The 54,485-nt window shown below is 65.5% G+C and carries 56 protein-coding genes (1 of these 56 running past the window's edge); 18 read left to right on the forward strand and 38 right to left on the reverse strand.

Annotation, left to right across the window (positions count from 1 at the left end):
• Positions 1 to 101 precede the first annotated feature (101 nt).
• Positions 102 to 2,024 carry a UvrD-helicase domain-containing protein gene (locus DBY63_RS11755; protein ID WP_108582184.1) on the forward strand — a complete coding sequence of 641 codons (1,923 nt, stop codon included), beginning with the start codon at positions 102 to 104 and terminating at the stop codon, positions 2,022 to 2,024.
• A gap of 85 nt (positions 2,025 to 2,109) precedes the next feature.
• On the opposite strand, the gene DBY63_RS11760 is transcribed toward DBY63_RS11755, so the two are convergent.
• From DBY63_RS11760 to DBY63_RS11775, 4 genes are all read right to left on the reverse strand, one after another.
• Positions 2,110 to 3,285, reverse strand: a complete 1,176-nt coding sequence (locus tag DBY63_RS11760) for an L-rhamnonate dehydratase (protein ID WP_108582183.1) — start codon at positions 3,283 to 3,285, stop codon at positions 2,110 to 2,112.
• A gap of 92 nt (positions 3,286 to 3,377) precedes the next feature.
• Positions 3,378 to 4,391 (reverse strand): 4-hydroxythreonine-4-phosphate dehydrogenase PdxA, encoded by a 1,014-nt coding sequence (locus DBY63_RS11765; protein ID WP_108582182.1) that lies wholly within the window; start codon positions 4,389 to 4,391, stop codon positions 3,378 to 3,380.
• Complete coding sequence (locus DBY63_RS11770; RefSeq protein WP_108582181.1) at positions 4,388 to 5,338, reverse strand: amidohydrolase family protein; 951 nt, start codon at positions 5,336 to 5,338, stop codon at positions 4,388 to 4,390. The genes DBY63_RS11765 and DBY63_RS11770 overlap by 4 nt, the downstream gene beginning before the upstream one ends.
• On the reverse strand, positions 5,331 to 6,650 hold the full coding sequence (locus DBY63_RS11775) for an MFS transporter (protein WP_044342356.1): 1,320 nt from the start codon (positions 6,648 to 6,650) through the stop codon (positions 5,331 to 5,333). Before DBY63_RS11775 ends, DBY63_RS11770 begins: the two co-directional genes overlap by 8 nt.
• Positions 6,651 to 6,942: 292 nt before the next feature.
• Here DBY63_RS11775 and DBY63_RS11780 point away from each other — a divergent pair, with 292 nt between their 5' ends.
• From DBY63_RS11780 to DBY63_RS11800, 5 genes are all read left to right on the forward strand, one after another.
• The gene (locus DBY63_RS11780; protein ID WP_108582180.1) at positions 6,943 to 7,941 is read left to right on the forward strand and encodes a tripartite tricarboxylate transporter substrate binding protein; all 999 of its coding nucleotides are present in this window, start codon (positions 6,943 to 6,945) and stop codon (positions 7,939 to 7,941) included.
• A 28-nt stretch (positions 7,942 to 7,969) separates the two neighbouring features.
• A complete protein-coding gene (locus DBY63_RS11785; RefSeq protein WP_044342354.1) occupies positions 7,970 to 8,488 on the forward strand; it encodes a tripartite tricarboxylate transporter TctB family protein in 519 nt (172 codons plus the stop codon).
• Entirely contained in the window at positions 8,485 to 10,005 is a 1,521-nt protein-coding gene (locus DBY63_RS11790) for a tripartite tricarboxylate transporter permease (RefSeq protein WP_108582179.1), read from the forward strand. The genes DBY63_RS11785 and DBY63_RS11790 overlap by 4 nt, the downstream gene beginning before the upstream one ends.
• Positions 10,006 to 10,097: 92 nt before the next feature.
• The gene (locus DBY63_RS11795) at positions 10,098 to 11,051 is read left to right on the forward strand and encodes a LysR family transcriptional regulator (protein WP_027597822.1); all 954 of its coding nucleotides are present in this window, start codon (positions 10,098 to 10,100) and stop codon (positions 11,049 to 11,051) included.
• 221 nt (positions 11,052 to 11,272) lie between these two features.
• Positions 11,273 to 12,304, forward strand: a complete 1,032-nt coding sequence (locus DBY63_RS11800) for an AraC family transcriptional regulator (RefSeq protein ID WP_027601126.1) — start codon at positions 11,273 to 11,275, stop codon at positions 12,302 to 12,304.
• On the opposite strand, the gene DBY63_RS11805 is transcribed toward DBY63_RS11800, so the two are convergent.
• Positions 12,301 to 13,278 carry an AraC family transcriptional regulator gene (locus DBY63_RS11805; RefSeq protein WP_058791326.1) on the reverse strand — a complete coding sequence of 326 codons (978 nt, stop codon included), beginning with the start codon at positions 13,276 to 13,278 and terminating at the stop codon, positions 12,301 to 12,303. The genes DBY63_RS11800 and DBY63_RS11805 overlap by 4 nt on opposite strands.
• A gap of 177 nt (positions 13,279 to 13,455) precedes the next feature.
• On the opposite strand from DBY63_RS11805, the gene antA reads away from it, so the two are divergent.
• The 3 genes from antA to antC are packed head-to-tail and all read left to right on the forward strand — an operon-like array spanning position 13,456 to position 16,380.
• Positions 13,456 to 14,847, forward strand: a complete 1,392-nt coding sequence (gene antA / locus DBY63_RS11810) for an anthranilate 1,2-dioxygenase large subunit (RefSeq protein ID WP_177411449.1) — start codon at positions 13,456 to 13,458, stop codon at positions 14,845 to 14,847.
• Positions 14,844 to 15,335, forward strand: coding sequence for an anthranilate 1,2-dioxygenase small subunit (gene antB / locus DBY63_RS11815; RefSeq protein WP_027597818.1), 492 nt, complete (start codon positions 14,844 to 14,846; stop codon positions 15,333 to 15,335). The genes antA and antB overlap by 4 nt, the downstream gene beginning before the upstream one ends.
• Positions 15,336 to 15,345: 10 nt before the next feature.
• Positions 15,346 to 16,380 (forward strand): anthranilate 1,2-dioxygenase electron transfer component AntC, encoded by a 1,035-nt coding sequence (gene antC / locus DBY63_RS11820; protein ID WP_027597817.1) that lies wholly within the window; start codon positions 15,346 to 15,348, stop codon positions 16,378 to 16,380.
• A 659-nt stretch (positions 16,381 to 17,039) separates the two neighbouring features.
• On the opposite strand, the gene DBY63_RS11825 is transcribed toward antC, so the two are convergent.
• From DBY63_RS11825 to DBY63_RS11850, 6 genes are all read right to left on the reverse strand, one after another.
• A complete protein-coding gene (locus tag DBY63_RS11825; protein WP_108582177.1) occupies positions 17,040 to 17,972 on the reverse strand; it encodes a transporter in 933 nt (310 codons plus the stop codon).
• Positions 17,973 to 18,069: 97 nt separating this feature from the next.
• Entirely contained in the window at positions 18,070 to 18,597 is a 528-nt protein-coding gene (locus tag DBY63_RS11830) for a flavin reductase family protein (protein WP_108582176.1), read from the reverse strand.
• A 10-nt stretch (positions 18,598 to 18,607) separates the two neighbouring features.
• Positions 18,608 to 19,846 carry a styrene monooxygenase/indole monooxygenase family protein gene (locus tag DBY63_RS11835; protein WP_108582195.1) on the reverse strand — a complete coding sequence of 413 codons (1,239 nt, stop codon included), beginning with the start codon at positions 19,844 to 19,846 and terminating at the stop codon, positions 18,608 to 18,610.
• A 76-nt stretch (positions 19,847 to 19,922) separates the two neighbouring features.
• Positions 19,923 to 20,717 (reverse strand): SDR family oxidoreductase, encoded by a 795-nt coding sequence (locus DBY63_RS11840; protein WP_108582175.1) that lies wholly within the window; start codon positions 20,715 to 20,717, stop codon positions 19,923 to 19,925.
• Positions 20,718 to 20,721: 4 nt separating this feature from the next.
• A complete protein-coding gene (locus tag DBY63_RS11845) occupies positions 20,722 to 21,969 on the reverse strand; it encodes a dienelactone hydrolase family protein (RefSeq protein WP_108582174.1) in 1,248 nt (415 codons plus the stop codon).
• A gap of 165 nt (positions 21,970 to 22,134) precedes the next feature.
• On the reverse strand, positions 22,135 to 23,016 hold the full coding sequence (locus DBY63_RS11850) for a LysR family transcriptional regulator (protein WP_108582173.1): 882 nt from the start codon (positions 23,014 to 23,016) through the stop codon (positions 22,135 to 22,137).
• Positions 23,017 to 23,137: 121 nt separating this feature from the next.
• Here DBY63_RS11850 and DBY63_RS11855 point away from each other — a divergent pair, with 121 nt between their 5' ends.
• The 9 genes from DBY63_RS11855 (at position 23,138) to DBY63_RS11900 (ending at position 32,206) form a co-directional block, all read left to right on the forward strand.
• Positions 23,138 to 24,280, forward strand: coding sequence for a muconate cycloisomerase family protein (locus DBY63_RS11855; RefSeq protein ID WP_108582172.1), 1,143 nt, complete (start codon positions 23,138 to 23,140; stop codon positions 24,278 to 24,280).
• A gap of 23 nt (positions 24,281 to 24,303) precedes the next feature.
• The gene (gene catC / locus DBY63_RS11860; protein WP_027597809.1) at positions 24,304 to 24,594 is read left to right on the forward strand and encodes a muconolactone Delta-isomerase; all 291 of its coding nucleotides are present in this window, start codon (positions 24,304 to 24,306) and stop codon (positions 24,592 to 24,594) included.
• A 36-nt stretch (positions 24,595 to 24,630) separates the two neighbouring features.
• Complete coding sequence (gene catA, locus DBY63_RS11865) at positions 24,631 to 25,566, forward strand: catechol 1,2-dioxygenase (RefSeq protein ID WP_108582194.1); 936 nt, start codon at positions 24,631 to 24,633, stop codon at positions 25,564 to 25,566.
• 158 nt (positions 25,567 to 25,724) lie between these two features.
• Positions 25,725 to 26,459 (forward strand): SDR family oxidoreductase, encoded by a 735-nt coding sequence (locus DBY63_RS11870; protein ID WP_027597807.1) that lies wholly within the window; start codon positions 25,725 to 25,727, stop codon positions 26,457 to 26,459.
• A 198-nt stretch (positions 26,460 to 26,657) separates the two neighbouring features.
• Positions 26,658 to 27,893: a zinc metallochaperone GTPase ZigA gene (gene zigA, locus DBY63_RS11875; RefSeq protein ID WP_108582171.1), complete on the forward strand. Its 1,236-nt coding sequence runs from the start codon at positions 26,658 to 26,660 to the stop codon at positions 27,891 to 27,893.
• Between the two features lie 14 nt (positions 27,894 to 27,907).
• Entirely contained in the window at positions 27,908 to 28,813 is a 906-nt protein-coding gene (gene folE2 / locus DBY63_RS11880; RefSeq protein ID WP_108582170.1) for a GTP cyclohydrolase FolE2, read from the forward strand.
• Positions 28,814 to 28,926: 113 nt separating this feature from the next.
• Positions 28,927 to 29,190, forward strand: coding sequence for a hypothetical protein (locus DBY63_RS11885; protein WP_108582169.1), 264 nt, complete (start codon positions 28,927 to 28,929; stop codon positions 29,188 to 29,190).
• 267 nt (positions 29,191 to 29,457) lie between these two features.
• Positions 29,458 to 30,039, forward strand: a complete 582-nt coding sequence (locus DBY63_RS11890; RefSeq protein WP_027601141.1) for a hypothetical protein — start codon at positions 29,458 to 29,460, stop codon at positions 30,037 to 30,039.
• A gap of 1,321 nt (positions 30,040 to 31,360) precedes the next feature.
• Positions 31,361 to 32,206 carry a cell division protein gene (locus DBY63_RS11900; protein WP_108582193.1) on the forward strand — a complete coding sequence of 282 codons (846 nt, stop codon included), beginning with the start codon at positions 31,361 to 31,363 and terminating at the stop codon, positions 32,204 to 32,206.
• 188 nt (positions 32,207 to 32,394) lie between these two features.
• On the opposite strand, the gene DBY63_RS11905 is transcribed toward DBY63_RS11900, so the two are convergent.
• The 27 genes from DBY63_RS11905 to DBY63_RS12045 form a co-directional block, all read right to left on the reverse strand.
• Entirely contained in the window at positions 32,395 to 32,832 is a 438-nt protein-coding gene (locus DBY63_RS11905; protein ID WP_146750247.1) for a hypothetical protein, read from the reverse strand.
• A 1,115-nt stretch (positions 32,833 to 33,947) separates the two neighbouring features.
• Positions 33,948 to 34,214 (reverse strand): hypothetical protein, encoded by a 267-nt coding sequence (locus DBY63_RS11920; protein WP_108582164.1) that lies wholly within the window; start codon positions 34,212 to 34,214, stop codon positions 33,948 to 33,950.
• Positions 34,211 to 34,621, reverse strand: coding sequence for a hypothetical protein (locus DBY63_RS11925; RefSeq protein ID WP_108582163.1), 411 nt, complete (start codon positions 34,619 to 34,621; stop codon positions 34,211 to 34,213). The genes DBY63_RS11920 and DBY63_RS11925 overlap by 4 nt, the downstream gene beginning before the upstream one ends.
• Positions 34,621 to 35,094: a hypothetical protein gene (locus DBY63_RS11930; RefSeq protein ID WP_108582162.1), complete on the reverse strand. Its 474-nt coding sequence runs from the start codon at positions 35,092 to 35,094 to the stop codon at positions 34,621 to 34,623. The genes DBY63_RS11925 and DBY63_RS11930 overlap by 1 nt, the downstream gene beginning before the upstream one ends.
• Before the next feature lie 114 nt (positions 35,095 to 35,208).
• A complete protein-coding gene (locus tag DBY63_RS11935; RefSeq protein WP_108582161.1) occupies positions 35,209 to 35,409 on the reverse strand; it encodes a hypothetical protein in 201 nt (66 codons plus the stop codon).
• A gap of 10 nt (positions 35,410 to 35,419) precedes the next feature.
• Positions 35,420 to 35,905, reverse strand: coding sequence for a hypothetical protein (locus tag DBY63_RS11940; RefSeq protein WP_177411446.1), 486 nt, complete (start codon positions 35,903 to 35,905; stop codon positions 35,420 to 35,422).
• Between the two features lie 2 nt (positions 35,906 to 35,907).
• The gene (locus tag DBY63_RS11945) at positions 35,908 to 36,852 is read right to left on the reverse strand and encodes a pyocin knob domain-containing protein (RefSeq protein WP_108582160.1); all 945 of its coding nucleotides are present in this window, start codon (positions 36,850 to 36,852) and stop codon (positions 35,908 to 35,910) included.
• Positions 36,853 to 36,908: 56 nt separating this feature from the next.
• Positions 36,909 to 37,628: a hypothetical protein gene (locus DBY63_RS11950; protein WP_108582159.1), complete on the reverse strand. Its 720-nt coding sequence runs from the start codon at positions 37,626 to 37,628 to the stop codon at positions 36,909 to 36,911.
• Positions 37,625 to 37,900, reverse strand: a complete 276-nt coding sequence (locus DBY63_RS11955; RefSeq protein WP_146750248.1) for a hypothetical protein — start codon at positions 37,898 to 37,900, stop codon at positions 37,625 to 37,627. Before DBY63_RS11955 ends, DBY63_RS11950 begins: the two co-directional genes overlap by 4 nt.
• On the reverse strand, positions 37,900 to 42,069 hold the full coding sequence (locus DBY63_RS11960) for a DUF1983 domain-containing protein (RefSeq protein ID WP_108582157.1): 4,170 nt from the start codon (positions 42,067 to 42,069) through the stop codon (positions 37,900 to 37,902). The genes DBY63_RS11955 and DBY63_RS11960 overlap by 1 nt, the downstream gene beginning before the upstream one ends.
• Positions 42,066 to 42,464 (reverse strand): hypothetical protein, encoded by a 399-nt coding sequence (locus DBY63_RS11965; RefSeq protein WP_108582156.1) that lies wholly within the window; start codon positions 42,462 to 42,464, stop codon positions 42,066 to 42,068. Before DBY63_RS11965 ends, DBY63_RS11960 begins: the two co-directional genes overlap by 4 nt.
• Positions 42,465 to 42,468: 4 nt before the next feature.
• A complete protein-coding gene (locus tag DBY63_RS11970) occupies positions 42,469 to 43,068 on the reverse strand; it encodes a hypothetical protein (protein WP_108582155.1) in 600 nt (199 codons plus the stop codon).
• Complete coding sequence (locus DBY63_RS11975; protein WP_108582154.1) at positions 43,068 to 43,652, reverse strand: hypothetical protein; 585 nt, start codon at positions 43,650 to 43,652, stop codon at positions 43,068 to 43,070. The genes DBY63_RS11970 and DBY63_RS11975 overlap by 1 nt, the downstream gene beginning before the upstream one ends.
• 42 nt (positions 43,653 to 43,694) lie before the next feature.
• Positions 43,695 to 46,481: a phage tail tape measure protein gene (locus tag DBY63_RS11980; RefSeq protein ID WP_108582153.1), complete on the reverse strand. Its 2,787-nt coding sequence runs from the start codon at positions 46,479 to 46,481 to the stop codon at positions 43,695 to 43,697.
• Positions 46,482 to 46,534: 53 nt separating this feature from the next.
• Positions 46,535 to 46,969, reverse strand: coding sequence for a hypothetical protein (locus DBY63_RS11985; protein WP_108582152.1), 435 nt, complete (start codon positions 46,967 to 46,969; stop codon positions 46,535 to 46,537).
• A gap of 80 nt (positions 46,970 to 47,049) precedes the next feature.
• Entirely contained in the window at positions 47,050 to 47,343 is a 294-nt protein-coding gene (locus tag DBY63_RS11990) for a hypothetical protein (RefSeq protein WP_007159404.1), read from the reverse strand.
• Between the two features lie 14 nt (positions 47,344 to 47,357).
• On the reverse strand, positions 47,358 to 47,732 hold the full coding sequence (locus DBY63_RS11995) for a phage tail assembly chaperone family protein, TAC (RefSeq protein ID WP_108582151.1): 375 nt from the start codon (positions 47,730 to 47,732) through the stop codon (positions 47,358 to 47,360).
• 9 nt (positions 47,733 to 47,741) lie between these two features.
• Positions 47,742 to 48,236, reverse strand: a complete 495-nt coding sequence (locus DBY63_RS12000; RefSeq protein ID WP_108582150.1) for a phage tail tube protein — start codon at positions 48,234 to 48,236, stop codon at positions 47,742 to 47,744.
• A 63-nt stretch (positions 48,237 to 48,299) separates the two neighbouring features.
• Entirely contained in the window at positions 48,300 to 48,665 is a 366-nt protein-coding gene (locus DBY63_RS12005) for a DUF3168 domain-containing protein (protein ID WP_108582149.1), read from the reverse strand.
• Positions 48,665 to 49,099: an HK97-gp10 family putative phage morphogenesis protein gene (locus tag DBY63_RS12010; protein ID WP_081320912.1), complete on the reverse strand. Its 435-nt coding sequence runs from the start codon at positions 49,097 to 49,099 to the stop codon at positions 48,665 to 48,667. The genes DBY63_RS12005 and DBY63_RS12010 overlap by 1 nt, the downstream gene beginning before the upstream one ends.
• A gap of 2 nt (positions 49,100 to 49,101) precedes the next feature.
• Positions 49,102 to 49,440, reverse strand: coding sequence for a phage head closure protein (locus DBY63_RS12015; protein ID WP_108582148.1), 339 nt, complete (start codon positions 49,438 to 49,440; stop codon positions 49,102 to 49,104).
• Entirely contained in the window at positions 49,440 to 49,916 is a 477-nt protein-coding gene (locus tag DBY63_RS12020) for a head-tail connector protein (RefSeq protein ID WP_108582147.1), read from the reverse strand. The genes DBY63_RS12015 and DBY63_RS12020 overlap by 1 nt, the downstream gene beginning before the upstream one ends.
• Positions 49,917 to 49,919: 3 nt before the next feature.
• Complete coding sequence (locus DBY63_RS12025) at positions 49,920 to 50,309, reverse strand: hypothetical protein (protein ID WP_108582146.1); 390 nt, start codon at positions 50,307 to 50,309, stop codon at positions 49,920 to 49,922.
• Between the two features lie 41 nt (positions 50,310 to 50,350).
• Positions 50,351 to 51,571, reverse strand: coding sequence for a phage major capsid protein (locus DBY63_RS12030; protein WP_108582145.1), 1,221 nt, complete (start codon positions 51,569 to 51,571; stop codon positions 50,351 to 50,353).
• 12 nt (positions 51,572 to 51,583) lie between these two features.
• Positions 51,584 to 52,453 (reverse strand): head maturation protease, ClpP-related, encoded by an 870-nt coding sequence (locus DBY63_RS12035; protein WP_108582144.1) that lies wholly within the window; start codon positions 52,451 to 52,453, stop codon positions 51,584 to 51,586.
• 3 nt (positions 52,454 to 52,456) lie between these two features.
• The gene (locus tag DBY63_RS12040; RefSeq protein WP_108582143.1) at positions 52,457 to 53,743 is read right to left on the reverse strand and encodes a phage portal protein; all 1,287 of its coding nucleotides are present in this window, start codon (positions 53,741 to 53,743) and stop codon (positions 52,457 to 52,459) included.
• Positions 53,743 to 54,485, reverse strand: the end of a protein-coding gene (locus tag DBY63_RS12045; RefSeq protein WP_108582142.1) for a terminase large subunit. The gene runs 940 nt beyond the window's last position; the window shows 743 of its 1,683 coding nt (coding positions 941-1,683); its start codon lies beyond the right edge, outside the window; its stop codon occupies positions 53,743 to 53,745. Before DBY63_RS12045 ends, DBY63_RS12040 begins: the two co-directional genes overlap by 1 nt.

Raw genomic sequence — 54,485 nt, forward strand, 5'->3', positions numbered from 1 at the left:
GTAATTTCAAGAATCTTTCAGCAGGGATGAAAAAGGCCACCAAAAGGCGAGCTGTCACCTGTGCGAGGTAAGATGCCGGCAGACCATGTTTCGAGGACTGCATGACTTCCATCCTGGCTCGCTATCGACAACAGCTGAGAAACACCTTAGGCGACTGGTTTCCCCGTACGACGCTCTTCCTTAAAGGAGAGCAGGCGCCAAGCGGCCAGAAGAAGGTGCAGCCGACCAAGGCCCGCAAACGGCAGGCCGAGCCCAAAGTCTCGGTCAAGGCGGCGAACAGCGAGCAATCCTTTATACAGGCTACCCCGGCCATCCCCTCCCCCGCGGGCATCTATGGTCCCGCACTCACCATCAAGCGCTCCCAGGAGCAGCGGATGAAGGTACGGGTCGAGCAGGCCGTGGCTCAGGGCATCATCCAGCCACCCTCACCTGAGCAGTGGAAGATGATCCTCGCGCGGGCTCCGGCTACCCGTATCTTCGCGGGGGCCGGTTCGGGCAAGACCACGACGCTGGTGCTGCGAGTGGTGTTCATGCTGTGCCACCTCGACATCCCGCGCGAGCAGCTGACCGTCATCTCCTTTACCAAGGCGTCCTGCGAAGAGTTGCGCGCCCAGCTCAAGCGCGTCCTGGCCTTCTGGGAGGCCCCGCTGGATGACGAGGCGGCACGCGAACTGGTAAGAACCTTTCACTCGGCCCTGGCACAGTTGGCGCGCACCGAACTGAGGGCGACGCAATGGTTCGAGCAGCTGTCCAGCCAATCGAAAGGTGACGACGAACCGGACAACGGCATGCTGGCTGGCGCCAGCCTGAACGAGGCTCAACGGCAGCTCCTGATACAGGCCTACGAGCATAGCTACCGCGAGGACGCCGGCTTTCGGCGTCGGGTCCATCTGTTGCTGGAACTGGCGCCGCCCAATGAGGAGGAGCCACCCGGCGCGCCACCCTTGCAGCCCTTCGTCCTAAATGGCGAACGTCAACCCCAACCGCTGCCAGACCTCTTCTATGGCCAGGCCTCATTCGCCGAGACCCTGGGGTTGCGGGTCGGCTCTATAAGGAGCAGTCAGCTGGAGTGCTCGACGCGGGACCGGATCTTCCTGGAGGCCATGCAGCAGTTCTGGCGACACTTCGGCAAGCTGCTGAAGGAACAGCGGCTGATCACCTTCAATACCGCCTTTGCCGTGCTGACGGATCGCCTGGAAAAGAAACCCAGTCGCGCCCTGATTGCCCGTCTGCAGCCCTTCACCCATTTGCTGATCGATGAATTCCAGGACATCTCGCCGCAGATCGCCTTCTGGCTGCAGCAGGTACAGCGCAGGCTTGCGGAGGAGAAAGCTGCGCCTACGCTGATGGCCATCGGTGACGACTGGCAATCCATCTATGGCTGGCGGGGCAGCTCGCCGGAGCTGTTCATTCACTTCGATCGCTGGTTTCCAGGCCAGACGCCCAGCCAGACACTGATGTTGGGAACCAACTACCGTTCTTCACCAGACATCGTGGCTGATGGTGAACGCATCCTGACCCAGGTGCGCCACAAGCAGCCCAAAAAAACCCAAGCCTCCCGCGCGGCGGATGACCAGGGTCATGGGGTCAAGGTCGTGCCGCAATTCGATATCGCCCGCCAGTTGGCTGCGTTGCTGAACGAGATCGAGGCGCAACGGACGTATGCCGCGGAACGAGAGCGGCCGGAGCGGTGCGCGGTCATGGTGATGAGTCGCCTGAACGCGCCCTTGAAAGCCATCAACGAGCAGTTGGGACGTCAGCCAGGCGTACGCACCTGCACCATTCACCGAGCCAAGGGCCTGCAGGCCGAGGTGGCGATCGTGCTGGACGATGGCCAGCCCCAGCAGCCCCACCCGTTGCGCAACGCCCTCTATGCGACCAGCGGACATTTCCAGCAAAGCTATGACGACGCCATGGCGGACGAGGCGTTGCGCCTGAGCTATGTGGCGGTGACCCGCGGGGTCAGCCGGGTGCTGTGGTACACCCGGCAGCCACGGGGTGCGGCGGCAATATTGGCGGGTTGAGTCAGGTGGCGTGGCGAGTGCTGTCACCCGCCGCATGAACGCAGGATGGCTGCCGCACAGCACGGGCGGCAGCCAGACCAGACCGCTACTCGATCACATCGAAATCCTTGAGATGCTCATCGGACAGTTCCAGGCCCAGGCCGGGTTTGTCGTCGTCGAGTTGCAGGTAGCCGCCGACGGGCTGGGGTTCGCCCTTGAAGACGTAGTAGAAGAGTTCGTTGCCTACCTCCACGTCGAATACCGGGAAGAACTCGGCCATGGGCGAGGCGGTGCTGGCCATGGTCAGGTGGTAGTTGTGCATCTGGCCGGCGTGGGGGATGACCGGCACCGACCAGGCTTCGGCCAGGGCGTTGATCTTGCGCGCGGCGGTGATGCCGCCGACGCGGTTGGTGTCGTACTGGATGACGTCCACGGCGCGGCGTTCGAGCAGATCCTTGAAGCCGTAGGAGGTGAATTCGTGCTCGCCGCCGGAGATAGGCATGATGCCCATCTTCTTGAGTTCGACGTAGCCTTCGATGTCATCGGCGATAACCGGCTCTTCCAGCCAGCGCGGTTCGAATTCGGCCAGCTTGGGCAGCATGCGGCGGGCGTATTCCAGGGTCCAGCCCATGTAGCACTCCAGCATGATGTCGACGTCGGGACCAGCCAGTTCACGCAAGGCGCGCACCTGCTCGATGTTACGGCGCATGCCGGCGGGACCGTCCTTCGGCCCGTAGCCAAATCTCATCTTGAGGGCATCGAAGCCCTGGTTGAGATAGCCCTGGGCCTCTTCCAGAAACAGATCCAGATTGTCATTGGCGTAGAGCTTGGAGGCGTAGCAGGGGATCTTTTCCTTGGTCCGGCCACCCAGCAACTTGAACACCGGCTTGTCTACCGCCTTGCCCATCAGGTCCCAGAGCGCCAGGTCCACGGCGGAGATGGCGGCCATGCCGATGCCCTTGCGGCCCCAGGCGTGGGTGCGGCGATACATCTTCTGCCAGAGGTATTCGTTGTCGAAAGGATCCTGGCCCAGGACGATGGGGGTCAGGTAGAGGTCGATGATTTCCTTGGCCACCCGCGGCGCCAGGGCGCAGTTGCCAAGGCCGACCAGGCCGCTGTCGGTTTCGATCTCCACCACCAGCCAGCCGTGGAAGCGGAAGGAGCCCATGGCGTCGCCGCGCTCATAGAGGATGTCGGTGGCGTTGGTGCAGAAGTGCGCCTGAGGCGGGACGACCTTGCCCTTCCATTCGAAGACGCGGGTGCGAACGCTGGTAATTTTCATGGTGAGGTTCCTTTTTCGAGCATGAGTAAGGCCGTCCGGCCCCAGGGACCGGTTCGGCGGATTCGGGAGGCGCCTGGACGCCGCGGCAGCTATCAGTGGCGGGAAGCGCCCAGGCGGCAGGCGATCTCGAAGGCCTGACGGGTCGCGCCGACATTGGCGCGGCCCTGACCGGCGATGTCGAAGGCGGTGCCGTGGGCGGGCGTGGCGATGGGAATGGGCAAGCCGCCCTGCACCGTGACCCCACGGGAGAAGCCCATCAGCTTGATCGCGATCTGGCCCTGGTCGTGGTACATGGTCACCACGGCGTCGAAGGCGCGGGCGTCGCCCTGGACCTTGAGAAAGATGGTGTCCGCGGGATAGGGGCCGTCGGCGGCGATGCCCAGCGCCCTGGCGCGCTCGACGGCCGGGCCGATGAGGTCGATCTCCTCGCGGCCGAAGCTGCCGTTGTCGCCATTGTGCGGATTAAGGCCGCAGACACCGATGCGCGGTCGCGCCAGGCCGCTGCGCTTGAGTTCGTTGTCGATCAGCTGGATGGCTTCGATCACCCGCTCCTGGCTGAGCAAGCCAGGGACATCCTTCAGGGCGACGTGGGAGGTCACCCGCGAGGTCCAGAGATCGTCCAGCACGTTGAATTCGCAAAATGGCCCCTGGTAGCCGAGGTGCTCGGCGAACCAGTGCAATTCGTCGTTGTGGCCCATGCCTGCCAGGTGCAGGGAGGTCTTGTTCAGCGGACCGAAGAGGATGGCGTCGGTGTGGCCCGCCTGAGTCAGGTCGAGGGCGACGGCCAGGGTGTCCAGGCTGTAGCGGCCGCCGACGACACTGGCTTCGCTGCGGGGAAACGCGCCTTCCGCAGCGCCCCGGTAGGGATACAGCAGGGGTACGTCGTCCTGGAAATCGAGCGCGTCCAGGCTATCGATGGGGCGGTAGGGGTATTCGCAACCGGCGATGCGCATGCCGGTGCGGGCCTCCTCCTCGTCGGCGATCAGCACCAGGCGGGCGCGGCTGCGCACCTCGGGATCGGCCAGCAGGCGGGCGATCAGCTCGGGGCCGATGCCGGCCGGATCACCCAGCACCAGGGCCAGGCGGGGAAGCGTGGAATTGCTCATGCGGAAGTCCTCAGGTAGGTGTCCAGGCGAAAGACGTCGGCCACCGGGCGATACAGACGCTGGGCGGTGTCGTGGAAGAGGTGGCGCTGTGCCGTGATGGGCAGGTCGGCCACCAGATGCTTGAAGCCGCCGATGATGGTGTCGTAGCTGCCGCACAGACGATCGACGGGAAAGTTGCTGGCGAACATGGCGCGTTCCGCGCCGAAGACGGCGATGGCCTCGTGCACGATCCAGGCGTTGTCTTCGGCGCGCCACGGCTGGCCGGCGAGGCCCAGCCCGGAGATCTTCAGCGCCACGTTGGGCCATTCGGCGAGGCGGGCCAGGGCCGCGCGCCAGGCGGCCAGACCTTCGGCGCTGCGGTCGGACGGCAGCCCCGTGTGGTTGAGGATCAGCTGGGTGGCCGGGAAGTCCCGCGCCAGGCGACAGGCTTCGTCGAGATTCCACCAGGGCGTCTGCAGGTCGAAGTGCAGGCCGTGGCGCTGCAGCTCGGCGTAGCCCTGGCGCCAGCGCTCGTCGCTCATCAGGGTGCGCTGGCTGCCCACCTCTTCCGGGCGCGCCGGGCCACCGGGCTTGTGTCTGACGCTGCGCACCCGTTCGAAGGCGGCCTGGGCGGCGAGCAGCTCGGCGGCGTCTGCCGCATCCAGCCAGGCCTGGGCGACCACCGCATGGGGCGCGCCATGGCGGCGTGCCAGTTCATGGACGTAGCGGGTCTCGCCCAGGGGATCACGCGGATCCCACTCGGTCTCGACATAGACCGTCTGGACCACCTCATGACCGGCCGCGTCGGCCAGGTAGTGCTCGGGCAGATAGTCACCCTTGATGGCGTTGTAGTCGCCATAGCGGAAGGGGATGGTTTCCGTGCCGGACAGCCAGGGGTGGAAGTTGCGCCGGGGCTCCCAGAAGTGATGATGGGCATCGACGATGGGGCCGTTATAGAGCTCAGCCATGCTGCACCTCCCGCTGGTCCAGGGCGATCAACAGGGTGCCGAGGATGAACAGGCCCGAGCAGAGAGCGAAGAAGCCCAGCACCGCGGGATAGCCACCCAGGTGCTGCAGCAGCAGGCCGACCAGGATGGGTACGGCGATGCCGCCGAGGCTGCCGGCCAGGTTCATCACCCCACCGATAAGGCCGACGCGTGCCGGCACCGCCAGCAGCGCCGGGAAGCTCCAGTAGAGGCTGCCCCACATGAGGAAGAAGGCGGTGAGCGACAGCAGCGCCACGGCGGCATAGGGATCGGTCAGCCGCGGCAGCAGCAGGAAGGCCGCCAGGGCCACCAGGCCGGAGCAGGACAGCAGTCCCTTGGCGGCGAGGCCACGGCGCACGCCCTTGCGCACCAGCAGGTCGCAGAGGAAGCCACCGACCAGGGAGCCGGCCGCCCCGCAGAGGAAGATGACGAAGGTGGCGGCGCCGATGCCCTTGATGTCGAAGCCGCGAGCCTGGGCCAGGTAGCTGGGCCCCCAGGTCAGCAGGCCGAAGAAGACCATGGCCCAACTGGCGCGACCGATGAGGATGCCGGCCAGGGAGCGGCGGGCGATGCCCAGGCCCCGGGCGCCAGCCTTGGCGGCCTGGGCCACCGAGGTGGTGCGACCTTCGTTGATGCGCGCGAGCTCGGCGGCATTGACCCCGGGGTGGGCGGCCGGGTCGTCCCGGAGATAGCGCCAGGCGAGCCAGGCCATGGCCAGGGTGGCGATACCGGCGATGAAGAAGGCGGTGCGCCAGGAGCCGAAGACGGCGATCAGGTAGGCGATGAGCAGACCGCCCAGGGCCACGCCCAGCGGTCCGCCGCAATCCATCAGCACCGCGCCACGGCCGCGCTCGCTGGAAGCCAGCCAGAGGGAATTGAGCTTGCCACCGGCCGGGAACAGCGGCGCCTCGGCGGCGCCCAGGGCGACTCGGGCGAAGATCAGTGACAGCCCGCCGGTGGCGAAGGCGGCGAGGGTCTGGAAGACGCCCCAGAGGCCAGTGGACCAGCCGATGACGCGGCGCGGGCCGTAGCGGTCGATCAGCCAGCCGCCGGGAATCTGCAGGAGCGCATAGGCCCAGAAGAAGCTGCTGAGAATCAGCCCCTGGGTGGCCGGCGTCAGCTGGAATTCGCGGGCGATGGTAGGCATGGCGATGGACAGCGACACGCGATCCACCAGGTTGATGACCGTAAGACCGAAAATGATGGCGAAGATGCGCCAGCGGACGCGGGAAGCCTGGAGCGCCGTGGGCACGGCGGCTTCGCCGAGGCGTGAGGAACGGGACGTCGAGAGCATGGCATGGACCCCTGGGATTCTTGTTATGGGTGTTCAGCTGCCGGCTGGCGAGGTCGACTATCAGCCGAGGGGCGATAACCGTCTAATCAAATCTGCGCATAGGTGTATAGCCGCAGGATATAGGTCGTTTTTCGCTCGTCGCTACGGCCCTTTTGCCGTGCGGAGTCAGATGAAGAGCAGCGCCAGGCATAACCCCAGGCTATAGGTGCATGCCTTCTTTTGACTGGTCAGGATCGCCGGGTGCTGCGCACACTCGGCCCACCCAAAACAACGACAAGAAAGAGGTAGTCCCATGCGCAGCACTTCCCTGCTCGCCGCCCTCCCCCTGTGCCTGGCCGCTGTGGTGGCTCCCGTCGCCGAGGCTGCCTGGCAACCCGAGGGCAAGGTGGAGATCGTGGTCGCCGGTGGTCCCGGTGGCGGCACCGACCAGCTCGGCCGACTGATCCAGTCGATCATCACGCAGCACAGGCTGCTCGACGCCAGCACTGTGGTGATGAACAAGGGTGGCGGCAACGGCGCCGAGGCCTTCCTGGAGATGAAGATGGCCAAGGGCGAGGCGGACAAGCTGGTCATCGCCACCAACAACGTCTATCTGCTGCCGCTGACCGCCAAGCTCGGCTACCAGCTCGCCGACCTCACCCCGGTGGCGGCCATCGCCGAGGATGACTTCATCCTCTGGAGCTACGTCGACGCGCCCTGGAAGGACGCGCGGGGCTACCTCGACGCCATCAAGCAGGATCCGGCCGGCAAGCGCATGGGTGGCAGCCAGTCCAAGGACGTCGACCAGACCCTGACCCTGCTGCTCAATCGCACCGAGGGCACCAAGCTCACCTACATTCCCTTCAAGAGTGGCAGCGAGGCGGCGACCCAGCTGGCCGGCAAGCACATCACTTCCAACGTCAACAACCCCAGCGAGAGCCTGAGCCAGTGGCGCGGCGGCCAGGTGGTGCCGCTGTGCGTGTTCAGCCAGGCGCGCATGACCTATACCGCCAAGGTCACCGAGACCCAGGCCTGGTCCGACGTGCCCACCTGCAAGGAGCAGGGGCTGGGCATCGACCAATACCGTTTCCCGCGCACCGTGCTCTTGCCGGGCGGGGTCAGCGAGGAACAACGGGCCTTCTATGTGGAACTGCTGCGCAAGGTCAGCCAGACGCCGGAGTTCAAGGCCTACATCGAGCGCAATGCGCTGGTGCCCACCTTCCTTGAAGGCCAGGCGCTGCAGGACTACATCGCCCAGGACACCGCCCGGGTCACCCCGGTGTTCGAGGATGCGGGCTGGCTCAAGCGCTGATCGGCGCACCGACACAGGAGAGACGGCCATGGCCGGAGATTCTCTGATCACCACCCGCTGGGTGGAACTGGGGTTGGCGGCCTTTACCGCTGGCCTTGGCGGCATCGTGATGGTGGGCAGCCTGGAACAGGGTATCGGCTGGGGCGATGCCGGCCCAGAGCCGGGCTACTTCCCCTTCTACATCGGCCTGCTGCTGACCCTGGCCAGTCTGGCCACGGCGCTGCAGACCCTGTGGCGCTGGCAGGCGCTGCGCACCAGCTTCGTCGAACGCGCCGCCTTCGGCCAGGTGCTGCGGGTGTTCCTGCCGATGCTGGCCTTCGTCGTCGCCCTGCCCCTGCTGGGCCTCTATCTGACGGCCTTCCTGTTCATCGCCTGGTTCATGGCACGGGATCGCCAGCGGCAAAGGCGCTACGGCGCCTGGCAGATCCTCGCCACCGCCGGCGGCGTGAGCCTGGCCAGCTATCTGATCTTCGCCCTCTGGTTCAAGGTGCCGCTGGATGCCGGGCCCCTGGCCGACCTCGCCCGCCTGCTGAGGAGCCTGTCATGAGCGAATTCGACTCCCTGATGCACGGGATGGGGCTGATCCTGTCCTTCCACCACCTCGCCCTGATGGTGATCGGCGTGCTGCTCGGCATCCTGGTCGGGGTGCTGCCCGGCCTGGGCGCGCCCAATGGCGTCGCCCTGCTGCTGCCGCTGACCTTCACCATGAGTCCGACCTCGGCCATCATCCTGCTCTCCTGCATGTACTGGGGCGCGCTGTTCGGCGGCTCCATCACCTCGATCCTGTTCAACATCCCCGGCGAACCCTCGTCGGTGGCCACCACTTTCGACGGCTATCCGCTGGCGCGCCAGGGTCGTGCCGGCGAGGCCCTCACCGCGGCCTTCACCTCGGCGCTGCTGGGCGCCCTGGTCGGGGTGCTGCTGTTGACCTTCCTCTCCAGCCGCATCGCCGCCTTCGCCATGGAATTCAGCTCGCCGGAATTCTTCGCCGTCTACCTGCTGGCCTTCTGTACCTTCATCGGCATGAGCAAGAATCCACCGCTGAAAACGGTGGCAGCCATGATGATCGGCTTCGCCATGGCGGCGGTGGGCATGGATACGGTGTCGGGCAATCTGCGCCTGACCTTCGACCAGCCGGCACTGCTCTCGGGCATCAGCTTCGAGGTGGCGGTGATCGGCCTGTTCGGCATCGGCGAGATCCTCTGCACCGTGGAGGAAGGCCTGGTCTTTCGTGGCGAGCAGGCGCGCATCACCCTGCGCACCGTGCTCGGCACCTGGAAGCAACTGCCGCGCTACTGGCTGACCTGGCTGCGCAGCGCCCTGGTCGGTTGCTGGATGGGCGTGACGCCGGGTGGCCCTACCGCCGCCTCCTTCATGAGCTACAGCCTGGCGCGGCGCTTTTCGAAGAACCGCGAGGGCTTCGGCAAGGGCGAACTGGAAGGGGTGATCGCGCCGGAGACCGCCGACCACAGCGCCGGCACCAGTGCCCTGCTGCCGATGCTGACCCTGGGCATTCCCGGCTCCGCCACCGCCGCGGTGATGCTCGGTGGCCTGATGATCTGGGGCCTGCATCCGGGGCCGACCCTGTTCGCCGAACAGCACGACTTCGTCTGGAGTCTGATCGCCAGCATGTACCTGGGCAACGTGGTCAGTCTGATCGTGGTGCTGGCGACGGTGCCGCTGTTCGCCGCCATCCTGCGCATCCCGTTCTGCATCATCGCGCCGATCATCTTTACCGTCTGCGTGATTGGCGCCTACTCGGTGCACAACAGCCTGTTCGACGTCTGGCTGATGCTCGGCTTCGGCATCCTCGGCTATGCCTTCAAGAAGCTCGGCTATCCCATCGCCCCCTTGGTGCTGGCGGCGGTGCTGGGCGACAAGGCCGAAGACGCCTTCCGCCAATCGATGCTGTTCTCCGATGGCCAGCTGGGCATCTTCTGGTCCAACCCGCTGGTGGGCAGTCTGACCACCGCGGCGTTGCTGATGCTCTGCTGGCCGTTGCTCGCGCGGTGCCTGCAGGCGCTGCGCCTGGGCCAGCCGCGGGCCAAGGTACGGCCGTCGTGAACGCCCCGGCCTGGCGCGGACGCACCCCACCGACGCCAGGCCCGGGCTCATGCGCTACCCTAGCCGGCTCCCCTGCCCCAAGGTCCGCCAGCATGACGCGCATTCCCGATGCCCATACCATCCACAGCCGTCTGCGCCTGCGCCAGTTGCGGCTGGTGCTGGCACTGGCGGAATTCGGCTCGCTGCGCCGCGCCGCCGACGACATCGGCATGACCCAGCCGGCCGCCACCAAGATGCTGCACGAGATCGAGAGTCTGCTTGGCGTGGGCCTGTTCGAGCGGCTGCCGCGCGGCATGCGCGCCACGGCCTTTGGCGACACGGTGATCTACTACGCGCGGATGGTGTTCGCCGAACTCTCGGGCATGCGCGAGGAGCTGGTCGCGCTGGAATCGGGCAATCTGGGCCGGGTCGCCGTGGGCGCCATCCCGGCGCTGGCCTCGGGCCTGCTGACCCGCACCATCGCTACCCTCAAGCAGAGCCATCCGCGGCTGTCCATGTCCATCCAGGTGGATACCAGCGACGTGCTGGTCCAGGCGCTGCTGCAGGACCAGCTCGACGTGGTCCTGGGCCGCATTCCTACCGGGGCCCGCGCAGAAGAGTTGCTGTTCGACAGCCTCGGCGAAGAGGTGCTCTGCGTGATCGCCGGCGCCCAGAATCCCCTTGCCCAGGCCACTCACCTCACCTGGGGCGAATTGCAGGAGCACACCTGGGTGCTGCAACAGCACCCCAGCCCGATGAGGGCCATCATCAACCAGGCCTTCCACGACGCCCGGGTCGACATCCCCGGCAGCATCGTCGAAACCACCTCCATCATGACCCTGCTGGCGCTGCTGCAGCAGACCGACATGCTCGGCGTGACGCCGCTGTCGGTGGTCAACGACTATCCCGGTCGCCATCTGCTGGCGGTGCTGCCCATCGCCTTCGAACCACGACTGCCGCCCTATGGACTGATCCGTCGCCGCCACCGGGTGCAGTCCTCGGCCATGCAGACCTTCATGGCGGCAGTGCGCAGCGAACATGGGCGACTGCGCCAAGACGACGCCTGAGCGGATGGCGACCGGCCTGGCCGCTGATCGCCCGAAACCCTTTGTTAGACGCCTTGCTTGGCCCGCCCCTTGCAAATTCCCCTGCAAGGCCGACCGCGATCGGCCAAGAACGAGTTCCGCTGCCCACCGACTATCCGCTGACTGCAGCCGCTATCCGCTGGCTGCAATCGGCAGGAAACAAAAGGGTGCGCGGGGCCACGCCTGTGTGCAAGGAGGTAACAATGACCCAAGACGTCACGCCCTCCGAAAGCGGAGAGCGCTTTCGCCAGACCCGGCTGTTCTGTTCGAGCAGCCTGCAATTTCTCGTGGCCGACCGGGATGCGGCCTGTCAGGGCGTCAGCAAGGTGTTCAAGCCCCATGAGCTGAAACCGGTGCAGCGCGGCGAGGTGGTCAGCGCCAGCCTGCACCACATCAGCCGCGGGCGACTGTCGCTCAATCGCCTGGAATACGGCACCGACGTCGATATCGATCCCCAGTGCCTGCAGGACTTCTATCTGGTCCAGATCCCGCTGACAGGAGGCGCCGACATCCATTGCGGCGCGGTGGATTTCCAGTCTTCGCCGCAGGTGGCAGCATTGCTGTCGCCGGAGTTGCCCGTGCGCATGAGATGGTATGGCGGCGCCGCGCAGCTGGTACTGCGCCTGGAGCGCGCCGACCTGGAGCATCACTGCGCCCAGCACCTGCCCCAGCAGGGTCGCCTGCCGCAATTCGATCCGCGGCTGGACCTGGGCCAGGCCGGTGGCGCCTACTTCCTGCAACTGCTCGGCCTGCTCATGGACGGCCTGGCCGATCCGGCGCATCCGATCCACCAGCCGCTGGTGCTCAAGCAATTCGAATCCTCGCTGCTCAATGCCCTGCTCTATGGCCAGCCGCATTCCCTGCACGGCCAGCTGGAAGGCACCCGCGAGCGCAATGTCTCGCCCTACTTCATCAAGCGCATCGAGGCCTATATCGCCGAACACCTGCACGAGCCCCTCAGCGTGGAAACCCTGGCCGAACATGGCGGCGTCAGCGTGCGCACCCTGTTCGCCGGCTTCCGTACCTATCGCGGCACCACCCCCATGCACTATCTGCGCGACCTGCGCCTGGAGCGGGTCAACGAAGAACTGCGCAGCGGCCGGGTGGAATCGGTGACGGACACCGCCTACAAATGGGGCTTCGCCCACCTCGGCAGGTTCGCTCAGGAATACAAGCGCCGCTACGGCGAGTCTCCCTCGGAAACCCGCCGCTTTCGCGGGGCGCTCTCCGGCTAGTTGAGACGCCGTCCCGCCAGGGTCTGCGACGGTGTCTCGCCGAACGCCTGGCGGTAGTCGCTGGCGAAGCGCCCCAGGTGCTCGAAGCCCCAATCCAGGGCGATGCGCGAGACGCTCGCGCCCTCACGACGCGCCAGCAGCAGGCGCCGCACCTCTTCCAGCCGTAGCCGCTTGAGATAGGCCATGGGCGGCTGGCCGTGATAGCGGCGGAAGCTGGCATAGAGCTTGGACCGGGACACCCCGGCCACGCGTTCCAGGCTCTCCAGCGAGGGATTCTCCCGCGCATGGGCCTCGAGATAACGCCGCGCCCGCAGGAGAAACTCGGGATAGCCGGTCCCCACGCCTTCTTCCAGGGCCGCGGAGTAGTTGTGCGGCTGGGCCAGCAGCAGGCCCTTGAGCAGCATCACTTCCAGGTCGTTGGCCAGCGCCGGCTGGCCATAGAGCGCCTGGACCGCGCTCCAGCCGTCCAGCAATTGGCGCACCCCCTGCCACCACGCCGCGACCGCCGGGCGCGCCAGTTCCATCTCGCCGGCAAAGCTCAGGGGCGCCGCCAAGGGCCGGCCCAGCAGGCCCTCCGCCACCTCCTGTAAGGCTTCGCGGCGGATCACCACCTGCAGCTTGAGGCAGTCGGCGGCCATGTCCAGCCGCTGCCATTCGTGGGGCGCGACGACCATTCCGCACTGGCTGTCGGAACGCACGCGCGCGCCGCGGCTGGCCAGCGACTGGCGCCCCTGCAGCGGCAGGCTGAGGCTGTAGGCATCCAGGGCGTCGATGCCGATCTGCACCGCAGCGCCATAGCCGATCCGCCCCAGCACCGTGGCTCGGCCCGGCAGTCGCAGTCCTTGGTGATGGAAACTCAATTCGGCGCCGCTGCGGGTTTCCAGGCGATGCGGACCGGCCACCGCGCTCATCCAGCGACACGCCTCGGCGACCTGGCCACTGTGCGTCTGCACCTCGAAATTCGTCTGCTGCATGCTGGGCTCCTTCGCTGGCTGGTTCCATGCTGCACGCCGCGTGCCGCCGCCACTATCCGCAGAGTGCAGGCCAGTCCGGCGAGCGAAAAAATTCGGCTAGCGATCAGTGAAAAAGCGGATAGAGGGGTTGGGGTGGCGGGGCTTCAATCGAGGTGAGTCTCACCCTAGAGGACACCCCTGATGAGCACCCGCAGCATTGCCCAATGGCAGGATTACATCCAAGGTTGCCTGGACTTCCGTCCGGCCGACGGCGTCTATCGCATCGCCCGCGACCTGTTTACCGAACCCGAGTTGTTCGAACTGGAAATGGAGCTGATCTTCGAGAAGGTCTGGATCTACGCCTGCCACGAAAGCGAGATCGCCAAGCCCCACGACTTCGTCACGATGCGCGCCGGCCGCCAGCCGCTGATCATCACCCGTGACGGCAACGGCGAGCTGCACGCGCTGATCAACGCCTGCCAGCACCGTGGCGCCACCCTCACCCGCGTGGCGCGCGGCAACCAGTCCACCTTCACCTGCCCCTTCCACGCCTGGTGCTACAAGAGCAACGGCCGCCTGGTGAAGGTCAAGGCGCCGGGCGAGTACCCCGATGGCTTCGACAAGGCCACCCGCGGCCTGAAGAAGGCGCGCATCCAGAGCTACAAGGGCTTCGTCTTCGTCAGCCTGGACACCCAAGGCAGCGATTCCCTGGAAGACTACCTGGGCGACGCCAAGGTCTTCTTCGACATGATGGTGGCCCAGTCGCCGACCGGCGAGCTGGAGATCCTGCCGGGCAAGTCCACCTACACCTACGACGGCAACTGGAAGCTGCAGAACGAGAACGGCCTCGACGGTTATCACGTCAGCACCGTGCACTACAACTACGTCTCCACCGTGCAGCACCGCCAGCAGGTCAACGCCGAGAAAGGCGGTGCTAGCAGCACCCTGGACTACAGCAAGCTCGGCGCCGGCGATGCCGAGACCGACGATGGCTGGTTCTCCTTCAGGAATGGCCACAGCCTGCTGTTCAGCGACATGCCCAACCCCACGGTGCGCCCCGGCTACGCCAGCGTGATGCCGCGCCTGGTCGAGGAATACGGCCAGGCCCGCGCCGAGTGGATGATGCATCGCCTGCGCAACCTCAACATCTACCCCAGCCTGTTCTTCATGGACCAGATCAGCTCCCAGCTGCGCATCGTGCGGCCGGTGGCCTGGAACAAGACCGAGATCATCAGCCAGTGCATCGGCGTCAAGGGCGAGGCGCCCGCTGACCGCACCAACCGCATCCGCCAGTTCGAGGACTTCTTCAACGTCTCCGGCATGGGTACGCCCGACGATCTGGTGGAATTCCGCGAGGCCCAGCGCGGCTTTCAGGCCCGCCTGGAGCGCTGGAATGACATCTCCCGCGGCCATCATCGCTGGACCGCCGGCCCCACCGTGAACAGCGAGGCCCTGGGCATCCAGCCGGTACTCACCGGTACCGAATTCACCCATGAAGGCCTCTATGTGAACCAGCACGGCGCCTGGCAGCGCTTCCTGCTCGACGGCCTGGCCAACAAAGCCCTGCAACCGACGGAGGTGTCGGCATGAATCCTGATCTGCAATACGCCGTGGAACAATTCCTCTATCGCCAGGCCGCGCTCTGCGATGCCCAGGACTGGGACGCCTATCTGGCGCTGTTCGAGGCCGACAGCGTCTTCCACCTGCCGCAATGGATCAGCGAGCACGAGTACGTGACCGATCCCACCCAGGGTCTCTCCTATATCTACTACGCCGACCGCTCCGGCCTGGAGGACCGGGTGTTCCGACTGCGCACCGGCAAGTCGGCCGCCTCCACGCCACTGCCGCGCACCCTGCACCAGATCAGCAACGTGCGCGTCGCCCGGGCTGACGACGGTCTGCTGGAGGTGCGCGCCGGCTGGCTGACGCTCTATGCCCGCCATGGGGTGTCCGAGCAGTTCTACGGCCAGGTGACCTATCACCTGCGCGAGGTGGACGGCGACTTCCGTATCGTCCGCAAGCAGGTGCTGCTGCTCAACGACGTCATCAACTCTGTACTCGACTTCTACCATCTCTGAGGCCACCGCCATGAGCCACAACGTCGCTCTGAGCTTCGCCGACGGCAAGACGCTGTTCATCGCGGTGAAGCCCAACGAACTGCTGCTGGACGCAGCCCTGCGCCAGGGCATCAGCCTGCCGCTGGACTGCCGCGAAGGCGTCTGCGGCACCTGCCAGGGGCGCTGCGAAGCCGGCGCCTACAGCCAGGATTACGTCGACGAGGAAGCCCTTTCCGAGCGTGACCTGGCGCAACGCAAGATGCTCGCCTGCCAGACCCGGGTGACGTCCGACGCCGCCTTCTATTTCGACCACGACTCCAGCCTCTGCCATGCCGAAGAGCCCGAGCGCATCAGTGCCCAGGTGATCTCGGTGGAGCTGGTCTCGGCCACCACCGCCATCCTGCATCTGGACGCCAGTTCTGCCCCCCGGCAGCTGCAATTCCTACCCGGCCAGTACGCCCGGCTGCGTATCCCCGGCACCGATGACTGGCGCGCCTACTCCTTCGCCAACCGGCCCAATGCGCAGAACCAGCTGCAATTCCTCATCCGCCTGCTGCCGGATGGGGTGATGAGCAACTTCCTGCGCGAACGCTGCCAGCCGGGCCTCAACCTGGAACTGGAGGCACCCCTGGGCAGCTTCTATCTCCGCCAGGTGGAGCGGCCGCTGGTGCTGGTGGCGGGCGGCACGGGCCTGTCGGCCTTCCTCGGCATGCTCGACGAGATGGCCGAGAAAGGCGGCTGCGGCCAGCCGGTGCGGCTGTTCTATGGCGTCACCCAGGAGCAGGATCTCTGCGAGGGCGCCCGGCTGGAGGCCTACCGCGCGCGCATCGCCGACTTCGACTACCAGCCCGTGGTCAGCCAGCCGGGTCCGGCGTGGCAGGGCCTCAGCGGCTATATCCCCGAGCACTTCGACCGGCGCTTCCTCACCGACCAGGCCTGCGACCTCTATCTCTGCGGCCCGCCGCCCATGGTCGAGGCGGTCAAGACCTGGCTCGACCAGCAGGGGTTGGGCGAGGAGACGCGTCTGTACAGCGAGAAGTTTTTGCAGAGTGCGTCTTCGCGGTGACCCCGCACCGCGCTATCCAAAAAGCCCGACAGCTCGTCTGCCGGGCTTATTGCTTTTGAAGGTTGGGCGGAGACAGCCTTGCCGTCGAAACCCAACAGGCACGAATCTTCCTGCAGCCTCTATCTGGTTCCACTGCTTGGCCCGGATCGCCCGGCGAACCCTCTCTGTTGGGCTTCGTTGCGCTCACCCGACTGGCCGCGACCCATGGCAGTTCTGAGAAAGCTGTTACCAAGGTGAGGGCTTCAGATTGATCTGGATCTTGCTAAAACCTTGAAAGACGAACACCTGCTCCGATAGCCCCCTCTCCCCTCGGGAGAAGGTTGGGGTGAGGGCACGCATCGCGACGGATTCCAGTGGAAAAGGCTGCGCCGTTTTCCACGCTACGGTTATCGACGTCTACAGAGGTGAGTGATGCCGTAGAAGCGGTCGCAACGGCGGAACGCTATAGCCTCAATGAGCCGGAGGTTGGAATGAGACGGCGCAACCGTCCAAGACCAATAGGACCATAACCTCCGGCGCCACCCCGCATCGTCTGCCGCTATATCTGAACCACCTGGACACGCCCTTGGTTGAGCTTACCGCCCAAACGCCGTGCAAAAAAAAAGCCTGCCATCCCCGGCAGGCTTGAAAGTGGACGAAGGGAGCTGAACTCCGTCCGGTCAGAAGTGGTGGATGTAGCGCACCTGCACCCGGCTGCCTTCGGGACGGTTCTTCGCGTCCTGCTCGAAGTAGGCGTTGGCCACCAGGTGGTCGTTCTTGGAAAAGCTGTACATGCCGCCCGGGCCGATGGCCCAGACCTGTTCGCGCCGACCGGAGACGTCGTGGCCGTCGATCTGGGTATCGGTGATCTGCTTGAGCCAGTAGCCGTTGAGGCCCAGGCGCAGTTGCGGGGTGACGGCGTATTCGGTGGCGAAGTTGGCATGCAGCGCCTGCCCGGCCTGGATGTCGGAGACATCGCCGAAGGCGTAGTTCGGCTTGTCGTTCTTGAAGTTGTAGAGGTAGTGGGCACGCACCGAGGCGGTCCAGTTGGGGGTGAACCAGTAGGTGCCCGCCCAGTAGGGATTGAACGACCAGGCGTGGTTGCCTGGATTAATGTCCTTGTCGCGGTCGTATTCACCGGTGGGGATATTCACCTGCAATTCGACGCGCTGGACGAAGCGCGGCCCGTTCGGCCCCATCACCGGATCGAACTGGATGAACGGCCCCACCAGCAGGTCGCCCATGCCGCCCTGGTCCTTGAGGGCCGCGTTATTCAAGCCATCGTCGACCTTCATCCGCGTCACCACCGGCAGCAACATGTTCAGACCCAGGTTGCCGTTGCCCAGACGCAGGTCCGACACGTAGCTGAGTTGGGTCACCGAGACCTGGTAGTCCAGCTCGGTCTTGGGCAGGCCTAGCTTGTCGCCGTTGCGGTCCACCAGGCGATCGCTGCTGTAGTTCTGGAAATACTGTTGCAGGTACCAGCCGTTACCGGCGGGCAAGCCGCCGTCGAGAAAGCTGGTGAGGCCGAGGTTGACCACCGGCAGGTCATAGGCCTGGGTGGTTCCGGCGACCAGGGCACCGGCGAGGGAAAGATAGCGAATCCGGGTCATGCAAGGCTCCTTGAATACGGCTGTTCGTGCTCGCGAAAGGCAGATTCGAAAGGGCAGCGCCCGCCGATCGAGTGGCATCGACGGGCGCTGCCGAGGCTCAGGCGCTCAGCGCCGGATGCGCGCTGGCGACCCGGTACTGGCCGGCGTGGAAGACCAGCGGTTCTCCGCCGCTGTGTCGGTAGTGCTCGATCTCGCCAAGGAAGATCAGGTGGTCGCCACCCTCGTACTGGACGTGGTTGCGGCAGATCAGGGTGGCCACCGCCTCCTCCAGCAGCGGTACCCCGGCGGTGCCCTCTACGTGAGCGATGCCGGCGAACTTGTCCTCCGCCGGCCGCGCGAAGTGGCCGGAAAGCTGGTGCTGGTCGCTGCCCAGCACGTGGATGGCGAAGTGGCTGGCGGCGAGGAAGTCCGCCAGGCTCGGCGCCTGGCGGGCCAGGCTCCAGAGCACCAGCGGCGGCTCCAGGGACACCGAGGAGAAGGAATTGGCGGTCATCCCTACCTTGCGCCCGTCACGGCCGCGGGTGGTGATCACCGTGACGCCGGTGGCGAATTGCCCTAGCAGGTTGCGCAGCGCCCGCGGGTTGGCCGGGTCGGCGGCGATGAGATCCAGCGCGTCTATCGTCATGGTGGGCTCCTTAGGCAGCCTGGTCCAGGTGTTCACGCAGGAAGCCCTGGCAGGCCTCCGCTTCGAACCACCAGGGGGCGAAACGGCGGGGATCGTCGAAGGCGTTGACGATGCGCGAGGCGATGGCGTGGGACTGGCTGGCGGCGCCGAGCAGATCGAGGATGTGCGGCGGCGGCGGGGTCAGCAGGCTGTTGGTCCATTTCACTACCTGGCCGGCGTAGTCCCAGTAGCGCTCGAAGGTCTGGTGCATCCAATCCGGGGTGAAGGCGGCATCGCCCTGGGCGAGGATGGCCTCCAGATAGACCTTGCTGCACTTGGCGGCATTGTTGGAGCCCTGGCCGGTGATGGGATCGTTGACCACCAGGGCGTCGGCCATGCCGAACACCGGCCGGCCCGAAGGCAGGCGCAGCACCGGCTTGCGCACCATGGGCGTGAAGCGCCCGGCCAGCACGCCGCCGGCATCGGTGAGCTCCAGGTTCTGGCAGCGCTCGGCCTCCCAGGGCGCGAAGCGGCGGACGATCTCCAGGCTACGCTCCAGGTGCTGCTCCGGCGAGGTGACGTCCTGCCAGCAGTCCAGGGGGCCGCCGGGCACGCCTTCGAACACCATGATCTCGCAGGGTCCGTTCAGGGTCAGGGCCGGGAAGACGAAGTATTCGCCCACACCGGGGATAAGGTTGAAGGCCACCCGCGAATAGGGCGACATGGGCTGCATGCCCTTCACATAGGTCAGCGCCAGGGCACGCTGGGGCTGCTGGAAGACGGTACGCTCGGTGTCACGGGCGAACAGGTTGACGATCTCGCCCTTACCGGCGGCGAGCAGGGTCAGGTCATGGCTGGCGGCCAGGGTTTCCAGTTCGGGCAGGCCGACGTCCTGGATCACCAGTTCGCCGCCGCGCCGCTCGAACTCGTCCATCCAGGCCGGCATCTTCAGGCGCTGGTCCACCGCCTGGGCATAGCGCTCCAGGCGCGCGCTCCACTGAAAGGCCGGGCGCTCGGGATGGGCAGGATCGGGGACGGCCAGGCCGATGCCCTCCACCGCCGGGCACTGCTCTTCCCAGAAATTCAGCCCCAGGTCGCGCTCGGTCTGCAACGAGGTGTTGAACATGCACTGGCTGGACATCACCTTGCCCGCGCGCACCTGCTCGCCGGTGCGGTTGGTGGTGAGGGTGACATGATAGCCCTGGGCGAGCAGGCCCAGGCCCAGTTGCAGGCCGGCCTGGCCGGCCCCGACGATGGCGATACGGCGCATGGAGGTTCTCCGGGGAGTCGAGTTGCGGGTGGGGGTGAAGCCGTTGAACAGGCGCCAGAAGGGGTTGTGCATGGCATCACTCCCGTTCGGCGAGGCGTGGAATGGCCGGCTGGTTGCGCTCCGGTCCCATGACCGAATAACCACCGTCCACGGCATAGTCGGCGCCGGTGACGAAACTCGCCGCCGGCGACAACAGGAAGGCGACCACCTGGGCCACTTCCGCCGGCTCGCCGAGGCGGCCGAGCAGATGGAAGTCGGCGGCGACGCGGTCGGCGTGAGCGCGATTACCACCGCTGACCTCGGCGATCACCCGCGACCAGGTCCAGCCCGGCGACACCGAGTTGACGCGAATGCCGTCCGGCGCCAGATCCAGCGCCATGCTGCGGGTCAGCTGCTTGAGCGCCGCCTTGGATACCGGGTAGAGCCAGCGCCCGGTCTGGGCGCAGCCAGCGGAGATGGAGGTGAAGTTGACCACGGCCCCGCGCCGCGCCTTGAGATCCGCGTGCAGTGCCTTGGCCAGCATCACCGCCGACACCAGGTTCACGTCCAGCGCCTTGAGCCAGTCAGCGCGCGGCGACTCCAGGCCATCGTCGAGATAGGTACAGGCCAGGTTGGCCAGGCCAGCCACCGCGCCGAAGCGTTCGCGGATGGCGGCTACCGCGAGCGCCAAGGCTGCGTCATCGGTCAGGTCCACGGTCTGGAAGAAGGCCGCATCGCCGAGCACCTCGGCACCGGCCGCGCCATTCGGGTCGATGTCCAGCAGGGCAACCCGGGCGCCTGCCGCGACCAGCGTCTCGGCCACCGCCTGGCCGATCAGGGTGGCGCTGCCGCTGATGACCACCGTCTTGCCGTCGAGGGAATGCAGACTCATGGCCTCACTCCTCGATGGACTTGCCGGCGCTGGAAGTCCAGCTCGGCATCAGGGTGTTGGATGGCAGCGTCTCGTCGAGCAGCTTGTGCGCGGTCTCCACACCGACCACCGGCAGGCCCTCGGGGTCGAGCAGGCCGATCTGCACCAGCACGCTGGCCTGATCCCAATAGATGTGCTCGTGGTAGAGCTTGGGCCCGCGGAACTTCACCACCCCCAGCATGGGGATCTCGACGTAGCGACCGGTGGGCGCCACGCCGGGCAGCATCCAGTCGATGGGCTCGTCATGGGTGAAGCTCATGATGAACTCGTCGACGATCTGCGAGGCGCCCACGGTGCGCGAGAGCGGCGTGAGCTTCATGTCCCTGGGGTTGCCGTGCACGAAGTGGTAGCGATAGAAACGCGCCAGTTCGCGATAGCCGACCCCGCCTGTCATGGTCGGGATATGGTTGACGTAGGGCTCGGGCACCATGGTGGCCATGGTCGCCGGCACGTCGCGGGTATCGAATTCGTGGCGGATATGTTCTTCCCACAGCGCCGAGAGGTTGTAGTCCGGGCCGATGGTGCGGCGCAGCGCGGCGATGGTGCGCTCATGGGCCAGCAGCGCGGCGGGCTTGTCGTAGTGATGGCCAGCCGGCCGGGCGAAGGCATGGTCGACGCCGGGGTAGACATAGCCTTCCGTGACCGGCACCGTGGCCAGGGCGGCGAGGATGGCCTCCCGCGCCGGTTCCGGACAGAACTGGTCGGCTTCGGCGAAGTGCAGGACCAGCCGGCCGCGCAGTCCTTCCAATTCCCCCAGGGCCTTCTCGATACCGACGCCGTAGTAGCCGACGGCGCAGGCCACCTGGGGCAGTCGACAGGCCGCCAGGTAGGCCAGCTTGCCGCCCAGGCAGTAACCCACCACACCCAGGCCGGCGTCGCTCACCTCGGGACGACTGCGCAGATGGTCGAGGGCGGCGCCGATGTCCACCACCCCCAGGTTCTCGTCGAAGGCCTGGTGGTGGCCGTAGGCCTTTTCGAAATCCTCCGGGGTGTAGCCCAATTCGATGCGCGGCGCCTGACGCCAGTAGAGATCGGGCACCAGCACGCTGTAACCCTCCTCGCCCAGTTGGTCGGCCACGGCGCGCATGGCGGCGTTGACGCCGAAGATCTCCTGGCACAGGACGATGCCCGGACCGCGACCGTCGATGGAGGGCACGAAGTAGGCGTCGAAGGCGCCGGACGGCGCAGGTACGTGGATATAGGATCCGGTCATCGCAAGAGACTCCAGGTTGCTCAGGTCTGGAATCATCTTCGGCGTGGTTCCCGCTGCGGGGCTGTCCGCAGACTGCCGCGACCATCCCCTTGGCGCAGCTAATTACGCGGCGGCCGCCACCCGGGCGTCGGGCGAATCCCGCCCAGGCCACGGCTGGCCGGGGCTTCAGGCCTGTTGCGCAGCGGTCTCCTGCACCAGCGCCAGACAATGCGCCAGCAGCGGCGAACGATCGCCGGCCCGGTAGCTGATGACGATGGGCGAGACCGCCTGGGTATCGCTCAGGGAGACGTAGTCGATGTCGTCGCGGTGCAGCCGGCGCACCGAGGCCGGCACCAGGGTGATCCCCAGTCCGGCCGCCACCAGGCCGATGGCCGTCTGCAATTCGTTGGCCCACTGCGCCACGCGGATGTTCAATCCTTCGCGGGCGAACAGCGCCAGCACATGGTCGGCGTAACTGGGTCGCGGCGCGGAGGGATAGAGCACGAAGGGCTCTTGCGCCAGGCGTGCCAGACTCACCGGCGCGCCCAGCAGCGGATGCCCGGCCGGCAGCACCGCCACCAGCGGGTCCTCGTGCAACACCTCCTGTACCACCGCGGCATCCTCGATGCGGATGCGACCGAAACCGATGTCGATGCGTCCGCTCTTGAGCGCCTCCACCTGCTGCAGGGTGATCAGCTCGGACAGCCCCAGCTCCAGCCCGGCATCGGTGCGCAGTCGGCGGATCAGTTCCGGCAGGGCGCCATAGAGGGTGGACGGCGCGAATCCGATGCCCAGCCAGCGCTTGCGCCCCTCGGCCACCCGCCGGGTGCCGTCGCGTACCTCGTCCAGCTGCGCCAGCAAGCGACTGCCGTGTTCCTGGAAATAGCGCCCGGCCTCGGTGAGGCGCAAGGGCCGGCCGCGCTCCAGCAGGCTCACCCCCAGCTCTTCTTCCAGTTGCTGGATCTGCCGGCTGAGCGGCGGCTGGGCCATGTGCAGGCGTTCGGCCGCGCGGGTGAAGTTGAGGGTCTCCGCCAAGGCCAGGAAATACCTCAGATGCCGCAGCTCCATCATACCTCCAGGGTATCGTAGAACACGCAACGGATATTGGACTGCCGGGGAGGCAACTCGCAAGCTGAAAGCCGTCCCTACAAGAACGCGCGGCAACGACCGCCCCTGATGGATTTGGCCCATGATCAGCATCGAACGCCTGGACACCTGCCTCGTCGACCTGCCCACCATCCGCCCGCACAAGCTGGCCATGCATACCCTGCAGCGGCAGACCCTGGTGCTGTTGCGCCTGACCTGCAGCGACGGCAGCCAGGGCCTCGGCGAAGCCACTACCATCGGCGGCCTGGCCTACGCCGGGGAGAGCCCGGAAAGCATCAAGACCAACCTCGATACCTATCTGGCGCCCCTGGTGATCGGCCAGGACGCTGACAACCTCAATGCCGTGATGCAACGGGTCGAGCGCAGCGTGCGCGCCAATACCTTCGCCAAGTCGGCCCTGGAGACCGCTCTGCTCGACGCCCAGGGCCAGCGTCGCGGCCTGGGCCTCGCCGAACTGCTCGGCGGCCGGGTGCAACAGGGGCTGGAGGTGGCCTGGACCCTGGCCAGCGGCGACACCGCCAAGGACGTCGCCGAAGCCGAACGCATGCTCGAGCTGCGCCGCCATCGCCATTTCAAACTCAAGATCGGCGCGGCCGAACCGGCCCGGGACATCGCCCACGTGGTAGCCATCAAGCGCGCCCTGGGCGATCGCGCCAGCGTGCGGGTCGACGTCAACCAGGCCTGGAGCGAAGGCGTGGCCTTGCGCGCCTGCCAGGCCCTGGCCGACGCCGGGGTGGAGTTGATCGAACAGCCGGTGCCGCGCCATGACGTCCAGGCCCTGGCGCGGGTCAGCGCCCGCAGTCCGGCGCCGGTGATGGCCGACGAAGCCATCGAGAGCCTCCCCGACGCCTTCGCCCTGGCCCGTGCCGGTGCCGCCCCGGTATTCGCGCTCAAGATCGCCAAGACCGGCGGTCCGCGGGCGGTGCTCAAGGTCGCCCACCTGGCGCAGGCGGCCGGCATCGGCCTCTATGGCGGCACCATGCTCGAAGGCAGCATCGGCACCCTGGCCTCGGCCCATGCCTTCGCCACCCTGGAGCGGCTGGACTGGCACAGCGAGTTGTTCGGTCCACTGCTGCTCACCGAGGACATCCTCGTCGAGCCGCCGACCTATCGCGACTTCCAGCTGCTGCTACCCCAGGGTCCCGGCCTCGGCGTCAGCCTCGACGAAGACCGCCTCGCCCATTTCCGTCGCGATCGCAGCAGCCTCGCCGTCGCCACCGCCTGATCACGCCCCGTGGAGGATTCACCATGCTGTTCATGGTCCGCATGACCGTCAAACTGCCCCACGATCTGCCCGCCGCCGACGCCACGCGACTCAAGCAGGCGGAAAAGGAACTGGCCCAGGAGCTGCAGCGCCAGGGCACCTGGCGCCACCTCTGGCGGATCGCCGGGCTCTACGCCAACGTCAGCATCTTCGACGTGGCCGATACCCAGGCGCTGCACGATACTCTGCTGCAACTGCCGCTCTACCCCTATATGGAGATCGAGGTCACCGCCCTGTGCCGGCACCCCTCCTCCATCCACACCGACGACCGCTGATTGGCCACCCATAACAACAACACCGAGGATCGCTCCATGACCCTAGCCCTTTCCCAGACCGCCGATGTGCAGAAGTTCTTTGAAGTCGCCAGCGGCTTCGAGCAGGACGCCGGCAATCCGCGCCTCAAGACCATCGTGCACCGTATCCTCACCGACAGCATCCGCATGATCGAGGACCTGGAGGTGACGCCCGAGGAATTCTGGCAGGCGGTGAGCTACTTCAACGACCTGGGCGCGCGCCAGGAAGCCGGACTGCTGGTCGCCGGCCTCGGCCTGGAGCACTATCTGGATCTGCTGCTGGATGCCCAGGACGAACAGGCCGGCCGCACCGGTGGCACCCCGCGCACCATCGAAGGCCCGCTCTATGTGGCCGGTGCCCCTCTGTGCGAAGGCGAAGCCCGGCTCGATGATGGCCAGGACGCCGGCGTGCCGCTGTTCATGACCGGCCAGGTGCGCGACACCGAGGGTCGCCCGCTGGCCGGCGCCCTGGTGGACGTCTGGCACGCCAACACCGGCGGCACCTATTCCTACTTCGATCCGGCGCAGTCCGAATTCAACCTGCGCCGACGCATCCGCACCGACGCCGAGGGCCGCTACGCGTTCCGCAGCATCGTGCCCTCCGGCTATGGTTGCCCGCCGGACGGCCCCACCCAGCGCCTGCTCGACGGCCTCGGCCGCCATGGCCAGCGCCCGGCGCACATCCACTTTTTCATCTCCGCTCCCGGCCATCGCCACCTGACCACCCAGATCAACCTGGCCGGCGACCAGTACCTGCACGATGACTTCGCCTACGCCACCCGCGACGAACTCATCGCCGACATCCACTTCCACGACGACGCCAACGCCGCCCGCGCCCGTGGCCTCGACGGCAGCCAGTTCGCCGAAATCGACTTCGACTTCGAATTGCAGCCCGCCGAAGAACCCACCGCCGAGCAGCGCAGTGCCCGCCCGCGCGCCCTCGAAGAAGCCTGAAGGCACCCTGTCCTCATCGGTCCGCCGGTGAGGACAGGTCCATCGATTGCCCCACCTGTCCTGCTTGGGCATAGTGAACCGGCCTGCCAGACGCCGGAGTCACCCACCATGCCCGTCCTGTCGCCCCTCGTCCGCCCCGCTGCCTGCCGGGGTAGCCCATGACCCAGCGCACCATGCTGCTCACCGGCGCCAGTCGCGGAATCGGTCACGCCACGGTCAAGCTGTTCCGCAGCCTGGGCTGGCGTCTGCTCACCGTCTCCCGCCACCCGTTCTCCGAAGAATGCGCCTGGCCGGAAGCCCGCGACGCGCACATCCAGGCCGATCTCGCCGACCTCACCCAGATCGATCGCCTGGTCGCCACGGTCCGCGAGCGCCTGCCCAGCGGCAAGCTGGATGCCCTGGTCAACAATGCCGGCATCTCGCCCAAGGGGCCGGATGGCGGTCGCCTCGGGGTAGCCGCGTCGGATGCCGAGACCTGGACCCACGTCCTCAACGTCAATCTGGTCTCCACCGCCCTGCTGGCCCGCGCCCTGCTGCCGGAGCTTGAAGCCGCTCGAGGCAGCATCGTCAACGTCACCTCCATCGCCGGTTCGCGGGTGCATCCCTTCGCCGGAGTGGCCTATGCCGCCTCCAAGGCAGGCCTGGCCGCGCTGACCCGGGAACTGGCCCATGAATTCGGTCCCCGTGGCATCCGCGCCAACGCCATAGCACCGGGCGAGATCGCCACTTCCATCCTCTCGCCCGGTACCGATGGCCTGGTGGAAGCCGAGGTCCCGCTCAAGCGCCTGGGTACCCCCGACGAAGTGGCCGAGACCATCTACTTCCTCTGCAGCGAACGCTCCTGCTACATCAACGGTGCCGAGATCCATATCAACGGCGGTCAGCACGTCTAGTTGGCGCCTGTGACCGAGGGCAGTCCTCCTCGATCAATGGCGGGCGGCTCGAGTCACCCACCCGGTTAGCTGAAGAAGACGCCGGGCAGGGAACAGGTCCGTCTTTAACCTGCACTAAATGTTATGTTATAACGTGTTATAAAGTTCTGGAGCATCCCCTACAGGGACGCGCCCGCCCTACGACCTACCCTAGCCGTGATGACCATGACGACCCTAGCCAGCCTCCCCAGCCAGAAACTCCCTGTCACCGTGCTGTCCGGCTTTCTCGGCGCCGGCAAGACCACCCTGCTCAACCATATTCTCAACAACCGCGAAGGCCGGCGGGTGGCGGTCATCGTCAACGACATGTCCGAGGTCAACATCGACGCCGCCCTGGTCCGCGACGGCGGCGCCGAGTTGTCGCGCACCGAGGAAAAGCTGGTGGAGATGAGCAACGGCTGCATCTGCTGCACCCTGCGCGAAGACCTGCTACTGGAAGTCGAACGCCTCGCCCGCGAGGGCCGCTTCGATCAGCTGGTCATCGAATCCACCGGGATCTCCGAGCCCCTGCCCGTGGCCGAAACCTTCACCTTCGCCGGCGAAGACGGGCGCTGCCTGGGCGACGTCGCCCAGCTCGACACTCTGGTCACCGTGGTGGATGCCTTCAACTTCCTGCGCGACTACGCCTCCAGCGATCTGCTGGAATCCCGTGGCGAATCCCTCGGCGAGGAAGACGAGCGCACCGTGGTCGACCTGCTGATCGAGCAGATCGAATTCTGTGACGTCCTGGTGGTGAACAAGCTGGACCTCATCGAACCGGCGGAACGCGATCGGCTGCTGGCCATCCTGCGCAGCCTCAACCCCAGTGCGCGGCTGGAACTGGCGAGCTTTGGCGCCGTACCGCTGGAGCGGGTGCTGCAGACCGGACTCTTCGATTTCGATAAAGCCGCCCAGGCGCCGGGCTGGCTGCAGGAGCTGCGCGGCGAACATACCCCCGAGACCGAGGAATACGGCATCTCGAGCTTTGTCTATCACGCCCGCCGCCCCTTCCATCCCGAGCGCTTCTTCGCCCTGGTCGAGGGGGAATGGCCTGGCGTGATCCGCTCCAAGGGCTACTTCTGGCTGGCCAGCCATCCCGCCCATGCCGGTACCTGGTCCCAGGCCGGCGCCGTGGCTCGCCATGGCGTGGCCGGGCGCTGGTGGGCCGCGGTATCGCCCGAGCAGTGGCCGGAGGATGAAGAAACCGTCGCCCTCATCAAGGAGAAATGGCACGAGGCCGTCGGCGATGCTCGCCAGGAACTGGTACTCATCGGCATGGACATGGACGAAGCCGCCCTGCGCGCCCGCCTGGATGCCTGCCTGCTGACCGACAGTGAACTCGCCGCCGGCCCCGCGGCCTGGACACGCCTGCACAACCCCTTCAGCGACTGGCCCCAGGCCACCGATCCGCACTGAAGCGAGCCCTGCCCATGAACGCCATCCTGCCCGATGTCTCCCTCAGCGAGACCGCCACCCTGCCCGCCGCCCTCGACTGGGTCGGCATGCAGGGCATCGACCTGCCGATCCGCCTCGGCCAGGGCGAACTCGACGGCCTGCTGCCCGCCAGCGCCGACGTTCAGGTCGACCTGCCCGCGGCCACCGCCAAGGGCATCCATATGTCCCGGCTCTATCAACTGCTGGATCGCCTGGGCGGCGAAGCTCTCCTGACGCCCGAGCGCCTGCGTCTGCTGCTGAATGACATGGTCGCCAGCCACCGCAGCTGCGACTCCCGCGCCGCCCGCCTGCGGCTGGATTTCGCCCTGCTGATCCGCCGCCCCGCCCTGATGACCCCCGAATTGAGCGGCTGGAAACGCTATCCCGTGCGCCTGGAAGCCAGTTGGGTGGCTGGGGTATTCCAGCTCAGCGCGCGCGTCGAGATCCTCTACTCTTCCACCTGCCCCTGCTCCGCCGCCCTGTCCCGGCAACTGATCGAACGGGCCTTTCTGGCCGAACACGGGACCACCACGCAGCTCGATCCCGCCACCGTCGCCCACTGGCTGAGCCGTCACGCCTCCCTGGCCACCCCGCACAGCCAGCGCAGCCTGGCCCGGGTACGGATCAGCCTGCCGGCCGGGGCAGTCGACTTCGGCTTGCTGCCCCTGATCGACCAGTGCGAACAGGCCCTGGGCACGCCGGTGCAGACCGCCGTCAAGCGCGCCGACGAACAGGCCTTCGCCGCGCTAAATGGCAGAAACCTGATGTTCGTCGAGGACGCCGCCCGCCGCCTGCTGGTCGCCCTGCGTGACAGCTACCGGGACGTGAGCCTCCAGGTGCGCCATTTGGAGAGTCTGCATCCGCACGATGCGTCCGCCTGGGCCTCCAGCTCGCCCGCTTGAACAGGGCGTCTCTGCAGCTTTCCTTTCAAAACGGCCGCTTTACCGCTTTACTGCAAACGAAGCGGTCGCTCTGGACGGCCACTCCCTCTCTCTCGATTCAGGAGCGCTTCTCGATGAAATCCCGCCTTACCGCAGCAGCCATGACCGTTTTGCTGAGTGTCCTCGCCACAGGTGTCGCGCTGGCCGAAAGCCCGGTGGAAAAGAGCATCCGCCAGGACGGCCGGGACGTGAGCAAGGACGCCCGCCACGACCGCAAGGAAGTCGACAAGGGTGCGGCCCATGCCGCCGACGAAGCCGACCGCACCGATACCCACCTGGACGAGGAACGCCACCGCGAAGACAAGAAGGTGGACAAGGAATACAAGAAGACGCTGTAGCCCGCCCGGGTCGGGGCAGAGCCTGGGGACTGTCTTATCATTGAGCGCTGTGCCTTCCCTTGAGGCTGCGTGAGTCCCCGCCACTGAAAGGCAGGTAATCCCCTGGCCTGCCTACCCCACTGATAAGCGTGCCAGGCGCATCCACCCGGCTGCGGAGCCCGGCAATCGACTCGTGGCCATCCAGATATTTAGTGACCTGCATCACATTATTTTGGCATGACGGAGCTGATGGCTTAGACTGCGCGCCTCTCGAAAAAGGAGTTTCGCATGAAGCCGTCCCATCTCTTGTTCATCACCTTCGCTGCGCTGCAACTGGCCGGTTGCGCCATCGGCCAGAAGATCGACTACCGCCAGACCGCCCCGCAACTCACCGTCAAGGCCGACAAGCCGGTCGCCGTCGCGGTACTCGATGAGCGCCCCTATGTAGTCGCCCAGAACAAGGACGCCACCTACGTCGGCAACATCCGCGGTCTCTACTACAACCCCTGGAGCGTCCGCACCTACAGCGGCAGCCCCCTCTCCGCCGACCTGCAGGATGCCGTGCAAAAGGCCCTCGCCCGCGCCGCCATCACCGCCATGCCCAGCCAGGCCAGCGACCGCGCGCCCCAGGGCCAGAAGCTGCTGGTGCTGAAACTGCGGGAATGGAAATCCGACGCCTACATGCGCGTCCGCTTCGACTATGATGTCATCACCCAGGTCCTCGACGACCAGGGCAAGCTGCTCGCCAGCGACGAGATCAAAGGCAGCGGCCCGACCAACAACGTCATCCTTTCGGGCACCCAGGTCCTGACCAACGCCATCGACGCACCGGCCATCGCTGCCGCCCTGGCCAAGGGCAACACGCCCTGACTGGGACGCTGCTCCTCGGCCTGGAAAAAGCCCGCCTCGCGCGGGCTTTTTCATGTCCAGATGCTGGAACTGGATCCGCAGCGGAGCGTATCGCACGGCCATCGTTACGAGCGCCGCGGCGCACGAGGGGTTTCGGCCGAGTTGCAGTCATCGGCGGCGGTGGCATGTCAGTACAAAGCCGTCAGACAGGATAGCGGGCGAAACCGGTATTCAACTGAGCTGAGCGCAACGCTCAGCTGTGGATTGCGGTATCGCGCTGAATAGCGACGCCTTACCGCGGTGACGGGGGCCTGGGTTGATCGCGAAAACCTAATGCCTCCGCACTTCTGCCGCCTGCGGTTGTCAGACCACCTCATTCGACGTGGACCCGGGCTAGGCAAGCAACATGAATGCGCCTGTGAAAGAACAGAAGGTAATCAATGCGATTGCCATAGGAACCTGCGTAGCAGCAATGGTCTTGCTGTTGAGCTTCGCTGAAGCCACAATCGCGGCCAATAGCTGGGTACCGCAGCCCAGTACCGAAACTGAAAAGGATATTTCAGTTGCGCTATCAATTGACAAGGACAGTGACGCTCTTCGAGTCGAGGCTCCACGGCCGGCTAAATAGCGTCCCGCTTAAATCTGTACTCATTCGTCCACGATCGCTGGCCAGCGATCAGGGCCTACTGGCGCTCACCCTGGGTGCCATGTGTATCGGGTTGGCAACCATCTTCGTGGTGGCCATGGTGGCCTGCTGACGATGGCGCGTGACCAGGGTCGTCAGCTTCAGCGGATGACCGATAGTTTGACGATGCTTGGCACGTCCTGACTCAGGCCGTTCTGCCTGCTCATCTCAAAAGGCAGTTCCCCACGATCGCACTCAGCTCGGCCCTGGCTCTCGTTCGGAGGCCAGGGTTGCCACGATGCTCACCCTCATCAAGTCGAGGGCTATAGGAGGTCAGGCATCGGCGCTGTTCCGAAAGAACTTCGGAACAGCTCTTTTTTCTCGCCCGAGTGCTCTTGAAATTCGACCCTGCAGACAGCAAAAAGCCCCGTAAGAACGGGGCTTCGCAGATGGCGGAAGCGCAGAGATTCGAACTCTGGGACCCTTGCGAGTCGGCGGTTTTCAAGACCGTTACATAAAGTCAGTCTTGTTGCCGCCTGAAGCCCTATTCGCGTTCCGATACTTTCCCAAGACTGCCCCGCTACAACCCGCATGAATGCTGGATAGCACCTTCCGGTTTCGGAACTGATCTTGAGGCCCTTCTCGGCAATCTATGCCTGTGGATCAGAACCCCTGCTACCCTGAACGGAAAGCCTAATGCAAGGGAGTGTCATAGTCATGGATCAGCCTGCGACCAGCAGAAATATCCCTCTTCCAATCCAGAGGGAGGTTCGACAGCGTTGTGGTTTCGGATGCGTGATCTGCGGCATGCCCCTTTATGAGTATGAGCACATGGAGGAGTGGGCCGAGGTTCATCGCCATGTCGCAGCCGAGATCACGCTTCTTTGCGATCACCATCACCGCGAGAAGACCAATGGGCTTCTTCCAAAGGAAGCAGTCCGAGCGGCTAACGCCGACCCCTACAACCTCCGCGAGGGAGCGTCGAAACCCTATTCGCTTCATTTTTCTGGGACGGAGGCGACAGTCGAAATAGGGGGGAATTCATTCACATGCCAGGACGGTGGACATGGCACAGAGATGATTCCGCTGCTGATAGACAACACTCCTTTGGTGGGCATCATCCTGTCCGATGGCCATTTCCTGTTGAACGTCGTCATCTTCGACGAGTGCAATATCCCCGTGCTGCACATCAGGAACAATCAGCTCGTCTATTCGACCGATCCTTGGGACATACAACTCGTTGGCACAACGCTAACCCTTAGGGAGAAGGCTGGGAAAATCCTTATTGAGTTCGTGTTCCTGCCACCCAACAAGGTGCGGGTCGTCCGCGGACGATTCTTGAGGAATGGAGTTGAGGTTCTGGTTCGACCAGAAAATATATTGGTCACCAACAACTCAACCTTCATCTCTGGCTGCAGGGCACACAATTGCCATGGCGGTCTCATCATCGGCCACACCGACAAGCCTATAGGTGGGTTCATGGCTATTCGAGGTGTATCCAGATACCTAGGTAATCGAAAAGAGGCATTGAGGTTCGAGAAACAGTGCTTGAACTCCCAGTAAGGCATCAAGGCCTGGAATGCAATGGTAAATCAGGCGAAACCCAGCTAGCTCAAGGGTTACAGACCGAAAACGGCCTATTCAGATAGGTCGTTTTACTGCTCGATACTTTCCTTTGCTGACGCATACTTACGCGCCAGTTTTGGGGAAGGCTTTTCCCCTCCTCCGGCGTTCTGCCGACACCCAATCCCCTACCGTTTTCCCTGCAGCCAACTGACTTGGCTGCGCAGCCGATCGGCGTCCATCTTCTCGTCGACGGCCATCGCCCTGGCCGCGGCCAGCTCCTGGCGAAGGTGCTCGTTCTCCTTCTGGGTGACGTTCACCACCAGCAGCAGCTCGTGATACTTCATGTCGATCTCTTCCAGCGACGGCGCCGGTGCTCCATCACCTCCCCCGGCCATCCACTTCTGCACGCTGAGCTGCTTGAACCCCCGGACGATGCGAACCTCAGTCCACAGCTGGTCGCGCTCGGCCAGCACCTTCAGCAGGTTCTGGCGTAGGCGAGCCATGATGCCGCGCATGATCGCGATCTCCTCGACGTAGAGGTCGCGCTGATTCCTGATCATCTCCAGGCAGTCAGGGTCGAAGTCGTCGCCCCCGAAGCTGCCGAACTCGTCGACTTGTTCCATGGCAAAGCCCAATACTGTTTTTATATACAGTATTAAAGCCGCATTGCTCCAGCAAGCTTGACAGCGACGAGCGGCATTCACTGGCAACTGGCCACCGCCGCGTTCAGCTCCCTTTCGTACCCGATCCGCTGTCGGCGCTCAGTTAGCAGCGCCCTCGCCTTTACCTCCAGGCGTCCTCCTTGCAAGCCCCAGCCTGATAGCCCATGAAGCCAAGCGGTGGCACTCGCTTGATCACGCCGGGTCTACCAAGCCCCACGCTGGCTCTTCTAGCCATCTTCTCAGAGGTGGCTATGGCCATTAACGAAGGCGACTACCACACTCGCATCTTGCTCCTTCAATACCTGAACATCAGCATGGTAATGGACCAGGCCCGCGCTGATCCGGCAGTGTTGGCCAAGCTTATTGCACGGCTGGAGTCGCGCGGTGAAGACAACCTAACTCCCCAGGAGAAGGACTTACTCCAATGGGGACGATCAACCGAACACATACAGGGTAAGGAATGACTGACAGAGAGCTCACGCTTGCCATGGTGATTCTGCTGGTCGCAGTTGGGATATTGGCGGGCCTCCTATGCGCTGCAGTGCAGGGACGTTGGTAGTTCTCACCAAAACGTATTGGCCCTCCTATCCGGGTCGGTTGCGATGCCGCGCTGGCTAGTCCTGATGGTCCTTTGTCGTACAGGTGATGTCTCGAGTTGCTTTTGTCGCACTTGAGGCACATCCTCATTCAAGCGCACGTACCTGGCTCAACTCTCCTGAAATTGATCCGATCCGCTTCGTGTGCCGTAACCTCCTAGGCAGCCGACCTGAAGCACTCGCTCGGCTGAGCCTGTCTGCCTGCGCTTGAGGGGAGCTGCTCGCGGCTCCCCTCTCACCTTTGCAAGGCGGTTACCATGGCCAACGGGTTCGAACTCCAGTTGCAGTTGATAATGAACAGGTCGATGGTTCTGGACATGGCCGTAGCTAACGCACGGAGAGATCCTGAGCTACTACGACGAATGATCACCAACTTGAAATGCAGGATGGCGGTGAAGCCTACAGATGACGACGTGGCTCTGCTTCGATGGGCGCAGGCAATGCTCGTGATACATCACCTGAGAGACTGTGAAGATAGGGTTACTGGCAGCTCGTAATTGCCGCCTGTAGCTCTGTAATATAGCCCTTCGCCTGCCGGCGCTCAGCCAGCAGCGCCCGCACCTTCACCTCTAGGGCGTCCTCCCTCCGAAGTCCATCCGCCGCCCAGGCCGGCACTGCCGGCTCCTTCACCCGGCACGGCACCTGGACCGGCACCTCTACGCGCACCACACGCGGCTCAGGCTCGGCAACGGGCTGGGCGCCGCACCCCGCCAGCGCGATCAGCATCCCCACGATGATCCACCTCATAGCCCTAGCTCCTTGTCGATGATGGCCGCGGCGGCCTTCGCCGGGTCGCCGCCAGTGCGCTCCTGCTGCAGGCGGTTGGCTGCCTGATAGTCCTCGCCGGCGGCCTTGGCGGCCTGCTGCTGGATCGGCTCGGCATCCTTGGCGCGCTTCTCGGCGGCCAGGCGGAGATCGGCCAGCGCCTGGTTCTGCTGCCCGACCTGCCCTTCCAGCGTGCTGCTGGTGGTGCGACAGGACGCCAGGGTGCTGGCCGAGGCCTCCGCTGCTCTCGTCTTGGCGTCGACGATGGGCCGGTAGTGGCCGGCGGTGAGCCAGTAGGCCACCCCGCCGCCGATCACTCCGCCCAGGCCGAGCAGGACGACAACGGCGACCGCGATCACGGCCGCCCTGTACTGCTCGAGCGCGACCATCACTGCACCGCGGCCAGGGCCTGGGCGTAGATCGCCTCCCAGGTCTGGGGGTGCGGCTTGCCCGGGCGCCAGACGCGGGCGTACAGGTCCCAGGCTTCCTGTACCTGGCCCAGGGCCGGCAGCGGCTTGGGGTCGGTCCACAGCAGCAGGCGGGCGAAGGCCGCGGCCAGGACGTCGTCGCGCTCCAAGGCCTCATAGACCGCCGGGGCGGTGGGCTCCACATCGCGAGCAGCACAGACCTTCAGCGCGTGCGGCCGGCTGGCTGAATGGGTCAGCACGCCGCGGACGCCGCCGGCCTGCTCGAACTGCCACAGTCCCCGGGCCGGGCCGCCGATCTGGCGCCGGAATTGGAGGCGAGATTCCTGCAGGCCGATGCCCAGCAGCATGACGGTGGCGCGCTTCCCAGCCATCTTGGCAGGCAGCAGAGCGAAGGCCGGAGCGATGGCTCCGGTCTGGGTAGTGTCGAGAGCCATAGCTTTCTCCAGGCGAAAAAATACCCGCGCTTGGCGGGTTGGTTGTCCTCATGGTCTTGAGGATTACAGCGGCCAGGACGGCTATCCAGGCGTGATTCCTCGCGCTCGTGAGGATCAGTTAGCGGGATCGGCCTTGATGGCAGCGGCGCTGACCTTCACCTCTGCTGTGAAACTCTTTAGCAGCTGGGCGGTGCGAACGGTCTGGCTCGGGTTGTTCGCCAGCAGGTTGTGGGCGAAGGCCTCGGCCTCTTCCTCGGTACCGAACTCGAAAGACGGATCGGGGTTGTAGAACGGTGCGAGCACGACATAGCGCATGGAGATACCCTCAGGCGGTCGGGTTGGATTGGCTCAGGCCAATGACAGTGGCCAACTGCTGCTGGAGCAGCTGCACCTGGGAGCGGAGGGAGCTGGTGGTTTCCTTCTCGGCCTGCAGTGCTGTCGCGGCATCGGCGCCGGCGCGCTGGACGGTTTCCAACTGCTGCTGAAGCTCGCGCACCTGCTCGGGCAGGCCGGCGCCCTGCTGCACTTTCAGAGCCAGCTCGTCGCGCTCGGTGGTCAGGGTGGACACCTGGGCCTGCAGAGTCTCGGCCTGGGTGAGCGCAGCGGCGGCGGCCTCACCGATCACGTCGGCCAGCTTCAGGCCGTTCTGACCCTCGGCCACCGCCAGCGGCAGCGCCTCGCCAATGGTGGCGCTGATGATCGCCTTGTCGCGCAGGATCTCGGTGATCTGGAGGTGGTGGGCGCCGATGGTGCCGTCGGCGTTGTGGCGGATGAGGGTTTCGTAGGGGCGAGTGCGTTCGGACAAGGACATGATCAGGATACCGTGGTGGTGGTGTTGATGATTTTCCAGTTGGTGCCGTCGCTGCGGCAGCGCTTGGCGCCGCCGGCGGCATCGGTCACGTCGATCTCGAAGCCGGTAAAGGCCGAGGCGCTGGGCAGGCTGGCCAGGGTGTACTGACCGACACGGACCGGGCCGCCACAGGTGACGGCGCCGGTGAAGACGGGCGTGTCGGAAAAGGCGAGCTCACGCCAGGGCTGCCAGGTGGCGTCGTGCTTGACCCTGACGAACGTCCGGCCACGCCCGCCTTGCCCGGTGCCTGCGCCGAAGACTTCGGTCGCGGTCTGGCGCAGGCGCGCGCCGGAACCGCCGACGCCATCGGTCTGCACTTCGAACGCGACGGGGGTGGATCCGGTGGCACCGTTCGAAGGCCAGTTGAGGGAGGCGCCGGTAGAGGCGCTGCCTTCGACGCGACAGAAGCCACCCACCACAGCATCGTTCAGGTTCAGGGTGCTGCCGCCGACCGCCGCGCTGCCGGCAAGCCCTGCTGCCGCGAGCCCGGTCAGGGTGGCGGCCTCCGCCCAGGCGCTCCAGCCACTCGCATTCAGGACGCGCGTGAACCGGCGGTTGCTGTTGAAATGCGTCCAGGTCTGAGTGGCCCGGTTCGCCACATCGCCCACCCCGTCGACCTGCAGGTATCCCGGATCAGCGATAGGGGCATTGGCCGCGGCGGCAGCGGTGAATACACGAAGGCCGGCGGTCTGGTGGGTATTGAGATCCGCGCTGTTCGCCGCCGCTGCGGTGAGGCCTATGCCGAACGCTCCGACCTCCATGATCTGGCCAGCGGCGGTACCTACCAGGCGACTTGCCGCATTGGTCGTATCGCTGAAGTTCTGATTGATCCGTCCGAATGCCGCACGCGCGGTATCGCCCTGGCTGCCATCGCTGGCCGAGCCGAAGTTGACTTGCTGTAGTGCCATGATTTCTCCAGGCATGAAAAAGCCCGCGCGCGGCGGGCTATTGGGTCAGAAGGTGGTCACCACTCGTCGGTGGGCATCGCGTAGATCACCGGCTGGATGTAGTTCGGGTTCGAGCCGTTCTCGCCGGTGATCTGCATCGTGAAGCGGGCCCGGTTCTGATAGACGTAGAGCGCTGGCACATAAACCATGTCGAAGCCGGCAATTCCGTCGGTGGGTGTCACGATGGTGTTCAGCATCACGTAGGCGTCGGCGCGCACGCTGTAGGCTACCGCCGTGTCCCACGCCCAGTACCGAGTTGTGCCCTCGCGCCGGTTAGAAACGCTCCAGGCGCGGGTCGCGAACAGGTAACGCATGCACGGGTAGCCGGTATCGAACAGCACCTGGCCGTCAGCCTGGCGCCGTAGCCGCATCCCGTAGCGCGCCGACGAGGCTGGCGGGTTGGATAGGCTCGCGATATAGCGCCAGCTGGTGATGCCGAAGGCATTGCCCAGAGCGGAGAAGCTGAAGCCCGTCCAGTTGCCTGGCCCGCCTTCGATTCGGACGTCATAGGCCAGCAGCACCGCGCCGCTCGGGCCGGCGAAGGGCCTGATCTGGGCGAAGACATGCGGCTTTTCCTGAGTCTGGATCGGCTGAGCGAAGCCGACGAACATCCGGCCGCCGGTGGCGCCCGAGTCGATGGAGAACGTCCCGCGGCGGACCACATGCAGGACGCCGTTCTGCTCGTCGAGGATCAGCTGGTTCGAGCTGCCCCGGATGCGCACTCCGTAGCTGCTCATCCGAACGACATCCCCATGATCGTCACCTGGGTGGGTGCCTGCCCGATCCCGCGGACATAGACGGTGTTGCCGTTCACCGAGTACGGCGGCAGCGCTCCTTCGCTCTCGACCCAGATCATGCCCTGGGTGCCGAGGCCGTTGATGGTGCGGGTGACCTCCATGCCATAGCTCATCTGCAACCGCTCGTAATAGACGACCCGACTCGAAAAACTCTCCGAATCGAAGATCATCCGCCCCTGCTCATCGCGCAGTCGTACTGCTCCTGCTGCCATCAGCTCAGTCTCCCGATTTTCACCAGCTCGACGCCGCCGGCCACCATCTGGAAGCCGCTCTCGTTCTGCACCGTGTAGACGCCATCGGTTTGCTGGTCGCGGATCACCAGGGTCCCGGCGTTGAAGTCCAGGCTCATGATCGGGGCGCCGTAGGCGGTGAAGGCCTGGGAGCGAATGCCCTGACCGATCAGCGCCTCGCTGATGTAGGCCTTGTTGATGAACGCCGTGTCGATGAACGTCTGGTTGTTGACGACCGAAAAGAAGGACCGCCCGCGGCCGTCGATGCCTGGCCCCAGCACGACGAAGCGGTCAGCAGCCACGGCTACCGAGGTCTGCAGGCCAGTAGTCCCGCCGCCGCCCTCGATACCGACACCGATGCCGGCCATGTAATAGGTGCCGTCCTGGGTGACACCCAATTTCACAGCCCAACTGGCGTTCACCTTTCCATCGGTGGTCACCTGGGCCTGGCTGATCTGCTGCACGCTGGCGACGGTGCTTGCCAGCGACGCCTGGGTGGTGTCGATCCGCTGCGCCAGGGCGCTGTCATTCTGGATGCGCGCGGTCTGCTCAGACTGGACGAGCCCCTGCAACCAGGTGTTCGCCTCACCCTGGGCGGCCTGCACGGTATCGACCCGGCGCCCGAGGGCACCATCCGCATTCGCGCGCGCGGTCTGTTCCGACTGGATGAGGGCCGCGTTGTCGTTGGCCTTGGCCTGCACTGTGTCGATGCGCTGTCCCAGGGCGCCGTCGGCGTTGATGCGGGCCGTCTGCTCGGACGTGACGGCCGCCGCCGCGCCATTCGCAGTGGCCTGGACCGAGTCGACCCGAACCGCCAGCGCGCTATCCGCCGTCGCCCGGGCCTGCTGCTCGGCCGTGATCTGCGCCGTGTTGCCGGCTACCGAGGCATTGGTCGTATCGATGCGGCGACCCAGGGCGCTATCGGCATCGGCCCGGGCGTACTGCTCGGACCAGACACCTGCCAGCACCTTGGGCGACCCGGCATACCAGTCGTTGGCACCGGCCAGCGGCGGGTTCACCTGGGCGTAAATGCCACTCACCCGGGTGGTGACCGCCGAGAGCCCGGCTTCGGTGTTGTCGGCGCGGCCGGTGAGATTGTCCACGGCCGACGATAGCGCCGTGTTCCCCGTCTTCGGATCGGTGACGCGCGCCGTCAGGGTGCTGATGTCCTGCGCCAGGGCCTGGTCGGCGGCGGCGCGGGCGGTCTGCTCGGCGCTGAGGGCTGCGTAGCTGGCGCCCGGCGAGGCCCGGCCGATGGCCACCCAATCCAGTTCGTAGAAGTCGGCGGCGCCCTGGCTGCCCAGGTCCAACCGGATCTGGTTGACCGTGCCCGTCCAGGCCAGGTTGAGGATCACCGTGGAGACGCCGTTGACGTCGAACGCCGGGGCGTCGATCGCCATCGAGCTGGCCCAGTTGTCGCCCCAGTACAGTCGGCCGTTCCAAGACGGACTCCCGGTGCGGCGGATGCGAAAGCGCACCTGCCGGTAGGTGTCGGCGTTCACCGCCAGGCTGACCGGACTGTAGACGCTGGCGAGCGCCGCATTGGCCGGGCGTAGGAAGCCACCCGCCGCCGTGGGCGTCCCGTTGCCGGTCCAACCATCGGTGCCGCTGTCGAAGTACCAGATAGCGCCCGAGTCGAACTGCTCCCCTACCCCGGCCGACACCAGGCTGATCTGCTGGGAAAGCGCCTGCTCCGCGCTGAGGCGAATGCGGCGCTCCTGGTAGATCAGGCCGGACGTCACCTGGTTCGGATCGGTGCCGGTATAGCCGCCGCGTAGCTGGGCGGACAGGGTGTCCCGCGCCAGCGCCTCGGCGGCGTCTCCCTGGGCCCGGGCGAACTGCTCGGACCATACGCCCGCGTAGGTCGCCGGCGATCCCGCCGCCCAGCTGCCGCCCGCCATGGGCGGATTGACCTGGGCGTAGACGCCCTGGATGCGGCTGGACATCTGCTCATCGGCGGCTTGGCGGATGGTCGCCTCATTGATGATGGCCTGGCCGCGGGCGGAGGCCTCCGCCGCCAGGTTGTCGGCGGCACCCTGGGCGACCTGCTGCAGGCCGGACTGTCGCGCCTGCTGCTCGGCGACGATGGCGGCAGCGCGGTCGGTACGCTCTTCCGCCAATCCCGACTCGATGAGCGGGATCTTGTCGATCTGCTTGCTGAGCTCCTGTCCGAGCAGGCTCTGATTGATCTGGCCGCTCAGCGCCGCCAGGTAGGCCGACACGTCGTTGGAGGTGTAGGCGATGATCTTCAGGAAGGCGCTGGTGCCGTAGGCGTTGCGCGACCGCACGAAGTAGGCGTAGGCGGTCGAGAACGCCAGCCCGGTGTGGGTGAAGGTCATGCCGCGGCCCAGGTACTGGCCGTCCCGCTCCGTCGCCTGGGGGTTGGTGCTGAAGTAGAATTCGTAATCGCCGCCGTTCAGGCCGACGCTGTTGCGCGGCACCAGGGTGATGGAGTCGATCGACGACTGGACTGCCACGGACTCGGGGATCGGCGGGCCGCCGATGCTGACGGTGATGCTCACCTCACCCGAGCGGGCCATAGGACCTACCGCGGCCACCGACATGACGTAGTTGCCCGAGGGCAAGCCGCTCAGCGGGCAGGTTACCGCCGTGTCGGGGAGCTGCTGCGCCTGCACCACGGCCGTGCCCTGGCGAACGGTGACGGAGTAGCCGCTGACGATCCCGGCCGGGCGGGTCCAGCTCAGGACGCCTTGCACCACCTCGGCGGTGGAATCCGGCGTCCACTTCAGGTCGGTGGGCGAGCCCAGGCCACCGGCGGGCAGGTTGATGAAGCCGATCGGATTGTAGGGCTTGCCCACGGCGTCGTCGAAGATCGCCGGCTCGTACTGCTGCAGGGAGACGGTGCAGGCCTCCTGGGTGCCCATGCTCCAGTCGGTCACGATGAACTCGCCCGACATGTTCAGGGACGGCAGATCCAGACGCACTACCCGCCCCGGGCGGCAGTTGTAGCCGGCGAAGTTCATGGGCAGGTTGATGGTGCCGCCAGCCCGGCGCCGGCGCAGCTCGATGTTCGCCAGGCGCTGGGCCTGATAGGGATCGTTGACGTAGGAGAAGGTCAGGGTCTCCGCCGCCTCGCCGCCGTCCTCCAGCACCCACTCGGCCACCACCACCTCGGGGTAGTCGGTCTCGGTCCAAGACTGCTTAGGATCCATGAAGGTGCCACGCACGGTGTTGATCACCGCGTCGTTGCTCGGCTCGGTGGTCCCGGTGACGGTACCGATCACCATGTCCTCGGTGATGGTGAAGTCGGCCGGGCCATAGTAGGCGCCTGCCTGCAGCATCCAGCGGCCGCCCACGCGGATCAGCTGACCGGCGCAGGAGGCCTCAAGCTTGGCCAGCACCTGGGTGCGGGACTCGTCGGCGCCGATGACGCAACCGGTCCGGTAGCGCGGGCTGCCGGTGCCATCAGGGTTCGAGGTGAACTCGTCGCAGACGTTGGCCGCGCTGGCGAAGGTCTCGAATACGATCTCATCGTCCGGCACGTGGCATCGGTTGCGCAGGAACCAGAGGATGTGGAGCGCGTTGTTCTCGGTGTAGATGCTGGCGCCCGAGCGCGGGTCATAGATGTCGCGGCGGCCGCGCACGACGAAGCGCACGTCCGGCAGGCCGCTGGGGAATTTCTCGGCGCTGTAGCGCAGCGACAGGCGCACGAAGCTCAGGCCGCGGCCGATCTGGGAGTCCTTCCAGTCCGGGCAGTAGGTCTTGAGGAAGGTGTTGACCTGGGTCGGGTTGACGATTAGTTCGTAGCTGGCCTGCTCGGCGAAGGTGGCAATGCTCTCCTCGCCCAGGAAGATGTCTTCCAGGCCGTCGATCTCGCCTTCCGACAGCACGTAAACGAGGTGCAGCCACTCGCCATCGGCATCAGCGCCACCCTGCTCCTGGGCCCAGGCCAGCACGCCGCCGGTGCTCACGCGGCCGAGGATGTAGCGCGTCGGCGCCTTGCTGGAGCGGACGGTCTGGGCAGACGGTTCGCTCTCGCGCAGATTCGACTTGGCCGCCAGCTTCTCCTGCTGGTTGGCCGAGTACAGCGCCAGGCCGGCGCCGATCACAGCACCCCAGGGGCCGCCCTGCATGAAGCCGACAACGGCGCCAATGGCGACCTGACCGATCTTTCCTACGCCCTGGCTCATTCAACTCTCCAAACCACTTCAGGCTCACACTCGACGCGCGCGGCGCCGATCTCGACCGACGTCCAGAACTCGCCGGCCCAATACACCGCCACTCCGCGCCCGTTCGGGCCCTGGTACAGCGCCACGTCGCCGCGCTGGATGTAGGCCGGGTTCACCCGGGCGAAGCAGGCATCCCAGGCCGCCTCCAGGCTGCCGTGGCGCTTGCTCAGCGCGCGCTTGGCCGAGGCCTCGCTGTCGTACTGGCCGCGGTAGTCGGCCGCTGGGTCCACGCCGCACACCGCCAGGGCGCAATCGGCGGCGAACAGACAGCAGTCGAACTCGCCCCATGAAAAAGGCCGCTCGGAGGCGGCCTTGATCGTGTCGTTCAGTCGGGTGGTCCAGTCGCGGTAGCGCATCGGGTTACTCGTAGGTGAAGGGCGGCGCGTCCTTGCTGGCGCCCCAGTAGATGGGCCATTCGGACATCTGCGCCACGGCGTAGAAGAAGCGGTCGCCCTGGTGGCGCGCGCGGTGGTTCTCGTCCGTCCAGCGCTCGGTGCCGGTGCGGTTCCATTCGGCCATGCGGTCGATCAGCGGGACGGTGATCTTGTTGCCGTCCTGCCCATTGCCGGCGTAGGACAGCTGGGCCGCGTCCATCCGCCCGGAGAACAGGATGTCGGCGGCGTACTCGCCGGCCTGGTTGAAGACCACGAACATCAGCTTGCCCTGGCGCCCCCGGCAGCCCTTCACGCTGGTCTCCTGGATGATGGTGCTGTCGAGGCCGTTCAGGGTCAGGTCGATGGACATGGGCGAGCCGCTGTTGCTGCTCTCCTGGGCCTGGCCGACCTCGCCGAACTGGCCGACGCCGGTGTAGGTGATGCCATCGATCACCAGCTCACCGGTGCCGGTGTGGGCAAAGACCATCCCGTCCGGGAAATCCAGCTGCACCGCCATGACAGCCAGGAAGTTGCCCTGGGCGATGATGTCGATGACGCGCTGGCTGAAGGGGAACATGGACGCCATCAGAAGGCCTCCCGGAATGCCAGGTTGGCGTTGGCAACGATCGGCTGGATGCTGATCTGGTGGGTGTCGTCGGCCCGGCGCATCACGGCGTAGGGGTTGCGGTACTCCACGGCGGTGCCGGCGGCGATCGCCCGGCGGATCCGCTTGTTCAGGTTCAGCGTCACCAGGCCGCTGGCGTTCGACGTGGCATCGTCCACCACCTCGAACATCTCATCGGCCACGGTGATGTAGTCGCCGCGGCTGAAGACCTTGGCGCTGGCCGTCACACCGTTGAGCTGCATGAAGGTCGCCTGGGCGCTGGCCTGGGCTACCTTCGGCGCACCGATGTTGTCAGCCCGGGTGCGGGTGAAGGCAGGGATCTTCACGGTGCCGAACATGCCCTGCAGGCGGCCGAGCATAGAGGTCAGCTCGCGCTCGTCGGCGCCGAACAGGGCCGGGAAGCTGAGCTGGCACTGCCAATAGGCGCCCGGATAGCCGACCAGCTGTTGTGCGTTCGACAGCGACGAGGTGAAGGCCCGATTGTTGTAGACGATGCCCCAGGTCATTTCCCGAGGCGTGAGGCTGGCGGGCCATTCGATAGCCATGGTGTCTCCAGAGATTGATGCCCGCCTGCGCGGGGAGCGGCGTTACTTCTGCTTGCGGATCATCTGCATCAGCGGGCCGTTGCGCTTCACGTCCTGGACCGCCAGCTGGTAGCCGGCCCGCGCGCCCTCTTCCGCTGCGCGGTTGATCCGCTGCAGGGTTGCCTCGTCGGCGGTGCCCATGACCTGGATGGGGACGCTGATGGATGCTCCGCCAGGCGCGCTAGGTATCGCAGCACCGCCGGAATGACCGCCAGCAAGGGCTCGGACGCCAAGAGAGCCATCCGCAGCTCGCGTCAGTGGCATGATCGCCTCCGGCCCTGCTTCCCCCATCAGACCCAGGCCGCCGCTGTGCGCGAAGGCGGTGGGCGTCGCAACCACCTGATTAGTGAAGGCTCCGCCGTTGGCGAACATTTGCATGCCATTCGCCCAGGCGCCGCCCATTGCCTGAGTTGCGCTGAAGAGGGATAGGACAGACTGCCCAGTTTCGCTCTGCTTGAAAGATGAAATTCCTGACACCAGCGCCTGGCGCACCTGGATGCGAATCAGGTCGGTGATAATGGAATCAGTGAAGCTACGGAAGTCCAGCTTTCCAGTCTTGACGAAGCTGGTCAGAGCATCCTCTGCACCACTGAATGCATCTTGGAACAGGGACTTTGTCTGAGCCGCAACGTTGCTCGCAGCTTCCTCGTAGTTAGCGAAGGCGCTACAGACTCCATTGGTCCAGTCGGAGTTGAACTCATCCTGCTGCCTGTAGAAGTCGGCCGTAGAATCCAGCGACTTCCGGTGATAGGAATTGAGGTCGGCCAGCTCCTGCTCGTACTGGCGCTGGCTGATACCGCCATTGCCCTCGCCCAGTTCTGCCTTGCTCGTCAGGTCCCGCAGCTGACGTTGATACTGCTGCTCAGCACGGAGCCGCTCCCGGATGCGCTGCTGGTCCTTGTCGCTTTGGCCAAGGCCTGCGAGCTGCTGCGCATACCCATCCTGCTCTGATTGCAGCTGGTTACCCAAGCTATTCCGGTACGCCGCGATCTTCGCGTCCTCCTGCTGGAGCTGGATGCGCTTCTCCAGCGCGGCGTTGGCCTGGTATTCCGTACGTAGCTTGTCTTGCGACGCCAGAAGGCTTTTCTGGTCAGCCGTGAGAGTTTTCTTCTCCTTCAGGTCAGCGATCCGCTGCTCAAACTCCAACAGATCGCGCTGCTTGGGACCGATCTTGCTGGTAGTGCTGAGCTGCTCATCCAGGACAGCACCCTGCTGCTTCAAGGTCAGCAACAGGCGCGTCGCCTCGTCGTCGGTGTACGCCTTTACTCGTGGAGCCTTCTTGTCCTTGAATTGCTCCTCAATATTGGCCTTTATCCTCGCGATGTTCTCCGGCTTCAAGCGCTCGTCGTTGGGCGCTTCTTTCCGAATTTTATCCAGCAGCCGGTTGTAGTCCTTCAGAGCGTCGGCGCGCTTTTCAGCATTGGTTCTGGATGACTTTTCCAGCTCATCGACCTTCGCCATTGCGGCGATCGCTTCTCGCTGCTGTTGAGCTCCAATTCCTTCGGCGGCGGCGATCGCCGCGCGCGTATCTCTGCTCTGCTTCAGGTAGGTAAGTTGCAGCTCCAGACCGGCGCGCTGCTGATCCTGCGCCGCCTGGTCACGACTTGCCTGTCGACCGGTAAGAGAGCTGCGCGCGGGAAGATCATCCAGCTGCTTTTGGACCTTCTCAATCTGTTGCTCCAGGGTGTCCTCGCGCCCAATGTTGAGCATCGCGTCCCAAGCAGCCTTGGCGCCGGTAGTGAGGCTTTTCCAGGCAGATTCTAGGCCTCCAAGGTTCTCCTTGATGGTCTTGGCACGACCCTGCAAGGCTTCGGCATAGGTAGCCTCGGCCAGGTTGGCAGCAGCTGTTTTATCGCCCTGCTCTTCCAGCGCCCGGATCTGAGCGTAAACCGTAGCGGTGAGGTAGTTGTATTGCTCATTGAGCGCGGCCGAAGCCTTGGTGGGCTCGTCGGCCAGGCGCTTGAACTCGGCGACCGTATCGGACACCGCCTTGCCGGTGGCGGACTCCCAGGCCACGGCGGCTACGGCCATTTCCTTGAATTGGTCACTGGTGAGCAAGCCCGTGGTGACCAGCTGGGCCAGGGCGTCAGCTGCGGCGCCGGTGGTACCGGTCACGCCGCTGACTTCCTTGGCCAAGTCCGCCATCTGACCGGTGTTCTTGCCTGCCAGGTTGCCAGTCGAGACCAGGGATACCCGGAAGGCGTCCTGCTCGGCACTGCCCTGCTTATAGGCCAGCGCGAGAACGGCAGCCGCGGCGGCCAGCAGGGTGAAGGGATTGATCATGCCGGTGATGTAACCGCCCAAGGCGCGCGCAGCCGGGCCGATACCGCCGAACATGTCCTTCAGCTGTCCGCCCTGCTGCAGCAGAACCGTCAAAGGCTGCTGCCCGGCCTGCAGGCTGACCACGATGTCGGTAAACTGAGCCGGCACGCCACGCAGTGCCGCGGCCTGAGCCTTTGCGCTCATCGTGTACTTGTCGTTCGCCGCGCTCGCACCGGTCAGGCCGTCGCGCATGGCGTTCAACTTGCCCAGGTACTCGGCATAGTCATCAGCCGGCAGGCGGTTGGCCTTGCGATGGGCCGCCAGCTGCTGCTCCATCTTGTCCAGCTCGCCCAGGCGCCCCACCACCGGGTCGATCCTGCCCAGCAGCTTCTCCAGGTCGTTCTGCTGCTTGGTGGTCTCGGTCTTGAACCGCTGCATGGAGCGCGAGGCACGGTCCATGCCCTGCTCGAAGCCGCCGGTCTTGGCGACCAGGTCAAGCGTCAAACTGCCGAGGGAGCGGGTTGCCATGTTTTCTCCGGCCAATAAAAAACCCGCCGGAGCGGGTTATTTGAAATGGGACTTCAATATTTGAATGGGGCTGGATCGCCAAGCAATGGCTGCGGCTTATCCCACATGTCTCGGTACCCTCGCACCTGGTAGGAATAGCCAGGCCTAAGGTCCAGGACCAGGCCTACCTGGCCGCCACCAGCGCACATCGCGTTGTTCTTGATGCTCAGCTGCGCAGGGCCGGGGGCATGGTAAAGCTTCACGCTCTGGCCCTGGCCGGTCTCTGCGGCAAGCTTACCGTCCAGGTAAACGGACATGCCCGCGCCGAAGCAGCTGGCAATCCCTGAATCCTGGGTGAAGACGATCCTGGCATCATCCGGCCCGGACTTCCGGGAAAACGCATAGATGTTCGACTGCGAAACTTGTTTGGCCGCATCAGGCGACACAGGACTGGTCTCACAGCCGGTCAACGCCAACATCAGAGCGGCACACACCACCATCTTGCGCATAGCGATAACGCCTCAATTCCATGTGAAGTGTGAAGCGTAGCACCAAATTTCGGTGCCACTTCGCTGCGCGGCGGCGATGATCAGTGCCATAGCTCCCGCGCCCGCTCGACAGAGATGCTCGACCAGTCGTCCTGCTCCTGGGTCAGAGCCGACTCGTAAGGCATGAAGGCCTCCATTTCCACCTCGCCACCATGGATCCGGCTCAGCACCGTAGCCAGCATGGCAAAGCCGTGCTCCAGGCGATTGCCCAGGTTCAGGCTACCGCGCCGGCGGATGTAGGCGTACCAGTCCATCGCCTCGGCGTAGGTCAGCCGTTCCTTGGCTTCGAGGATCGTGCACCCGCCGATGCCGTGCAGCACAAGCTCGTGCCACACCTCATCGGCGGGTGTCAGTTTTTTGCAGCGCCCTTCCCGATGCCGTTGACCTCGTGCACTGCATTGAGCAGCGCGAAGGCCAGGTTGGGTTCGAGGTTCAGCGCGTCCTCGTAGGGGATCTGCTCGTCGCCCTGCTCGCCCAGCAGCACGCATTCGCTGATCAGCTTGGCGTTGCGGCTGCGCTTCGCCACAGCGGCCTCGTCCTCACCCTCGGCCGGCGCGTAGAGCTTCTCGATCACGCCGAAGGACTGACGCTTCACCAGCACGGTGAACTCGTCGATCACCGGGTTTTCCTCGGCATCCAGCTGGCCGCGGTCCCATTGGATGGTCTTCTTCACGGGCGCCGCTTCGACAAAGGCGCCGGCGGCTTTCAGGTCTTTCAGCTTCATGGCGATTCCTTAGCTGGCGCTCTTGGGCGTCCAGGCGCCCGGGCCGGAGCGCTGGATGGTCAGAGCCGTGCTCACAACGGTGTTGGTGGCGAAATCGAACGGGAAGTCGGAGACGTAGCCGTCGAAGGTAAACCAGGTGCGGGCAGGTGGCAGGGTGAAGTCGCTGCCACCGCTGGCGACGGTCGGCGGAACGGTACCGTCCGAGAAACCCACCGCTAACTTCAGATTGGCGTCGCTATCGTCGGCGGCGAGCTGCGCCAGGCGGACGTGGCTGGCCTTGGTCGGATCGGCCTGGACAGTGCCAGTGGCGCTGCCCGGGGTGCGCAGGCCTTTCATGAAGGTACGGGCCTTGTCCTTCAGGGTGGTGGTGTCGATTTGATCGGCCGGCGAGCCACCGGGGTTGAAGGCGGTCAGGCCTTCGATCTCCAGCACGGTGTTGGCACCGGTGCCGCTGGCGGGCGGGACCAGGACATACACCTGGGTTCCTTGGGTCTTGATGGACATGGAGCGTCTCCTGCGGGCATGAAAAAACCCGCCGGAGCGGGTCGAGGGGTAGTCGGTGAAAGGTCAGCGGAGCACAGTCCACTCGATGTCGAAGCTGACCCGGTAATTCTTGGTGTCTCGGTCGCGGTTCTCGCCGTTGTAGGCCACCAGGTAGGCCACACCTTCCAGCGCGTCACGCAGGGCCGTAGCGGCGGCGCGGGTCCTGGCAGCAGTGGCGCCGTAGACGTCCACCTGGGTGCGGAAGCCATCCACATCCGGCTTGCCGGACAGGTAGTTCTCCGGGCTACCGCTGATGACCTGCCAGGCGGCATACGGCAGCGCGGTGCCTTCCTCGGCCTCGCCGAAGGGATAGACCCGAACAGGGTCACTGCCCAGCAGCGCCTTGACCTCGGCGGACGCCGCCGCAGCCTTGAACAGAGGGGGAAACATCAGACCAACTCCTTGTTCAGCTCGTCGTCGAGCACATCGATGAAGGTCTGGATGACGTCCGGCACGTTGTTGTCCAGCGCCGGCCGCATGAATGGTCGGGCCCGGGATCGCTCGGTGCCCAGCTCGACGAAGCGCCAGTAGGTCGGGTTCGGTGAGTTCTTGTCGTAGCGAGCGCCGCCCATGACGCCTACCCGCATGACGATCCCGCCCTCGCGCCGGCCCTTTATCGTGCCCTCACGGATCACGATGAAGTCGGCGATGTTCATCGGCGTTTCCGGGTCATCCTGCTGGTTGGCGCGGTCGACCGCCTCGTCGCGGACGATCTTCATCGCCGCCCGCGCGGCCCGACGCACCGAAGACCGCTGGACCTTCTCGGGCAGCTGGGTCAGCCGCTCGATCGCATCATCCACGCCCTTGAGGGTAAAGGTGATCATGGTCAGCCCTCGTCGAGTCCGCCGGACACCATCAGGGTGAGGTACTCCCGCCCGGACCGGGGGTCGGGCAGGACAGCCTCGATGTTGTAGATCACGCCGCGGTGCACGGCGCGCATGGCGGCAGTCACCCCAGCGCGGTACCGGATGACGATCCGAGCCGTGACCTCGTTCTGGGTCGCCTGGCCGGCGATGAACTCGCGGCCGCTCACCGGCTCGACTGAGCAAGGGATAGGCTTGTCGGTCAGGTTCGACCAGCCACTGATGATCTCGCCAGTGTCTGGGTCCTGGTGGCGCCCGCTGCGCTGCAGCATCACGCGCTGCCGGAGCTTCCCGGCGCGCATCACACACCCATCCCGGTACGGTACGGCGCCAGCAGGTGCCGGGAACCCATGGGGATCTCGGCGACGGTCACGCCGGTGGCCACGTCCTCGCGGTTGGCGAAGAGGTGACCGAGGATCAGCAGGCACGCGGCCTGGATTGCGCTGTTGATGACGATGCCCCGGGCCTTCATCTCGACTTCGGCCCGGGCATCGGCGAACGCCTGGGCGGCACGGTCACGCGCGCCCCTGCGGTCATTGAGGTCTACCACTACGTCAGCAGCAGCCACGGCTTGTTCGTAGCGGATGCGGGTGGAGCTGATCGCCGCCGGCACTTCGGCCAGGGCGGCGTCCAGTGCGTCCTGATCGGCATAGAACCGCCGCTGCATGTACTGGCTGGCCGACTCCTCGGCACCATCCAGCATGGCCTGGACCAGGACCTGATCCTCTTCCTCGGCCAGCAGGTGCTGCATGGCGATCGCTATGCTGATCACGGACATCGGTTACTCCTTGTCGGCTGCGGGCTCGCCGCCAGCGGCCAGGCGCGCTACTTCGGCCTTGGCCTCGTCCTGGTTGCCAGTGAAGGCGCCGACCTGCTTGTCTTCGGCGTCGACCACGATCCACTTGCCGCCACCCTTGTGCTTGGCCTTGAAGGCCGGCGCGGTGGTGGACGCAGTCGGGTTGGTGCCTGCCAGCGAGGCGCTGGTGAGGCCGCTGGGCGGCGCCATGGAGACGTTGCTCAGCGTCAGCTCGGGCTCTTCTTTGCCGGCGTGCTCCTCAACGAAGCCATTCCGCAGAAGATCGCGCCCGTGCTGCTCGTCGGTGACGAACACGCGGCCTTCCGGCAGCGTGGTCATGCCGAAGAACAGCGGGCGAAGGGTTCGCAATTTCATCGGTCACTCCAAGGGGCCGCCGGAGCGGCCCGGTTGCTGGATCAGGAGCCGGAAGCCGGGGCAGTGAAGGAGCCGTAGATGAAGGCCTCGGGACGCTTCACGGCCAGTGCCAGACGCTCTTCGCAACGGATCGAGACCATGTTCTTCTCGAAGTCGTCGGCGTTCTCGGTGGAGATCACCACGTTGGCGTCTTCGCGGTCGAAAATCTGGGCGCCGGTCTGGAACGCACCGGTGAGGAACTTGCCCTGGAAGGCAGCGATTTCGGTCGCAACCACCGGTAGGCCCCACAGCACCGGACCAGCCAGGCCAAGCGGGTTGGCCAGGATGTAGCGGCCCAGGGTGTCCTTGGTCAGCTCGATCTTCGCCCAGTCCATGAAGTGCAGGACGTGGCCGGAGGCCGGCAGGCGAGCCAGCTGGGCTTGCAGCATGGCCAGGCGCAGATCGTCGATGCCGGTCTGGTTGGCGACGCTGAAGGCGGCGCTGTAGGCCGATGCCTGCGGAACGATGCCCTTCAGGTGCGCGCCGGTGCCGGTGCCGAACAGGATCTCCTGCTCCTCGACGTACTTCAGGCCGTAGCGCATCTCGGTGTCGATAGTGGACTGCAGCTGGGCGAAGTCGTCCAGGATCTGCTTCGACGCCTTGAACATGTGCGCGATGGTGGTCACCGGAGTGATCTGGGTCGCGAAGGTGATGTCGCTGTAGGGCTTGGTGGTGTTCTCCGGCACGACACCGGCGTTGTTGGTGAAGCCGGTCTGCTGCACCCAGAAGATCGCCGGCGAGGTGGTGCGGCCGGGGGCGATCAGGTCACGGATGAACAGGCGCTGCTTGGGGCGGACATCGATACCGGGCAGGCGATCGGGCTCGACCACGCCGGAAGCCACGCCGGAGCTGATCAGCGCTGCCTGGACCGGGACGCTGACGCGCTTGCCGCCTTCGACGCTGGCCGCGAACTGCTTCAGGGCCTCGCTTTTGATGACCAGGCCACCGACGGTATCGCGGGCCGAGGCCTGGGTCTGGCCGGGGATGCGGGCGAATTCCTGCTCCAGCTCGCCGAGCTGAGCCTTCAGCGCCTTCTCGGCTTCAGTGAGGCTGTTGAAGCGAGTCGCCAGCTCGTCGACCACGGCCTTGGTCTCGGCCGAAAGATTGCCGGCCTTCTGGGCCTCGGACAGGGCGTTCTCGGCCTTCTTGCTGAAGTCGCTGGAAGCCTTCTCCAGTTCAGCGGATACCTGCTTCAGCAGATCGGCGGTGTTCTTGTCGCTCATGGTGAATCCTCATTATCGGGTAGCGGCTGCCGCGAAGCGGGCCAGGGCGGCCTGCAGGTCGGCGATGGGTTCGGCCAGGTCGGCCTGTTGGTCGGCAGCGTCGCGCGTACCGTCAGGGGCAGCGCCAGGCGTACCCTTGAGTTCTTGAATCAGGGCCCGGCGCTCGGCGCGTGGGATGCCCTGCTTGGCCAGCAGCGTGTCCATGCGGCGCGCGGCCACCTGGTGGGGCGCTGCCGCCTTGGTGTCTTCGGTGGTGGCGTCGGAGTCCAGCAGGCTGTCGGCGAAGCCGGCCTCGACGGCCGCGGTGCCGCCCATCCAGGTCTCGACGTCCATCAGCTTGGCCATATCAGCGGCCTTGTCGCCGGTCTTGACGGCGTAGATGTCGGCCAGGGTGCCGTCGATCTGCTCGAGGAAGGTCGCGATCTCGCGCAGCTCGTTGCGGTCGCCGGCACCGATGGTCCAACTGTTGTGGATCATCAGGAAGCCGGCCCGGGCGATCTGCACCTCGTCGGCGGCCATGGCGATGAAGGAAGCAGCCGACGCGGCCAGGCCCAGCACCTGGACGGTCACCTTGCCCTTGTGCTCGCGCAGCAGGTTGTAGATGGCCAGGCCCTCGAACACGTCGCCGCCGGGGCTGTTGATCTTGACCGTCACGTCCTTGTCGCCGATGGAGCGCAGCGCCGCACTCACGCGCTTGGCCGTCACGCCCTCCCCCGTCCACCAGTCGAATCCGATCGGGTCGTACATGGTGATGGTGGTGTCGTCGGACGCCGCCGCCTTGATCGCCGGGTTCCAGCGCTCCAGGGCCAGGGGCATCAGGTCGCACTGGATCTGCGCGCGCGGCCGGGCCTCCGGCGCTGCCGGAATGGTCTTGAGGGTCATGGGTTACTCCGGTTTCTGGTCTTGCGATGCGGCGGGGAACAGCCAGGCGGCCAGCGCCGAGCGAGCTTGCTCGCCGTCCTGGGCCTGGCCAAGCTGGTCAATCGGAAGCAGGTTGGACTGGACGGTGTAGACGTCGCCGCCGGGAATGGGCGGCAGGTTCTCCAGGCGCCGGACCTCGTTGCGGCTCATCCAGCCGTTCTGGAGGCCGGTGGTGTAGTAGCTGGCCCGGCCCGCGCTGTCGGCGCGCAGCAGGCCCTCCACTGAAAACTCGGCGAAGTATCGACCGTCGTTGTCCAGCAGGCAGCGGCTGATCTCCTGCTCGATGTTCTCCAGCAGGGGACGCAAGCCGTTGGTGAGCCATTGCAGGTTCATGCCTTCGACGCTCGACGCCCAGGACGACTGCTTGTCCATATGCCCGACCATGAAGGGCGGCACCCGGAACCAGCGGCAGATCTCCTCGATGGCGAAGTTGCGGGTCTCCAGCATCTGGGCCGCCTCGGGGTTCATGGTGATTCCCTGGTACTTCAGCCCGGCCTCCGCCACCAGGATCTTGCCGGAGTTGGTCGAACCCATGAAGTTGGTGAGGTTCTTGCGCAGCTGTTCGCGCTGCACGTCGGTCAGCTTGGTGTCGCTGCTCAGGATCCCGGAAGCCTGCATGCCTTGGGCGAAGACCTTGGCCGCGGCCTCGTCAGCCGACATGGCCGCGCCGAAGATGTCACGGCCGGTGTTCACCGGCAGGAGGCCGCATACCCCGTCCAGGCCGAAGCCGCGGATGTGCATCAGGTCCTTTTCGCCGATGACACGCTGCTGGCCGTTCTCGGTGTAGGTGTACTCCAGCCGTCCCGTGTCCAGCCGCTTGACCACCATGCACTGAGGCAGGAGCGGCACCAGGGCGACGATGCGACTCCCCACCCGCTTCTTCTCGACGAAGGCGTTACCGCGTAGCGCGATGCTGGCCACGATCATCAGGATGAAGCGCGCCGGGGTCATCTCGGCGTTGGGGCTCACCGTCAGCAGACGGTAGAGCGGATGCTCCGTCGCCTGAACTCGAGATCCATCATCGCGGCGCTCGTACAGCCGCAGCGGTAGCGTCGATACCGACTCCGAAAGCAGCCGCACGCACGCCCAGACCGCAGAGAGCTGCAAGGCCTTATCGACCGTGACCCGCTTGCCGCTGGCAGAGGTGCCGCCCATCTCCTTCCAGAATGCCCCGTCCAGCAGACCGATAGGCACGCCGAGCCAGTCCAGCAGCGCGGATTTCACCCGGCCTGGTTTCTTGTTGCGCGCCATCAGAGTCCTACCATGATCGGGTTGTCGTAGAAGCCGGAACTGCCGCCCAGCGCTTCAGGATTGAGCGAAATAAGCGATACCGCGTTGAACAGCGCCATCAGCGGGTCGATCTTGGCCGAGCCACTGGCCTGCTTGGTGATCAGGATCGAGTTGCCACGCGGCTCCACCCGGGCATTGCCGCAGCACCAGGCCATCATCGGCTGGCCGCCGTGCACTAGGGCGCCCTGGGCAAGCCGGCGCTCTGTGGTCTTGATCGCGCCACCCAGCTTCCAACCCTGGGAGATACCCACGATCTTCTCTTCTGGGATGTCGGCGGCCTCCAGGGCGTCTCGGATAGCGCCGATGCCCGCCGGGTCGACGCCGATCTGGTCAAGCAACCCGGCCGCTTCGACCGATGCGGCCAGTTGGGCGACTTCGTGGACGTCGTCGCCGATATTCTCCACCAGGGTGAGGTGGCCATCCTTCGCGAAGTCCCGGAACCGAGGCGCTTCAGCCTTCCGGCGCTCCAGCACCGAAGGGTGCGCCCAGGCATGGGTCCACGCCAGCCAGCGCTGTGTGCCGATCTCGCGGCCCGCCGCGGCGAAGCCGAGCAGGTCGTCGAGGCCGCCGCCGTCGATGCCCAGGTCAATCACCTCGCAGCGCTCGATCAGGTCCTCCAGGCTCTGGCAGATACCTGCGGCCTGCTTTTCCCAGAAGTCGGCGCCGGCCCAGCGATCCGAGAGCAGCGCCAGACCGATCTCGA

Origin of the sequence: Pseudomonas sp. RIT411, assembly GCF_003057735.2 — a bacterium.
Classification (GTDB): Bacteria; Pseudomonadota; Gammaproteobacteria; order Pseudomonadales; family Pseudomonadaceae; genus Chryseomonas; species Chryseomonas oryzihabitans.

What these genes read in the sequence shown, in the direction of transcription:
- DBY63_RS11755 (WP_108582184.1), top strand. Translation starts at nt 102, where the DNA reads ATGACTTCCATCCTGGCTCGCTATCGACAACAGCTGAGAAACACCTTA.
- DBY63_RS11760 (WP_108582183.1), bottom strand. Translation starts at nt 3,285, where the DNA reads ATGAAAATTACCAGCGTTCGCACCCGCGTCTTCGAATGGAAGGGCAAG.
- DBY63_RS11765 (WP_108582182.1), bottom strand. Translation starts at nt 4,391, where the DNA reads ATGAGCAATTCCACGCTTCCCCGCCTGGCCCTGGTGCTGGGTGATCCG.
- DBY63_RS11770 (WP_108582181.1), bottom strand. Translation starts at nt 5,338, where the DNA reads ATGGCTGAGCTCTATAACGGCCCCATCGTCGATGCCCATCATCACTTC.
- DBY63_RS11775 (WP_044342356.1), bottom strand. Translation starts at nt 6,650, where the DNA reads ATGCTCTCGACGTCCCGTTCCTCACGCCTCGGCGAAGCCGCCGTGCCC.
- DBY63_RS11780 (WP_108582180.1), top strand. Translation starts at nt 6,943, where the DNA reads ATGCGCAGCACTTCCCTGCTCGCCGCCCTCCCCCTGTGCCTGGCCGCT.
- DBY63_RS11785 (WP_044342354.1), top strand. Translation starts at nt 7,970, where the DNA reads ATGGCCGGAGATTCTCTGATCACCACCCGCTGGGTGGAACTGGGGTTG.
- DBY63_RS11790 (WP_108582179.1), top strand. Translation starts at nt 8,485, where the DNA reads ATGAGCGAATTCGACTCCCTGATGCACGGGATGGGGCTGATCCTGTCC.
- DBY63_RS11795 (WP_027597822.1), top strand. Translation starts at nt 10,098, where the DNA reads ATGACGCGCATTCCCGATGCCCATACCATCCACAGCCGTCTGCGCCTG.
- DBY63_RS11800 (WP_027601126.1), top strand. Translation starts at nt 11,273, where the DNA reads ATGACCCAAGACGTCACGCCCTCCGAAAGCGGAGAGCGCTTTCGCCAG.
- DBY63_RS11805 (WP_058791326.1), bottom strand. Translation starts at nt 13,278, where the DNA reads ATGCAGCAGACGAATTTCGAGGTGCAGACGCACAGTGGCCAGGTCGCC.
- antB (WP_027597818.1), top strand. Translation starts at nt 14,844, where the DNA reads ATGAATCCTGATCTGCAATACGCCGTGGAACAATTCCTCTATCGCCAG.
- antC (WP_027597817.1), top strand. Translation starts at nt 15,346, where the DNA reads ATGAGCCACAACGTCGCTCTGAGCTTCGCCGACGGCAAGACGCTGTTC.
- DBY63_RS11825 (WP_108582177.1), bottom strand. Translation starts at nt 17,972, where the DNA reads ATGACCCGGATTCGCTATCTTTCCCTCGCCGGTGCCCTGGTCGCCGGA.
- DBY63_RS11830 (WP_108582176.1), bottom strand. Translation starts at nt 18,597, where the DNA reads ATGACGATAGACGCGCTGGATCTCATCGCCGCCGACCCGGCCAACCCG.
- DBY63_RS11835 (WP_108582195.1), bottom strand. Translation starts at nt 19,846, where the DNA reads ATGCGCCGTATCGCCATCGTCGGGGCCGGCCAGGCCGGCCTGCAACTG.
- DBY63_RS11840 (WP_108582175.1), bottom strand. Translation starts at nt 20,717, where the DNA reads ATGAGTCTGCATTCCCTCGACGGCAAGACGGTGGTCATCAGCGGCAGC.
- DBY63_RS11845 (WP_108582174.1), bottom strand. Translation starts at nt 21,969, where the DNA reads ATGACCGGATCCTATATCCACGTACCTGCGCCGTCCGGCGCCTTCGAC.
- DBY63_RS11850 (WP_108582173.1), bottom strand. Translation starts at nt 23,016, where the DNA reads ATGGAGCTGCGGCATCTGAGGTATTTCCTGGCCTTGGCGGAGACCCTC.
- DBY63_RS11855 (WP_108582172.1), top strand. Translation starts at nt 23,138, where the DNA reads ATGATCAGCATCGAACGCCTGGACACCTGCCTCGTCGACCTGCCCACC.
- catC (WP_027597809.1), top strand. Translation starts at nt 24,304, where the DNA reads ATGCTGTTCATGGTCCGCATGACCGTCAAACTGCCCCACGATCTGCCC.
- catA (WP_108582194.1), top strand. Translation starts at nt 24,631, where the DNA reads ATGACCCTAGCCCTTTCCCAGACCGCCGATGTGCAGAAGTTCTTTGAA.
- DBY63_RS11870 (WP_027597807.1), top strand. Translation starts at nt 25,725, where the DNA reads ATGACCCAGCGCACCATGCTGCTCACCGGCGCCAGTCGCGGAATCGGT.
- zigA (WP_108582171.1), top strand. Translation starts at nt 26,658, where the DNA reads ATGACCATGACGACCCTAGCCAGCCTCCCCAGCCAGAAACTCCCTGTC.
- folE2 (WP_108582170.1), top strand. Translation starts at nt 27,908, where the DNA reads ATGAACGCCATCCTGCCCGATGTCTCCCTCAGCGAGACCGCCACCCTG.
- DBY63_RS11885 (WP_108582169.1), top strand. Translation starts at nt 28,927, where the DNA reads ATGAAATCCCGCCTTACCGCAGCAGCCATGACCGTTTTGCTGAGTGTC.
- DBY63_RS11890 (WP_027601141.1), top strand. Translation starts at nt 29,458, where the DNA reads ATGAAGCCGTCCCATCTCTTGTTCATCACCTTCGCTGCGCTGCAACTG.
- DBY63_RS11900 (WP_108582193.1), top strand. Translation starts at nt 31,361, where the DNA reads ATGGATCAGCCTGCGACCAGCAGAAATATCCCTCTTCCAATCCAGAGG.
- DBY63_RS11905 (WP_146750247.1), bottom strand. Translation starts at nt 32,832, where the DNA reads ATGGAACAAGTCGACGAGTTCGGCAGCTTCGGGGGCGACGACTTCGAC.
- DBY63_RS11920 (WP_108582164.1), bottom strand. Translation starts at nt 34,214, where the DNA reads ATGAGGTGGATCATCGTGGGGATGCTGATCGCGCTGGCGGGGTGCGGC.
- DBY63_RS11925 (WP_108582163.1), bottom strand. Translation starts at nt 34,621, where the DNA reads ATGGTCGCGCTCGAGCAGTACAGGGCGGCCGTGATCGCGGTCGCCGTT.
- DBY63_RS11930 (WP_108582162.1), bottom strand. Translation starts at nt 35,094, where the DNA reads ATGGCTCTCGACACTACCCAGACCGGAGCCATCGCTCCGGCCTTCGCT.
- DBY63_RS11935 (WP_108582161.1), bottom strand. Translation starts at nt 35,409, where the DNA reads ATGCGCTATGTCGTGCTCGCACCGTTCTACAACCCCGATCCGTCTTTC.
- DBY63_RS11940 (WP_177411446.1), bottom strand. Translation starts at nt 35,905, where the DNA reads ATGTCCTTGTCCGAACGCACTCGCCCCTACGAAACCCTCATCCGCCAC.
- DBY63_RS11945 (WP_108582160.1), bottom strand. Translation starts at nt 36,852, where the DNA reads ATGGCACTACAGCAAGTCAACTTCGGCTCGGCCAGCGATGGCAGCCAG.
- DBY63_RS11950 (WP_108582159.1), bottom strand. Translation starts at nt 37,628, where the DNA reads ATGAGCAGCTACGGAGTGCGCATCCGGGGCAGCTCGAACCAGCTGATC.
- DBY63_RS11955 (WP_146750248.1), bottom strand. Translation starts at nt 37,900, where the DNA reads ATGGCAGCAGGAGCAGTACGACTGCGCGATGAGCAGGGGCGGATGATC.
- DBY63_RS11960 (WP_108582157.1), bottom strand. Translation starts at nt 42,069, where the DNA reads ATGAGCCAGGGCGTAGGAAAGATCGGTCAGGTCGCCATTGGCGCCGTT.
- DBY63_RS11965 (WP_108582156.1), bottom strand. Translation starts at nt 42,464, where the DNA reads ATGCGCTACCGCGACTGGACCACCCGACTGAACGACACGATCAAGGCC.
- DBY63_RS11970 (WP_108582155.1), bottom strand. Translation starts at nt 43,068, where the DNA reads ATGGCGTCCATGTTCCCCTTCAGCCAGCGCGTCATCGACATCATCGCC.
- DBY63_RS11975 (WP_108582154.1), bottom strand. Translation starts at nt 43,652, where the DNA reads ATGGCTATCGAATGGCCCGCCAGCCTCACGCCTCGGGAAATGACCTGG.
- DBY63_RS11980 (WP_108582153.1), bottom strand. Translation starts at nt 46,481, where the DNA reads ATGGCAACCCGCTCCCTCGGCAGTTTGACGCTTGACCTGGTCGCCAAG.
- DBY63_RS11985 (WP_108582152.1), bottom strand. Translation starts at nt 46,969, where the DNA reads ATGCGCAAGATGGTGGTGTGTGCCGCTCTGATGTTGGCGTTGACCGGC.
- DBY63_RS11995 (WP_108582151.1), bottom strand. Translation starts at nt 47,732, where the DNA reads ATGAAGCTGAAAGACCTGAAAGCCGCCGGCGCCTTTGTCGAAGCGGCG.
- DBY63_RS12000 (WP_108582150.1), bottom strand. Translation starts at nt 48,236, where the DNA reads ATGTCCATCAAGACCCAAGGAACCCAGGTGTATGTCCTGGTCCCGCCC.
- DBY63_RS12005 (WP_108582149.1), bottom strand. Translation starts at nt 48,665, where the DNA reads ATGTTTCCCCCTCTGTTCAAGGCTGCGGCGGCGTCCGCCGAGGTCAAG.
- DBY63_RS12010 (WP_081320912.1), bottom strand. Translation starts at nt 49,099, where the DNA reads ATGATCACCTTTACCCTCAAGGGCGTGGATGATGCGATCGAGCGGCTG.
- DBY63_RS12015 (WP_108582148.1), bottom strand. Translation starts at nt 49,440, where the DNA reads ATGCGCGCCGGGAAGCTCCGGCAGCGCGTGATGCTGCAGCGCAGCGGG.
- DBY63_RS12020 (WP_108582147.1), bottom strand. Translation starts at nt 49,916, where the DNA reads ATGTCCGTGATCAGCATAGCGATCGCCATGCAGCACCTGCTGGCCGAG.
- DBY63_RS12025 (WP_108582146.1), bottom strand. Translation starts at nt 50,309, where the DNA reads ATGAAATTGCGAACCCTTCGCCCGCTGTTCTTCGGCATGACCACGCTG.
- DBY63_RS12030 (WP_108582145.1), bottom strand. Translation starts at nt 51,571, where the DNA reads ATGAGCGACAAGAACACCGCCGATCTGCTGAAGCAGGTATCCGCTGAA.
- DBY63_RS12035 (WP_108582144.1), bottom strand. Translation starts at nt 52,453, where the DNA reads ATGACCCTCAAGACCATTCCGGCAGCGCCGGAGGCCCGGCCGCGCGCG.
- DBY63_RS12040 (WP_108582143.1), bottom strand. Translation starts at nt 53,743, where the DNA reads ATGGCGCGCAACAAGAAACCAGGCCGGGTGAAATCCGCGCTGCTGGAC.